A 57,671-nucleotide genomic window follows, 5' to 3' on the forward strand; every position below is an offset into this window, starting at 1 on the left:
CCCCCCCCCCCCCCCCCCCCCCCCCCCCCCCCCCCCCCCCCCCCCCCCCCCCCCCCCCCCCCCCCGCTCCTACAGGATTTTTGTCGCTCAAACCCCTTTATTTTTCCCAATCAGCCTTGGCGATATGCAAGCCATGCAACCCTTTGTAAGCCGCACGCTCCGGCTGGCTCCAGCCTTCAAGCAACGAATCCTCCAACCGGTAAATCTCCACTCCCAGCGGGCGACAGACGCTCAACGGATCCTGCGCATCCGGCCCCCACATGGCCAGCGACAGATCGCCACCCGGGCAGGTCGATAGCGCACACAAAAGATCAATCTCGGCAAAGAACTCCAGATAGTCGCCCTTCTGCGCCGGGCAGGCTTTCATGAAATACAGGTCGTCGTGGTTCAGGCCGGTGCACTGGAAAATGTTCAACACGTCATGCACATCGAACTCGGTCAGGCCATAGGGCAATACGGCGCGAGTCAGGTTGGAGTGGCAGTGATGATGGAAGTCTTCGCCGGTAAGCATTTTGTTCACGTAAGGATCGCAGCGCGTTCCCAGCAAATCGTGCAAACGCCCGCCGTGTTCGTCGATGCCATAACCGGCCAGGCTGTCGTCGGTAATGGTCACCAGCGGCCGTAAAAATGGCAGGTTCGACCAGAGCCGGTCATGGGTGCTGACATGGGCGCCCTGCAACTGCCGGGTCCGCGCCGCCCACAAGCGCTCGCGCGGATCGTGGGCATTCCAGACGTTGAAATCCCCGACTTGCGGGCCGACCGGGGTCGTGACCCTGAACACATGCCCGGCCGGTACATTCCAGGCGCGACCGGTGCGGATCGGCACTTCGAACTGCTCGATCAGCGTGCGCCCCTCTTTCTGGTCGCGGATCCGTTCATAGAAGGCTGTGTCCACCTGCAAGGCCGAGCCTTTGCTGACTTGATAGGCCGCCGGATAGTCTTTGTACATGGCACAAAATCCTCGATCAGTGATGGGAAGAAGGGGCAAGCATCTGCAACAGGAGGTGTTCGGAATCGTCGAGATAACGGCTCATGGCGTCCGCAGCCGCGCGTTTGTCGCCGTCGGCCAGCAACTCATGTATCTGCCGGTCACGCGCCAGCCAGGGCGCCTGAAAACGTGATTCATCGGGAGCGGTGCAAAACACCAGGCGCAGTTGCGCGACGACGTTGGTGAAGAACTCATCGAACAACGGACTGCGCAGCAATCCGACGATGTGTTGATGAAAGGCCAGGCTGTGGGTGCCGACCGCGCGCCAGTCCTCACGCTCCCGGGCCAGTTCTGTGGCCTCCAGGGCTTCGAGCATCCGGTCGGACTGATACTCACGCAATGGCTGGCTGGCGCTGATGGCTTGCAGTTCCAGGGTGCGCCGAACCTTGAACAGATCGCGCACATCATCGACACCCAGCCTGCGCACCATCACGCCCTTGTTGCGGACATAGCGGGTCAGCCCTTCCTGCCCCAGACGGTGCAACGCCTCGCGAATGGTGTTGCGCGAGGCGTTGTAGGCCGACACCAGATCGTTTTCCACCAGCGCCATGCCGGGCAGCAAACGACCGCCGATGATGTCAGCGCGCAATTCCAATGTGATGTGGTCGGCCAGGGACAGTCCGCTGCTCATACTCAACGCCTCGTGATTGTTCAACAATCGTCTGCGAATGAGTAATCACTATTCGTGCCATCACCTGCCTGTCGTGAACTAATCCTCCCAGTATTTGAACAATACGCTGGCGTTCACACCGCCGAATCCGAAACCGTTGGACATCGCGTAGTCGATGTTCATTGGTCGCGCCTGACCGTGGACGATGTCCACGCCTTCGGTGGCCGGATCCGGGTTATCGAAGTTGAGCGTGGGCGGCACCACCTGATCTCGCAGTGCCAACAGGGTAAAGATCGCCTCGACTCCGCCTGCGGCGCCGAGCAGATGCCCGGTGGCGGACTTGGTCGACGTCACCGCGATCTTGTTGTCCGAGCCGAACAACGACTTGATGGCCGCCAGCTCTCCCAAATCGCCAACCGGTGTCGAGGTGGCGTGCGCGTTGAGATGCTGCACCTGTGCCGGCGAAATGCCCGCCTGAGCCAGCGCCAGCGACATCGCCCGACGCGCACCGCTGCCATCCTCCGGCCCCGCAGTCAGATGATAGGCATCGGCGCTGGTGCCGTAACCAACCAGCTCGGCCAATGGTTGAGCGCCGCGTGCCAAGGCATGTTCCAGGGATTCGATCACCAGCAGGCCCGAACCCTCGCCCATCACGAAGCCATCGCGCCCACTGTCGAACGGCCGCGAGGCGCGCTCCGGGGTATCGTTGTAGCCGCTGGACAGGGCCCGAGCCGCCGCAAATCCGGCGAGACTGACCCGATCGATCGCTGCTTCCGCGCCGCCACACACCGCAATGTCCGCCTCACCGCAACGAATCAGCCGCGCCGCGTCGCCAATCGCCTGGACCCCGGCCGCGCACGCTGTTACCGGAGCCCCCAAAGGCCCCTTGAAACCGTGCTGGATCGACACATGGCCCGCGGCGAGATTGACCAGAAACGAAGGAATGGTGAACGGCGATAACCGTCGCGGACCACGGCTGTCGGTGGTGCGCACCGCATCGGCAATCGCGCCGAAACCACCCACGCCCGAGCCGATAATAGTAGCCGTGCGCTCCTGGGCATTGGCGTCGAGCGCTTGCCAACCGGCCTGCTCCACGGCCTGACGCGCCGCTTCCATGGCGAACACAATGAAGCGGTCCATCTTCTTCTGCTCTTTGGGCGGCGTCGCCCGATCCGGGTCAAAACCCGCCTCGGCATCTTCCTCCAGAGTCAGCACCACGCCACCGACCTTGGCCAGCAGATCGGCAACCACCTCGTCCGGCAACGCCCGCACCCCGGAGCGTCCAGCCAACATACGCGCCCAAACCGCTTCGACGCCGCTCCCCAACGGACACACCAGACCCATGCCCGTGACTACCACCCGACGATTACTCATAGCGCAAATACCTCAGTCGATTCATGGCGCCTCACTTGTAACGCGCCGCTGCCATGCTTCTGGACAGATTCGGCGCCATCGCATGACGCGCCGCCATAAAAGCTTCCCACTCGGAGACATTCGGTAACGAAGGAATGGTGATCAGTTCACCCTGATCCAGACCCGACAGCGCCGCGTCGACCATCTCTCCCGCGTCCATGATCATGTCCTCCGGAATCTGGGACGCATCAATACCTGAGCGCTCCAAAATCTCGGTGCGTGTCACTCCCGGCAATACCGCTTGCACTTGGACCCCGGTGCCTTGCAGCTCAGCGTTCAACGACTGAGTCAGGCTCAATACATAAGCCTTGCTCGCGCTGTACGTCGCATTGAACCGCTCAGGAAACAACGCCACCACCGACGCAATATTGATAATCGTCCCACGACCGGCCTTGGTAAAACCGGCTGCCGCCGCAGAAGCCAACCGCGTCACCGTGGTGACGTTCAACTGAATCAAGCGCTCCATCTGATCCATGTCGGCGTTGGCCAACAAACCATCCGCCGCGATACCGGCGTTGTTCAACAATAGGCTGATGCTTGAATCGCTGCGCAGACGCTGCTCAATCTTCAATACATCATCCTTTTGCGTCAGATCCGCCTTGAGCACCTCAACCTGAACACCATGCTCCGCGCGCAATTTGCTCGCGGCAGCCTCCAGCCGTTCCTGATCACGGGCGACCAGCAATAAATCAAAACCACGCGCTGCCAACCGTTGCGCGTAAACCGCACCGATGCCAGAAGATGCGCCGGTGACAAGGGCCGTACCTTGGGCCTGGACAGAATTCATGACAGTGCTCCTGGGTGGATGCTTAAGGGAAGACGAACGCTTCAACGAACGACAGATTTATTATAGGCATAATTTTATCGCCATATGATAGCCGTAATTTTTTGCATCCCGATAAAAGGTGCCAGATAGCCCTCTGCAGCAATAAGCAAAAAAAGGCCGGTCAATGACCGGCCTCCTAGTGTGGATTTATAAGCTTAGTTCACTTCCAGCTTCTCGCGATTCTTGTCCAGAATGGCTTTGCCGATACCCTTCACTTCCAGCAGTTCGTCTACCGACGAAAATGGCCCATTACTCTCACGATAAGCAACAATCGCCTTGGCCTTCGCCTCACCGATCCCGGACAACTCCCGTTGCAGAGTTGGTGCATCAGCCCCATTCAGATCGACCTTGGCGGTTTGAGGCTTGGCGGCAGCGTCCAGCACCAAGGGTGCCTTGGCAGCCTCTGGCGCAGCCGTCGGCGCAGCAATGGCCGCAATAGAGGCGCTGGTGAGCAGGGCAAAAACCAGAGAGTAGAAATAGCCAGTACGCATAAATGAAGCTCCATGACATCGATTGGAAGAAGCAGCTTTTCCGAAGCTGCCTCCCAAACTTAGGCGATGTGATGGAGCTGTCAAAAGTGTGTCCGTTACAGGATGTGAAACAATCGAAAGCGCTCCATGAACCCTTGGGGAGTTCAGGATCGTCAGGCATCTGCACGGCAGACCCTGTAGCGCTTCATAGGTGACCTGCGTGACTGTTACATCACAAATACATACACTTGCTCAAGCCCCTGAATTGAGCTTCTCACCCACAACAGGATTGAACGCCGAATCGGCATCAGCACCATTCGATACAGACCTGACTTTATTTTTTGGCTTGAATCTGAGAACCCTTTTCTCTATCAAATGCCAAGAGGCGTATCCTAAAACCAGCGTAATGACCACTGTAACAACAAGGTAAGTTGAATAGGCCATATCAGGGAATTTTAGCAAAACAAACTGCTGAACCGGAAAAGCATAGATATAAACACCGTAAGAGCAGTCACCCACTTTATTAACCAAGCTCCCCAACCAACTTCTGGAAAGTCCATATGCCAAGACGACATACGGTAACGTAAGCCATAGCAGGGACTTCGAAAACGATAAATACGGCGCCAGCAAAAGGGTAATCATCACCATGACAGCTACGCCGGAGAGACTGAACCACCGTTCGAGCCCCCACTTCGCATAACAGGCCCCAATCATGAAATAGATGCCGATCAACGGAATGTTTCTTACATCAGAACCGTAAACCACCAGCAAAGGCGCATCTCGCCAGCACCAAAAAACCACAATCAGCGCAAACAATGCTGTGGCAATTGTGTATACAAGACGACCGCCATTGAATAGAAGCCCAAGTGCCACCACTACCAAATACATGAAAAACTCAATAGGCAAACTCCATAGAGGACCATTGATCACATTGGCAACTCTGGAGTGTTCCAGCACGCCCGGCAAATAAAATACCGGACTTAAAATTATATTCTTCAAGTACATAACAAATGCCAGATCCGAAAAATACTGCTTGACTGTCAACGTCGAAAAAATGGGACCAAGCAGAAACGAAGTTAGCACCACAACAACAATCAGGGCTGGAAATATTCGCAGCGATCGCTTAACTAAAAAGCTAATGACCGAAGGATCAAAACTCCAACTTTTTGAAATCAAATAACCACTTATGATAAAAAATATCGCGATCCCGAGCCCGCCATAGGAATCAATACCAATAAAAATCTCCGGGGTATTACCGTAAATATCGAATGAATGAGCATATAGCACCATCAGCGCGGCAACCAACCGTAACAAGTTCAAGTTATTATCCTTGTGCAGCATGTATTTCCGCCTGATATTAATTACAGATGATAAGAAATTTCTATTCTTGCAGTAGCTCATTGGCCGCGTAGGGCAATAGCCCGGCGCTTCGTCAGGCCTGGGCAAATGTCTTCGCTGGAAGACTGGATCACACGTATTCCCGTGCCATCATTGATGACGCGGAGAGGATGATACAACGCCACTTGGTCCTCTGCAGCTCAATCAGCCTATGCACCGTCCAACTGCGAGCTGGAGCGCGCCGCTACTCTGAACGCGCTTGTGCTGCTGCTCTGCCAAGACGTCGTTGCGATAAAGCGTGTCGGGGAGGTCAGGAGCGTAAGAGTTCCTGAGCCTTGAACCTGCCCCCGCCGTCCTCTCACACCATCGTACGTACGGTTCCGTATACGGCGGTTCCTGCCTACTGATAAACAACGCCAGCGAGCTTGGTTCAGTTGATGTGTCGCCTGCGGTATCTAAGCACCCAGACCGGCCCTCGGATCCTCCGGCTCCTACCTCCTGATGGTCTCGACCCCCGCTATGCGGAGTTTCTGCTTTACGCTCCAACAGAGATCACACCCAACTATCCACTCATGGCAGGTTCAGCCATTCATTGCTCCGGTTTCGAGCAACTACCCATCCCGTCATCTCGCGATGCCGGTAGCACATGGCAGGCTAAACAGATCTCCCAGGGTTAATTCGCGCGACCTTCCCGCATATGCTTGTCGGATCTATGTCACAGTGTTCCGTGCAAGTAACGGGCTTTGAAGATATCGGCCTTCTTACCCGCCGCGCCGCCTGATGTCTTGGGATAAAGGTAGGCTAAAGATGCCCCCCCCACACCCTGCGAGGGCTACGCTTTCGCAGAGTGTTTTATTTTCGGAGGCCATCGTCATGATCGATCTAACACTGGAAAGTATCGATCTCGGCAAGCATTGCTTTCATCTGCACGACCGCTACAAGCTGACCTGTGGGGATCACCAAACACCGGAGGATCGTTGCTCACCAGATACTCAAGCAAGCCTTCAATGCCGCATGCGATATCGCCCGGAGCATCCATCAGCATGTCAAAAAACGCGAATCCCCGATACGAAATCGATTGCAGGGACTCATGTATTAGCCGGTTGGACTACCACGCGGAAAAAATCCATTTATATGGTTTTCTCACAACGGCGAATCGAAGCACACATTTGTCACAGACGCTTTGCGCCAGGATGTCTGGATCGACACAGCAGGCCTCGGGAGGAATACAGTGTGCTCCAGCGCATGCTCGAGAATGTCCAGCATTCGAACATTGCACGAATCTGTGCGGTATTCAAACTGTCTCCCTTCTGACGACATGCGGCGGCGTGACCGCCGCCGTCAACGCGAAAAACGCACGAGTTCGGTCGGCCACGGGACGACGTCGCTATTATTCGCACGCGAACTTTGTGTTCCATGTCGGCGGCGTATCATATGCACTGTGTCCGGTACGGGCTTATGCGGAAAGCCTTTCGAAAGAGTCGTACAGTTCCAGTGCCAATCCTCGTGCCCATACCCCGACGCCAGTTCGTTCTTGCGGAACGGGAAATCCGCATAGATCTCGCGCGGCGCGAACGACAATGCCTCCCAATAATTGCCAATCTGTAGATAATCCAGGTCGAAATCCGGGTGGTCCGAATCAACATGCAACCAGAACAGCCGCTCACGCCCGAAGATGATGCTCAATTGCGAATGAGCGATGACCGGTCTACCCATCTCAGTACAGAAACGGTGCGCGGCGACGAGCCAGTTGAAGCTCCAGAGGTCGTCCGCATCCAGAAAGGTCGCGTAGCGCCCCGAAGCCAGGCTGATCCCATGATTTCGAGCGAGTGCCGGGTCGCCAAAATCGGTCAAGACGACCTTCGCTCCCCAGCGATCCGCGTCGGCGAACATGGTGCGGGTCAACGCATCGGGACGATCAAGCACGACGATTGGTTCGACAGTAATGCCTTGATCTCTTGCATGATCGATTGCCTCGCGGAAGCTCGAGATCGACGGGCCGCTAAGCACTCCTTCTCTATGGGCCGTCATAATTGCGGAAACTTCCATCACGCACCCACCTTTTCATTCAGAACATCCGACACTTGCTTCGCATAGGCCTGCATGCTGTGCCGACTACGTGCCCGTTCTCGCAGACGCTGCGCCCGGACAATTCGTTCGTGAGGCGCTTCAAGCGCAGCATGAATTGCGCCGACATAATCGTCGACACTGCGAACACCGTCAACCGGCCACCCAGTCTGCTCGTCGATCAGCTCGGGAACCCCGCCCACAGCGCTCGCGACTATACTGACGCCGCGTAGCGCGAGCTCGATGATTATCGTCGGCATGCCTTCCCAGTCCGACGTGAACAGCCAGAGATCCGCATCGTACAGCGGTAATTCGTCGTAGGATGAAAAGCCTTCATGCAGAATCAGGTTAGCCGGAGAGCGGCTGTAATCCGGCGGAGAATTGAGCAGCGGCGCTCCCCAGCACAGGAAATCGACCTCAGGCATCTTGTGCGCGATCTCCTGCACAAGATCGAATCGCTTCTGCCGATCGAGACGGCCGGCCCACAGTACCCTTCGGCGTAGGCGTTTACTCTCGGTCTTGATACTTTCTTCGGTCGCCGTTTGCCCGCCGATATCCCCACGCGACGGCGAGAACAGTGGAACAATCCGCTCGGAGAGTGACGCAGGCAGGTTGTAGATCTTCGCCAGTTCGTTCTTCATATGGATCGTGTCGGTGAACACAGCTCGCAGATGGCTCGCCGTTCCCGGGAAGAATTCGCTCGGGTAGCCGGCGCGATAGCCGCTTGCCGTCTGATCCCAGCAGAAGAGGTAGGAATACAAATCGATGCTTTCGGACAACTGTGTTCCGAAGCGCGCCATCACGTCCCAGCATAACCGGCTGTTGATGTTGATGATCCAGGACGGCGCGAGTCCCATGAACAGACTGTACAGCAGAGTTTGCGCCTGGAGGGGCGGAAGATCCCGGAATACGCTCGATGCATCGACAACGTCGACACCAGCAGATACCCATTCCGGGCGGTCGAAGTTTGGCTGATCGGTACGGAGCAGTAAAACCGACTTGTTGGGAAACGCCAGGGACACCGCTTCGCAAATCTGGCATGCAACCAAATCGGCGCCTCCCGTGCGAATCCAAGGCACGCATACGATCATATCGTAGTGATCGCGCTCGAACAGCTCGCGCAGAGCACGACGAGCTAAATTGCGACCGTCGTGGAGCGGCGCTACATGCACGTTGCTGATGTCCGATACGTCACCGATGGCGGGCTCAATCATCAACGCGCGACTTATCGTCTTCGCGAATACTGTGGAATGAAGGATATCTTCGATGACCTGCGAGTAGTGAGGCACACCACGATACAGCTCACCCAGATCGCCGCCATTACCGCAGGATGACAGGAAGTACTTCCAATTGTTAAGACGCGCTTCGCCGTCCCGCATGGATGGTGGTTGAGCGACAATCAGCTGCGGCAGACTTGACGCACGCGCCCCTTCAAATACACCCCGGCTGATAAAATGCTCGAACGCCCACGTGTAGGCTGCAACTACAGACGGATATTGTGCGTAATAGTAATTCTCGTCGAAATAGGGTGTGGGAACGATCCGCTTGTCAATGCCCTCGCGAAGGAAATGCTGCAGGAGAGTCTCCCCGTCCTGCAGCACAAGACCACGGTTCTGGATGATGCGTCGGTAATGCTCCACGCTGAATAGGGGGCCCGGTGCGATTTCCATTTTCCATGCGGCCGTCAGAAAGGCGATCAGACGCTCGATGGTGTCAGCGCTTTCTGTACCGATTCCCGGATGATCTTCGTAAGGCGAGAACAGCGCCACTATAATCGCGAATTTGTCGCGACCGAATCGCGCCCACCATGGCTGGGCCGCTGCAACAAGTCGCATGTACTGGTCACGAGCGTCCTTCGGCACGTTGGTCCGACACGCATAAAGCGGCTGGAGTTCAGGCAATGGCGGATGCATGGCCGCGTCACGCGACCAGAAGAACGCGAATGGCGTGCATTCCCCGTCCTCTTCCGTCCGGACGATGAATCGCCTATACCAGTCAGAGTCAAAGAAGGCATTCGGTGCGCGCCCTTCACTCTGCCCAGAACGGACGTAATGCAGCAATGGATTGATGTCCGCCTGTGCAACATCGGGGTTGTGAACGACATACCAGGCCCCGTCAAAGAACGCGCTCGGGTTACGCCCTTCTTTCCATCCGTGCTCGAGATAGTGCGCAATCGGATCAGCTCCGCTCGCGGCGATGTCAGTGTTCGTTGCTAGATACCACTCCCGGTCAAATAAACCGGACAGATCCAACAATGTATAATCGACCGTTCTCTGGCGGCTGGCCGCACCCGGCAAGAACGGCCCCACCAACATCTTGATTCTCGATAAAATCATATCGCAGTTCCTGTTGACGCGTATTGTTGTTGAGCCGCCGGCTTGCCGTCCTCTCTTCGCGAGAGCCACAAACGACGCATGCAACCTCTATTTGTATGGCTCGCGCATGCAACGCTTTGCAAGGTCGGAATGAGCGATGCCATATATGTTCCGAACGCCGTCGCGCTTGCGATGTCCGAGTGGAAAGGGCGGCCTAGTATTTCTCGCCCGTCGTCCATGCGTGGTAGATGAGGATCGCCGCCAACGAACTTTACTCATCGCTGAGAGGCCTGACTCAACGCCCCCCTTGGTGACGGTGCGCGATATCAGCAGAGTTAAAAAATGCCCGACATCCGTTCGACTGCAGCCTATTTTCGCGATGCGTCGGCAACGACGGAGCTGATGAAGCCACCGCGCCCTCAACGGCAAGCAGTGTATATGTTACCGCTCGATACGTAAAAATCTTATTAGTTACCCAAGCTTGCGCACGCATAGCCCTCATACGACTGACCCAATATCACCGTAGCGAGCAGAAACGCCACCTGCCACTTGCTCTCGACCATGCCATCTGCCCTCGCCAGCTCCAGCGCAAATGGCGGCGACGCTTCTCTCTACTTTAGCCCGCATTTTCTAAGTAAGGGCGCATCGCTAATGGGCAATACCTAAACCCTTTCATTGACTGGGGCACGTATTTGAAAGCTGCACGCTTCCGTTGCGATACGGATCATAAATTAGGTTTTTAGAAGCCCCCCATGGGAGACTCCTATCTGGCCCTGGGCTACCTGATTGCGTATTCCGAAGCGGCCATGCTGGGTGCCATCGCCGATTGGTTCGCTGAAACTGCCTGGCTCCGACACCCAATTGGGACTGCTAATATCATTGGACGGTATACCGCGTAGATTGCAGGCCACTGCATTGGTACCCTGCGAACAGGACAACACTCATTGCCCATGTGGCTGCGCACTCAAACACCGGAAGAACAGCTTTTCCGAAGCTGCCTCCCAAACCTAGGCATGGGACAATTCTGTCAAAAACGTGTCCGCTACAGAGCGCGCAACGATCAGGTCTCGAGGCGACGCTGCTGGTAAATCAAGTCGACGATTTCACCATCCGGGGCGTAACCACTGACAGTGTCACGCAGAAGTTGGCGAACCCGCGAATAATCATCCCGCTCAACGGCAGACAGCAACTCCATCAAGTTGCGCTTGAGCACTTCCCAAGGCAAATGGTCCTCTTTGGCACTCATGATCATCGGGTGCCGGGTAGCGGACACGTTGTCGCCGATCAGCAACTCTTCGTAAAGCTTTTCCCCAGGACGCAGTCCAGTGAACTCGATGGCAATATCGCCTTGCGGATTTTTCTCCGAGCGAATGCTCAAGCCAGACAGGTGAATCATCTTCTCCGCCAGCTCAATGATCTTGACCGGCTCGCCCATGTCCAGCACAAACACGTCACCGCCCTGCCCCATTGAGCCGGCCTGTATTACCAGTTGTGCCGCCTCGGGAATGGTCATGAAGTAACGGGTAATCTTCGGATGGGTAACCGTCAAGGGCCCGCCTGATTTGATTTGGCTGTGAAAGCGCGGAATTACCGAGCCAGACGAGCCCAACACATTACCGAACCGCACCATGGTGAAACGGGTCTTGTTGACCCGGGACACATTGGACTTGTCCCCGAACAACACCGGTGCCAACTCACGACTGAGGGCCTGCAAGGTCAACTCGGCCAGCCGTTTGGTGCTACCCATGACATTGGTCGGGCGTACAGCCTTATCGGTCGAGATCAGCACAAAGTTTGCAACACCTGCCTCCAATGCAGCCTGAGCGGTATTGAGCGTCCCGATCACATTGTTCAGCACACCTTCGGCAATGTTGTGCTCAACCATCGGCACGTGCTTATAGGCCGCCGCGTGATAAACCGTGTCCACATTCCAGGTCTTCATCACATCCAGAAGTTTATGGGGATGACGAATCGACCCCAGTATCGGCAACAATCGGACAGACAACGACTCACGAGCAATACGATGCTCGAGCTCTGACAAAATGCTGTAGAGATTGAATTCGCTATGATCGAACAACAACAGCGTGGTTGGCCCCAGGGAGAAAATCTGACGACAGAGTTCGGAACCGATCGAACCGCCCGCCCCCGTCACCAAAACCGTCTTGCCCTTGACGCATCGAGCCAACAAATCAGGCTGCGCCGGCACCGAATCCCGCCCCAACAGGTCAGCAATGTCGACTTCCTGAATGTCGTCCACCTTGACCCGGCCACTGGCCAGATCAGTGAAATTCGGAACACTGCGCACATGGAGCGGGAAGTCCTCCAGAAAATTGAGAATCTCCCTACGCCGCGCACGAGTCGAAGACGGCAACGCCAGAAGGATTTCCTGAGCACCAGTCACGTCGATCATCTGCTGAATATGCTTGGGCTTAAAGACCTGCAACCCAGCAATCGAACGATCCGCGATAGAGGAATCGTCATCGATAAACGCCACAGGACGCATCACGCGCCCCATGCGCAACGCTGCAACCAACTGGTTGCCCGCGACGCCAGCACCGTAAATGGCGACCTTGGTCAAACCATCGTCTCGATTGACAAACGGTACATGCTGCGCAGCGGTGAACCAATCGCCCATGAAATACTGACGCATGCACAGACGCAGGCCACCAATGATTACCAGGCTTAGCCACCAATAATTGAAGATGATGGAGCGCGGCACCACGACTTCGTGATTGCTGTACCAGTAGACCACCACGGCGAGGATCAGCGAGGACAGACTGACTGCCTTGACGATGGCAATCAGCGCGTCATTGCCGAAGTAGCGCATGACGGCGCGGTACATGCCAAAGCGTACGAAAAGGGGAATGGCAATAATCGAGGCACTGACGAACAGCCAGAAATGCGACTTTAGCGGATTGTACATGTCGTCGATGCCGAGGCGGACGATAAAGGCCAGCCACAAAGCGACCCACACCAAAACCACATCGGTGGCGACCTGTATCAGTCTTTTTTGCCTACGAGGCAAACCCAGCAAAACTCTCCGTACTTTATCCATTCAAACTTTCGAGCACGCAGCCCCCCTCCTTTTTACGCGGTCGTTGGTCAGCATTGTAACCTCAATGAGGACGAGATCGCCCAATACTTGCACATGGCAGGGTCCAGGAAGGAGCATTTAACTGAAAGCGCCGCTATAATTCACCCCTCTGACCGGCCTGCCCGACAGACAGCGCACGGAGGCGAAACTCGCTTGAAAACCACGAAACGTTGCTGCCGCGACACTGCTCGTCGGCAACCATTGGCTAATCGCTCCGCCCGCTTCCGAGCAGGCGATTTATTGGAGCCTGACGATCAGACGCCGTGACTTAAACCCAAAATGCGTTTCTGGGGTGAGGGAAATATCTTGGGAGTTCTCCTCTGACCGTGGGATGATAGAAAAAGTGCGAATCATCTGACAGAGATTTTATCTATGATCGCTAGCACATCTAGCTTACCAGACACAAGCACTTTTTAGCGAATAGCTCAAACTTGGCACGATAGCGCGCGCGCCATACGAAATAGCTGCAGACTTTATGCTCCCTCCTTGCAACAGGGGGAGGCACTCTACGTGGAGCACATCCCGCGATCGCAAAAAACTGGAAACCAGACGGGATGGAAAAAGTGACACTCCCCCCTCCTACAAGATTACAATCATTGACTGTTTTGACAACCCGGTGTTTCGAATGCTAAACAACTCAATTACCGCCGCCATGGCAGATATAGCGACAGCTGTAAAGCGCTATTCTCTGGTAGGCATGCTCGGATGGCAGGATGTACGTCAACGGTATAGACGCTCTGCTGTCGGACCGTTTTGGCTAACCATCAGCATGGGCGTTATGATTGGTACCATTGGCCTCGTATTTGGCCAAATATTTAACTCCCCCATGAAAGACTTTCTGCCATTTCTTGCAGCAGGTATGATTCTCTGGAGTTTTATTTCTACCTGCGTGTTAGAGGGCTGCACCAGCCTCATCGCCGCAGAAAGCATTATCAAACAACTCCCCATCCCATTATTCGTGCATATTTTACGCACAATATGGCGCAATACTTTGATCCTCGCGCACAACATCGTCATTTTCCCGCTTGTACTGCTGGCTGTTCAGAAGCCATTGGGTCTTGGAGCACTGTTGAGTGTCCCGGGCTTTGCACTGCTTGTTCTCAATCTGGCATGGATCTGCTTGATATTGAGCCTTTTATGCGCTCGATATCGCGATCTCCCGCAGATCATTGCGAGCGCCTTGCAAATTGCCTTTTACTTGACGCCAATCATGTGGCTTCCAAGCCTGCTACCAGGACGAGCCGGCACTTATTTACTGGATTTGAACCCCATCTATCACCTCATACAAATCGTCAGGGCCCCCTTGCTCGGACAGGATGTGAGCACTGTTAGCTGGTGCGTGGCCGGGGGCATGGCTCTGTTTGGCTGGTGCATAGCGATCATCATCTATGGCCTCTATAAACGTCGCATTGCTTATTGGCTCTAAGAAGAAAACTATTATGGCTTGTATTGAATTTCATAACGCATGCGTTGATTTCCCTATCTACAACGCAAGTTCTCGCTCTCTGAAAAAGCAACTGATTCAAGTCGCTACAGGCGGCAAACTCAGTGCCAACGACCAAGGCCGAGTGATCGTCAGAGCACTGGAGGACCTTACTTTCTCCCTCAATGACGGAGACCGGGTTGGATTGCTCGGTCATAACGGCGCTGGCAAAAGCACATTACTCAGACTGCTGAGCGGTGTATACGCCCCCTCCGCTGGCACCGCCAGTATCAGCGGCGAAGTCGCTTCCCTCATTGATATTTCATTAGGGATAGACCCGGAGGCATCCGGCAGGGAAAACATCTTCATGCGCGGCATCCTGCTTGGGATGACAAAAAGCGATATTGCAGAAAAACTCGACGAAATCATTGAGTTTTCAGAACTGGGTGACTTCATTGACCTGCCGGTACGCACGTACTCTTCCGGCATGCACTTGCGCCTGGCCTTTGCGGTATCGACGACCATCAGACCTGAAATATTGATCATGGACGAATGGCTGTCGGTAGGAGACGAAGGCTTCAAGCACAAAGCAGAAGCCCGGATGAACGAACTGGTCCAAGCCACCAGCATTTTGGTGATAGCCAGCCACTCCCGTGACCTGGTGCTGCATACATGCAATCGGGTCATTTGGCTGGAGCACGGCAAAATAAAAATGGACTCGGACCCCGAAACAGTTACCCGAGCTTATTTTGGCCACTAATATTTTCGTTCGCGCCTGCAACCCTCAATAAGCTAATAAACCGGCGAACTCATAAAAAACCACTTTATCAAGTTAGGATGAACATTGGTTTTTTATGAAAGTAGCCGCTTAGCCATTGCAGCGTAGAAGCCAAAGCAACAACGTCTCTTGCCAGCTACACCTCATGATGTAACCCGACGCAACAACCGAAAATGTTTATCTGCATCCAATCCCCCCCAAAAAAAACTATCGATAGCCTCGCAACTCCGATTGAACGGGTCATTATGGTGACGTTATTCACCTACCTGCGCTGACGTGCTCGTCAACAAATTCGGCGACCGTGTGAAAACTCCCCCAGCGCGGAGAGAGACGACGCCACCGCTGGGCAACTCCCCCAAAGCTATTGGCCAAGGCTAGCCAAAACAAATAAATATGCCTATTATCCCGCACTCATAGATCAAACGATAAATATTCAAGGCCTGACATGTCAGCAAAACTGGAAACTGGAAGCAATAGACTATTCCCCCTAGAAGCCTATAGGGGAATAGCTGCATTTATTGTGCTTGTTCACCATTTTTTTTTAGGGTTTTCCCCATATACAACTGGATTATTAGGGGACGCACGAAACAAAGACAGTTTAATAGGGCAGCCATATTTTGCTCTTTTTAACGGCACAGCAGCTGTCGGTTTTTTCTTCACCCTTTCCGGGTTTGTTTTATGCTGGTCCTATTTTAATCATGAAAACCCACAAAAACTGCTTCTGGCATTTCTTAAAAGATTTCCTAGACTGGCCGCCACAGTAACGATTACCACTGTCGCAAGCTACTGCTTATTCAAGCTTGGTTTTTACTATTTCCACGACGCTTCACAACTTAGCTTGAGCCCATGGCTTGCGACATTTGCTTACGGATGGACGCCAGGGTTTGAACCGAGCTTCTGGGGAGCTCTAACACAAGGAATGACAACTTTTTTCACAGGAGTAGCTAGCTACAATACAAACCTTTGGACTATGAAACCCGAATTTTACGGCAGCATGATTGTCTTTATGCTTGCATGCTTTATTTCAGTAATACTCGAATACCGCTACCTTACTTACGCCTTCATAATCATTTCAATATCAGCACTATTCTATAACGACTTCATATTCCCCTTTGTTGCCGGTACATTTCTTTCTGTTTATCTGACCAAAAACAAAAATGAAATCCCCTTCCTCGCTTCCATAGCATTAATTATTTTCGGGTTATACTTGCTCGGATACATGATCCCGGAAAAATCATACGCTTGGGCTTCAGTCATCCCAGATATTATGAAAGCTCACACCCAAACCTTGCTCCACACACTTGGTTCTGCCTGCATAATATTCGCAACCATGAGCAATCAAAAGGTTTTTAAAAACCTGAACGGGAAATTTTTAAGGGGTATTGGAAAAATCAGTTTTCCACTCTATCTTGTCCATACCCTTGTGATCTGCTCACTATCAAGCTACGTATATATCAAACTTGCAAATCACGGAATCAGCAACACACAAAGCTTAATTATCGTATTTATTGTCACCGCTACCACTTCAATTGCATTAGCAGTACCACTTTCTCGCTTTGATGACTGGTGGGTTAAGCAGGTTAACACCATCACACGAAAACTATTGAAAGAGAAACAATTAGTCCATTGAGTTCTACACCATAAGACGCACCTGCCAATCACCGACAAATCAGCTACAGTCGCGTCAATTGGTCTTTCATGGATGAAAGGAAATACAGAAACAAGAACGCCGATTTGATTGATGATGTTCGCGGGTGCAAACATATCTAACAAATCGGCGTTCTTATATGTAATATTCTAGAAGGGCATTTCTTTCGTCACAACCCGGCCGGATGGCAACCCTTTACAGATCGATTTGACGCCTTATGCCCCCCCGCTTTTGAAGCCTTCCCAGAGATCGTAACCACCCCATAAGCTCACCTTCCAAGAAGCGGGCTTATGCAGTGCTTACATCGTTAAATCAACGTGCTTATTCCGGATTATCCAATAACCAAGCAGCAAAGCGCTCCAACCCCTCATCGAAACTCACGAAAGGGGCCCACCCCAAAGACTGTTTGGCGCGCTCGATATCCAGGACACTGACAGGCACATCAAATCCTCGACCCGACAAGTACTCACGACTGGCATTTCGCCCCGTGACCCTCTCGATCGCGTCAAGAACCTCATTGAGACTATGTCCGCGCCCTGAACCGATATTGAACACATGCTCTTCACCGGATTGCGCTGACGATGCCAACAACGCTTTCACCACATCAGAGACATGAATGTAGTCACGTACAACCGTGCCATCGCCCCAAATCTCAACCGTCTCGCCACGCAGGACTTTGCCAAGGAATACGGCTACCGCGCCTTGGCTAGCATAGGTGCGCTGCCCCTCACCAAAGGGGTTTGCAAGACGTAGAACAGTATAATCAAGGCCGTATAAGCGATGGAAAAGCGCCAAATACTTCTCGATCGCCAACTTGGCAATTCCATAGGAACAGGCCGGGTCAGTAGCATGGGTTTCTGGAATAGGTACTTGCGTAGGGTCTCCATACACCGTGCCACCTGAGGAGATAAAAACAATCTTCCTCAGCCCGGACTTCACCGCGAGGTTTAGCAGGCGGATGGTCGCAACGACATTGCTCTCCACATCGAAGACGGGATCCGCATTTGAAGACTTGGGGAGGGTCGTAGACACCAGGTGATAGCAAACATCGCAACCTTCCAATGCCTTGGCGACTTCGGCCTCGCTGGTGAAGTCTCCTTCGCAAAGCTCGAAATTAGGATGATTGAAGTGGGATTCACCCAACGGCGCCACATTGGGACGATCGAAACAGCGCACAAAATGGCCCTGATCGAGCAATGCGTCTATCAAGTGGGTGCCTATGAAACCACGCCCCCCCAAAACCAGGGACCGCTTAACGGGATTAGGGGAAGTGTTCTCGGAATTATTCAACGTTGCCCTCCAGCGCTTGATATGGTTGAAACTGCCGCCTTGTGCAGCAGCAGACAAGGCGGGCGTGACCTGCCCCATCCTTGGCAACCATTGCAACGACCTACACTTTATTGTTTAACGGAACACACTGTGACGGCTAATGATACGTCAAGAGAGGCGGCTTACCAAATTGCCGGAGACGCCCGTCTTGCTCTCAGCGCAGGCCTGGTAATCAGCCGGACCTGCCCTGTGAGCCCTCCCCTTAACGCTAGCTGTCCTGCTTACAGCAACTCCGGCTACAGGTCTTGGACAGTCAGGCCAGCGCCTTCGGCCTTCGCCGACTCCGCCCTGCGCTGCTGAATGTCACGCTCGAACAAACGAAGATATTGAGAGGCAACGGCGTCAATTCGATATCGACTGGAAACGTCTTTCACCAGGCCGACGGCTTCCTTGTATTTCCGTTCATCTGTCGCGAACGCTGCAATCACGCGGGCCGCACTCTCGATTGGGACGACCCAATCTTCCAACCCGATAATCTCCCCGGCAACGCCGCTCTCTATCGTCAACATGTTTTTGATGTCGCCTACGTCTGTGGCAATGTATGGCTTGCCGGCGAACAGACAATCGACAATGGTCAGAGGGAAACTCTCTGACCTGAAGGTCGATAACATGATGCCCATGTCCGCGGCAGCATAATGGCCTACGGAGTTATCACTAAAGCCAGCCAGGTAAACGAAGTCCGGCGCACCTGCTTGACAGTATTCATCGTACACCAGGCCATTACCGACCAATATAATACGGATGTCCCGACCGGAAAGTGATCGCGCAAGTTCTACCGCCTGGATAGCTTCGCCCCAGCCTTTATCGGGAATTGCCCGACTGACACAACACAATACAAAAGCATCTTCCGGTATACCCATCTGCACGCGCGAGATTGGAACGATTTCCGGCGGCTGCAACCCGTTAGGAACCTTGACGAAACGGGGAGAAGACTTGTCGTACAGTGAGATGTCCGAGAAAGGAACAAGATTTTTCTCAGCGGTGTAGACCCATGTACTGACACCTTTGTCAGCAATGCGCAACTGTTCATCAGTCACTCCATTGCCATGTTCAATCATCCCGTGCAGAGCAGCCACATGGGCGCCAAGCTCGGAAAAAACATCCGGGACATCGACCGGATACTTCTGAACGTACCACTGGTGGCTATTAAGTGCTTCAATTCCGAAATCATGAATGATCTCTTTCACTGATTCGATATTCGACGTCTCGATCACCGGCACGTCGTTTCTCAGCATCTTGCGAACACCATCTTCGCGTTTTGGTATCCCGGCGCTAAACAAGGAGACGGAAATACCTTGGCGTTTAAACTCGTTTGCCAGTCGAATAGGGAGAATTTCGGCACCGCCCGGATAGAAGCCGATGGTGGAAACCATCACGTTCGGCAGTCGGTCAGCCCTTGCACGAACAATCGAATCATGGTCGTACCAACGTAGAAACTCTTCTGCGGAGCCCCCGACATAGTGGTCATACAGCTTCTTGCTGGATTCCTCACAAGCCTCAAGCACCGACACCGGAACATTGTAGAGGGACTGGACCGTTCTGTTCGCCACCCCGAGCTCGCGATAAAAGACCTCTTTGCGATAAGTGGTGTTGGCAGTACTTGCATAATGTCGACGGAAATAGTTTGTACCCTCAGTGGAGTAAGCAATCTTTCCGCCACGCATGATGTGCAAATAGAAGACCCAGTCACCGGCAACCTTCATTGATAACCACGACTGATCATCCAACAGTGGCATATCAACGGGACGCTTGAAAAGCACGCCACTGGCATTAGGTATTGTGTTTTTAATACCCAACACCGAGCGCACTTCGTTATGCGCTGTGCTTACATAGGAACCCGCCCATTTATTCGCACACTCCAGATCACTTACATAGTTAAGGAACTGGTCCGGCATCACAACTTCGTCGGTCGTTACGAACTCACATTTCGAGTACGCAAGCATGACCGCTTCATCATCAAAACAACTAACAAGCGCCTCCAGGAAACGCTCATCACAGTAATCATCGCTTTCAGCGACCCATACCAGATCACCTTTGGCCGCCTTGATCCCCTTAGCCCACTGATGAAAAACGCCACCCGAATTCGTCTCATTGAACAACAAGCGCGTTATATCAGGGTACTTTTCCGCATAACCAGTTAACACCGAACGGCTATCATCAGTCGAACAGTCATCCATCAGGATAACTTCTATATTCTTGTAAGTCTGCCCATAAATACTATCCAGCCGACGAGCAAGGTAGCTCTCATGATTATAGTTTGGAACAATTACCGAAACTTTTGGCATAACGATACTGGAATCAATGTCCAGCAAAGCGCGTGTTGTTTCGTTCAACCGACCAAAACCGGTGATACTGTCTGGCTCAAGGAAAAGTCCTTCCTGCCAATTGTTCCAGGCATTCACGAACAGTAGACGGCGATCCTCGGGGAGCGCCTTTCTCGCGCCCCTGATCGCCGCGTCAAGCCAACGTCCATAGTCACGAATGTGAAAGCGCGAATACACAAGAGGAGAATATTGCTTAAGCGCAGTTTCATCACGCCCCAATGAAATAGCGTGGAAAACCGGAGTAGTACGAAGATGTGTTTTCTGCGCTCGTACGATCCCTTGCGAAGCAACAAGGTTATACGGAACGGTATCTATTCCATTCTTGTTTTGCGGTGTAAATACGCCAGTTTCGCCCGGTACAGGATCTGCAGAAAGATCAAGCACGGCGTCACACAAACCATCCAGGTCCTGCGCCAACTCTTCCGAACCCGCAAAACCAAACTGAGCAATCAGGTACACGCCGTCACACAGTTCATTCAATCGCTCACGTAGCTTGCGAATTGAATCAACGATGTCTTCGTCGTACTCATTGAGCTTAACCACGATGACGGGACGCTCATCAACCCGCACACATCGCTTATCAGCTAGAACTGCAACAACAGGCGTAATCAAGTTGTTCGCCAGGCCTTCCAGATGCAAATCTATTTGAACGCAGAAATTAAAGTCGATTTCTGTGTGGGCAAGAAAAATGTCCAGAGGCTGTGGCGACGCTTGCACAACCGAATCCGCGCTCAGTTTAAAGCAAAAGCCAAAAAAGCCATGGCTCTTGGCACTGAGTACCTGCTGGGTGAGCACACGCCCATCCAACGGATCATACAACCCAAGCATCTTGTCAGGACGTGGTCGCTGCGAATTGCCTTTGGCAGCGAATCTGGCACTACGCAACACCTCCCAGTCAGGCGATACATAGAACGCGAGCAACTTGATGTCGCTGTTAACCTCACCAAAACGGATGTCGTTTTCGTGATTAATGAGTGCATCCGGTACCGCTATTCTATGCTCCGCCGCGCCAGTGACAATGTAATGCCAAAGCGGGTTGAGACCAATGTGTTGAATGTCTTTGTAAAGTGCGAGATAGGCGCGCGTATCAAAGTCCATGGAAGGATTTTTACCTTCGCGCCAGCCTTGTTCGCAGTAGTGCCTGAGCGGATCGACCGAGACCTCTGGCACATCGCTGTACATCGCAAGGTAGTACTTCTCGTCGAACAATCCTGACTTTTTGACGGCTTCGATCTGTGCCTCGAGCACAGCCTTGAGAACCGGTATCGGTGTATATTCACCATACGGATTGAAAACCGCATTGCGCCCGACGGGTCGACGCTTGACCGCCGTCATTTCGCAAATGCGAACTGGCAATCTGATTGGGCGACCTTCGAGCTGTCCGCATTGAATGTAGTGAAGCAGCGGATGAACCTGAGCCTCGGCAACATCAGGGTTGGCCAACAGATAATCCGAAGGACTGAAAGCGGCGCAAGGATTGCGATTTTCTATCCAGCCCTTGAGCATGTAGTGCTTGAGTGGATCAGTGCCTTTTGCACGCACTTCTGCATTATTGGCCAGGTAATAATCCGGATCAAACAACCCGCTTTCCTGAATCTCACGAAGAGTATTTTCGTTATAAAGCTCTCGACGACGCCTTAACGAGTCGACAACTTTACTCCATGTCAGCGTTCTGACGTTATGGACGGACTCTCGCACAAACCCTGAAACCATGCGCACAGACGACATTAAACGCCAGGAATGCGAAGAGAGTAATGCCTGGAGTTCCTGCTGCGTCTTGAGCAGATCAGCCTTCAGACTGACATTCTCTTTTTCGTAATCAACCAAAACGGCTTTGAGATCGACTAACTGCCTATTGAGCACACCCACAGATTGCTCAAGACTGGCGATATGCCGGTCACGTTTAACCAAAGAACCCATGAGCTCTTTTAACTGCGATTCACGCTCGAACAGAGTCGGGTTCAATGAGGCAATTCGCTGATTCAAATCCTCGATCTGTTGGGTCAAGTCCTGAATTTGAAGGGAGCGCGCACCTATTTGTTGACGACTTTCCCGAATCAGCCTGGCCGCGTCAAACGCAAGATCCAACTGCTCTACCGAAAACGCTTCTGTACGTTCTGGTACTTGCCTATCATATTCGAAGACATCAAAATCTTCGGCATACAACTCTTTAATCAAACTCGCACTTCGTTCCGTTATAAAAGCAGGAAGGAAGGGAATGACATTTTCACTTTGCGAAGGCTCTGCGAAAGGATCGGCGGCCTGCTCACCGAAGTGCTCCGATAATGCTTTATGGAGTTCAGAGGAGTTTTCAATTTTGACCAACAAGGAATAATTGATCAAATCCGGACGCAATAGCGTGGCTTGAGGCGCCCAAAAATCTTTTTCAGGTGAAGATGCGCTATTACTTACGAGATACTCCAGAAACGCCTCAAAAGCCGAAGCAACATCCGCTACGCTTTTTACCGGCTGCTGTAATAACTCAAACTTTGGATACGATGCGACCTGCTCCGGATCTTGTAACAGTATTTTCGACTGCCATGCGGAGAAGATGCGCTTATAAGGATTTCGTACGGCGGCAAATCGAAAATATGTATCAGCAAGAAGCGGTTCCAAAAGGTCGTCTATTTCCAGCCCGCTGACATGGGGCGCAACCTTGTGAATCTCGTGAACAACTTGATCAGAATTGCTTCCCGCAGCCTCACCGACGCCGCGCAAGGCCTGCGAGCAACCTTCCAGTGACGCAAACCACCACTTCAGGGAAGTACTCGCAACTTTTGGGGTACTAACGTATAAAACCTTGTACTTCTCGGAACGGAAACTGTTCCACTTGAGATAGTCGAAGACTTTTTGTTTGTCCACTGATGACAAATCACTAATATTTAGCATATGCGTCAAAAAATCCTATGGGCATGCTGACTCTCAGCAACGCACTTCCAAACGAGTAAATTATCTGCACTAATACGAACACCCTGTAAGACGGCTACAACCATAGCCCTACATAAAAGGGTAACACTTGCAAATGACCACTCCCTGGTTCCACGACGACTTTACGTCGACGACGTTAGCCCCCTTGGGCCGAGTGAACCTCAAACGCGGTCACTGACCCGGAGCAAACAAGCGCGAAACCATCCAAAACTGATTTATAACATTTTTTGGTCTTAACATTCAAAATAGCTCAGAAATACCGGGTTCCTTACCTATGGTCTAGCTGCAGCCCCCAACAAAAAAGGTTCCCCCCTACCGCCAAGAGCGAAAAACACGTCAACCCCAGGCAGACACACGGCGGACTGAATCGTTGACGGGACAGAGGATGGGCACCGCTCGAAACCATCCCGGCCCAGACCTGCGCCCCCTCCCGAAACAGCCAGATTTGATTACTTTAAAGGGCTGCCGCCGTCCATCTGAAAAAAAGCCAGAATATTGAGGAGCAAAAAACCAATAAAGAGTCAACAAATCGTATACAAAACCAACCACTTCGACTAACGAGCCAGAGCTACATCAGTAGAAAAATACAAAAAAAGAGTCACTCACTCGGAATGACTCAATTCAAAAACTCGATACCACAAACCGCTAAAGCACGAACTCAGGTATAACTCTTACACGTTTTCAGCGCGTGATTCTTGGCAATATAATATGCGTCATGCAACTGCATATGCCGCTCTACCCGTACAGTGGGGTCACCTGGAGTTCTAAACAAAGACGTGGTTTTTGGCACATAAACAAACTTATTGCCATAACCATACCGCAACCAAAGATTCCAGTCTTCGAGACTGCTCATATCGGTTTGAAATCCGCCTCGTTGCAAGAAGAGATCCTTTTGAAAAAGGAGAGACTGGATAGCTATATAGTTGTGATCCAGCAGAACCTCATAGTCATATTCTTGCTTGAGAATCGGAGGTACCGCATGGCTAACCTCAAAATATTGCCCTTCCACGCCACTGGCAACAGTACCGACTTCCAGCGCCAACGAGTAGGCCGCTACCGCGTCAGCATTTTTCGCCAACGCACCAACAAGCACCTCGACATGATCCGCGAAAAGCAAATCATCATCATCGAGAAACATGCAATATTTTCCGGCAGCCTTTTCCAAACCATAATTACCGGTCACCGAACGACCGACTTTATCGAGGGAGTAGTAACTAACACTCATTCCCTCCGGAAATTCAAAATCAGACACAACCGAGCTCATCGTAGAACCGCCATCCTCAACGACTATCAACTCGATATTCGGGTACGTCTGATTACACACAGACATCATAGACTGTCTGAGAAACTCTCCTCGATTCTTGTAAGTTCGAGTAACCACAGTAACAAGAGGGTAATCAGCCAATGATTCGCCCACCTCCCAGAACGCCCCATCCCTGATCATTTCATAATCAAAGCCCCTGAAAGGGAAATAGCAGTTTTCACTCGGTCCCTTGCCCCGCATAAAATACCGAGCCTTCTTGAATATCACACCGAAGTTTCTGAACACATCGCGACGGGCGCCAGCATAGGGTTCTGGACGGAGCAAAAGCAGGCACTGCAAGATGAAGCCACCCACTCTATCGCTCAAATTCCCATAGCGCAGCCTGATATAAGCATTGGCCAGCGTGCTGCCGGTATACTGAATCGGTTTTATATGATGCTCATGCTCATAGGTATAGTGATAGACGACGGCGGACGGGCAATACTTGAGTTGGTATCCATAGGACCTGAAGCGATAGGAAAGCTCGACGTCTTCGCCATACATGAAGATCTCGCGCTCGTATCCACCGACTTCAACGTAAGCCGACCTTCTTACAAGTACGCAAGCATGGGACGACCAGTTGGTTTCCAACGTTACCGGATCATAATATTTAGGGTGTTCATAAGGTGCCTGCCTCAACTCCCAGGATGCCACCTCAGCCTTGGCATCAGCCAGAGCAGCAGCCACCACTTTGGTTATAGAGTCTTTGGCAAAAACGATATCCACATTACTAACAAGAAAATATTCAGAGCGTCCTTTACGGATTGCCTTTTCATGCCCGGCACCAAACCCGACATTGTCGCCTTCCATAATATCGAAACCAGCCACATCCTGACCAAGCAATGTCTGCCAACGCTGCAATGCTTCGAGGGTGCTGTCCGAAGACCCGTTATCAACAAAGAACATATTCAATTTGCTGAGCGGGTAATTTTGCGCTCTTAACGATTCAAAAAAACCATCAACCCACTTGCCACTATTGAACGTCACCACCGACACATCAATAACTGGTTGCGCCTGAGCGATCGACGAGCTCTGGAACCGTGAGAAACGACGATTCAATATAGCCTGGATAGCCTTGGTATTATTCCGCGAATTAATCACTAACATTATGTTTTCGCGCAAACGCTTGAAAAACAAATGTATACGAACACGAATCCACACAAGGAAAGGAAACTTTTGGTAAAAGGGCCGGATAAACGCTTTAGACTTAGCCAAAAAAGAGCGCAGCCCTCGTGAAAAACGCGTTATGACTTGCCAGATTTTTGAAGCAACCATACTGAATAAACCACTCATCAAATCGAACTCCCTAACCAATGCAACTTAGCGACCTGCAAATATCACAACATCAGCGGCAGGTACATCCCTAGATGCTCTATAAGAGAGGCGACCATGCAAACCCGTGTTGATATGTGTTTTTGACGCTTTTTAATTACACTACTTGCTCCGACTCTCCTGCTTTGTAGGTACGTGCGATAAACAGCAGTGGCGCATAAGCTACGACCATACCAAAAAATCCGGAAATCCAGCCACTTGCTACAGCGATCGATAACGGCATGAGCCATACAAAATTGATAGTGATCGATGCCAGCGTTACTGTTTTATGGCTACGGTGCTTGCGAGAGGCATATTGGTAACCATGACTGCGATGGGCTTCATATACCTTTTCACCTCGTAAAAGCCTGCGCATCAGGGTCCACGTCGCATCAACAATGAAAACGCCAAGCATGATCAACCAGCTCCAGAGCAACTCGGGCGACTTGGAGGCTGCCTCAATCGACATCCCTGCTAATACAATCCCCAAAAAACCGCTGCCTGCGTCTCCCATGAAAATTTTCGCCGGCGGATAGTTCCAACAGAGAAAGCCCGCGACCGCAGCTACCAGAGCCAGAGGCCCCCAGGCCAGTTCGAGGTTTGCGCTAAACCAATAGACCAGCAACATTCCGAGGCAGACGCTGATCGCTTCAGCACTGGCCAGGCCGTCAATGCCATCCATGAAGTTGTAAAGATTCAGCATCCAGACCAAATACAGCACAAACAAAATATTCCCAATCCACCCTGGATCAAGGGTGACTCCAAAGAGCGTGACACCAGGAGAGCCTCCCAGCCAATATAACGCCCATATCGAGGCTGCAAAATGGCCTAATAGGCGCCACCTTGCGGCGATATGCCCGTGATCATCGGCAAAACCGATAAGCGCTACCAACAAGCCGCCCCCCAGTAAACCGACGAGCGTCGCCAGGCTCATCAAATCAAGCCCCCGAAGGATCAGAAGCGCCAACAGAAAGGAGACAACGATAGCTACCCCCCCCCCCCGAGGAGTAGGCACAGAGTGAGAGCTGCGCTCGTTTGGTGTATCCATCAAGCTATTGGCCAAAGCATAACGACGTAAAACAAACGTCAGCCCCCAGGAAACAACGAATACTGCTAGTAGCAGCCACAAAAAAGTCATTTCGTCTGCGCGTCCAGATAGTGACCTGCGGTTTGGCGCATGGCTTCATCCATGTTGATGGGGGGGGTCCACCCCAATAATTCACGATTTTTGCTGATGTCGACCTGCAATGACCCGCAGATCCGTTGAGCAACAGATTGCTTTCTCAATGCCGAAGCTGCCATTACCAGCAACCACTTTGGCAGTGGCAAGAGCCAGGCCTTCGTCCCGAGCGCATTGCCCAGGCGACGTAGTATTTCAGTTGTGGACAAGTCCTGGCCATCACTGACCAGAAAGGTTTGGTTCGCTGCGGCAGGATGATCGATACAGGTGATTACAAGGTCCACCAGGTTTCCGATCGCCACAAGGCTACGCTGGTTCCGAACCGCTCCCAACGGTAACGGAATACCTTTGTTCAGCCAGCGCAGCATACTCAGAAAATTGGCTTTAACACCCGCCCCATAGATCAATGGCGGGCGAATAATCACCACTTCCATTCCGGTTTCATGAGCAAGTTTTCTCAGGCCTTGTTCAGCCTCGTGCTTGGACACGCCATAAGGATCCGCCGGGGCCGGTGTATCATCAGCCTTGAACGGCTTGCCTGGCTGGGTGCTTTCGCCATTGACCTTGATCGAACTGATGAAGATGAAGCGTTTGACTCCCGATTCAGCGGCGCGCTTTGCCAACCGAAGAGTGCCCTCCACATTAACCTTGCGAAACTCGGCCAAGGCATCAGAAGCGATTTCGTTCATCACATGAACTCTGGCCGCCGCGTGGACGACCGCACTGACTTCCTTCAACTCAGGCAAGGCTTCAGGATCATTCAGATCAAAGGGTACAACCGGGCATAAACCCTGTAACCGGGTGAGACTGCGAGCGGCCGCGATCGGAGCGAACTGTTTGTCCACCAACATCCTGAAAACCAGCGCCTCACCCACGAAACCGCCTGCCCCCGTGACCAATACCTTTGGGGCTGTCATTGAGCTTTGTTTCCCATCAATGCGGTGAACCAACAGATAAAAAAGAAAAAAATCTTGTCCCGCACCCGGCGCCTGCATTGCCAGGCACTGAAGGACAGTTTCATCAGTTCCGTACGCCGTAATTGCAACAAGACGCCTTTAAAGGGCTTCGCCCCCTGCCCCACCAGATCTGCAATCAGGTGAACCTGACCGAACCACCAACCGTCATGAATGGTTTTGTAACGAGCGATCAACGGACTCAGGCCTGTGTTGGCACCCACCTGATTACGCTCGTGCTGCCGGTAATCCATGCTGGGTAACGGGTCGATATACCAACGGTAACCATGACTGCGCGCAAAGGCGTAGAAATACCAGTCATGCAAAGTTACACCTTGCAGTTGCTGCCAGTTGGCGAGCATCGAGCCTTTCAAGGCTTCTATCAGGCTTTTTCTAAAGACATAGGTGCAGCCAGGCCCGGCTGCCTCGAACAAAAAATCCCAGGCGACCTGAGGTTGCGCCTTGTCCAGCAGCAGGGTTCTGCCATTTGGCCAGAACGCCGTCACGTTACTGGAGTAGGCATCCACTCCTCGTGCCTGCAACGCCTGGGTTGCTCTGTGCAGCTTATCGGGATACCAGATGTCGTCCTGGTCGGCAAAGGCGACGAAGTCGTAGCCATCGAAGTCAACGTCCCGGATCAGCCGAAAGAAGTTGCGCGCTGCTCCGCCGAAGCGATTGGCATCCGGAAGCACTACAACTGCTGGATGCTCAGCCGCATAAGCTCTGCACCACGCCTCGGTGCCGTCAGTAGAGGGGTCGATGCTAATGTGCAGGGTAACGTCGACCGATAACTGGCCGAGAATCGAGACCAATTGCTCCTCAATCCACTGCATTCCGTTGTACGCAGCCAGCAAAACTGCAACCTTGGGATGTTTTACTGGCATGCTATTCCTGCTTGCTCGGATTAAACGCTAGGTTTGAAAGTAAACCCTCTCGACTCAGAGGGAATCCAAATCCAGCAGTTTTTGCAGGTACTGACCATAGCCAGTCTTCTTCAGCCTATCGGCCTGAGCGCCCAACTGTTCAGCGGTAATCCAACCGTTGTTGTAGGCGATCTCCTCCAGGCAGGCCACTTTCAAGCCTTGACGCTGCTCGATCGTGTGCACGAAGTGACTGGCCTCGAGCAACGAGTCGTGAGTCCCCGTGTCCAGCCAGGCAAAACCGCGTCCGAGCATTTCTACATTGAGGGTGTTTTGCTCGAGGTAGGCGCGGTTAACGTCGGTGATTTCCAACTCGCCACGCTCGGATGGCTTGATGTTCTTGGCGATCTCGACAACCTGGTTGTCGTAGAAGTACAGGCCAGTCACCGCGTAGCTGGATTTTGGCTTCAGCGGCTTCTCTTCGATGCTCAAGGCACGGCCGGCAGCGTCGAACTCGACGACACCAAAACGCTCTGGATCCGACACGTGATAGCCGAATACAGTCGCGCCGCGTTCTTGAGTGCTAGCCGAACGCAGGTTGTCCGAGAAGTGTTGACCGTAAAAGATGTTGTCGCCCAGGATCAGGCAGCAAGGATCCTTGCCAATGAATTCTTCGCCGATGATGAAAGCCTGAGCCAGACCATCCGGGCTAGGTTGCTCGGCATAAGTCAGCTTGATGCCGTACAGGCTGCCGTCACCCAACAACTTCTGGAAACATGGCAGGTCTTCAGGCGTGGAGATAATCAGGACTTCGCGCATACCGGCGAGCATCAACACCGACAGCGGATAGAAGATCATCGGCTTGTCGTAGATTGGCAGCATTTGCTTGGATACGCCGAGGGTCAGCGGGTGCAGACGAGTGCCCGAGCCGCCAGCGAGGATGATGCCTTTACGATTTGTCGTGGTCATTTATTCAGGACTTCCATAAGCATTCGGGTGACACCACTTTGCCAATCCGGCAAGTGTAGAGAAAAATTTTCGCGCAGCTTCTGAGTGTTCAACCGGGAATTCAGAGGGCGGCGTGCCGGTGTTGGATAAGCGGTCGTGTCGATCGGATTGATTGCCGTGACAGCAAGCTCTTCACCGTTGGCCTTGGCAAAACCAATCACATGGCTGGCATAGCCGTGCCAGGACACTTCGCCAGCGGCCGCCAGATGATACAGGCCCGCCAGCTCAGGACGCTGCAAGACTTGCTGAATAGCCAGCGCCGTCACGTCGGCGATCAGGTCTGCGCCGGTAGGGGCGCCGATCTGGTCGGCGATGACGCTCAGGGTTTCGCGATCCTTGGCCAGGCGCAACATAGTCTTGGCGAAGTTGTTGCCGCGTGCGCCATAGACCCAACTGGTGCGGAAGATCAGGTGCTTGCAGCCGGAGGCGATAATCGCCTGCTCGCCGGCAAGTTTGCTGGCACCGTAGTGATTCACCGGCGCGACAGCATCTGTCTCTTGCCATGGCGTCAGGCCTTCACCGCTGAACACGTAATCGGTCGAGTAGTGAATCAGCCACGCCCCTAGAGATGCCGCCTCTTCAGCCATGACCTGACTCGCCTGACCGTTCACGCGGTCGGCCAACTCTGTCTCGGACTCAGCTTTATCGACCGCCGTGTAGGCCGCTGCGTTGACGATGACGTCTGGTTTGACCTGACGAATCGTCGTGCGCAACGCATCGAGATCAGACAGGTCACCGCTCAAACCATCAACCGGGTGACGATCCAATGCGATCAGTTCACCAAGAGGCGCCAGGGAGCGTTGCAGCTCCCAGCCCACTTGACCGTTTTTTCCCAACAGGAGGATTTTCATGCCTTGTCCGAACGGTCCGTGTAGTTCTGGTCGATCCATTGCTGGTAGCTGCCGCTCTTCACGTGAGCGACCCACTCAGCGTTGTTCAGATACCACTCGACGGTTTTGCGGATGCCGGTTTCAAAAGTCTCTTCCGGCGTCCAACCCAGCTCACGCTGGATCTTGCTGGCGTCGATCGCGTAACGCTGGTCGTGGCCCGGGCGATCCTGAACGTAGGTGATCAGGCTGGCGTGTGGACGATGAGCGGAGTCTGGACGCAGCTCGTCGAGCAGTGCACAAAGGGTATGCACCACTTCGATGTTTTGTTTCTCGTTATGGCCGCCGATGTTGTAGGTCTCGCCGATAACACCTTCGGTCACGACTTTGTAGAGTGCGCGGGCGTGGTCTTCGACGTAGAGCCAGTCACGGACCTGATTGCCTTTGCCGTAGACCGGCAGCGGCTTGCCTTCCAGCGCGTTGAGAATGATCAGCGGGATCAACTTCTCAGGGAAGTGGCAAGGACCGTAGTTGTTCGAGCAGTTGGTGACCAGGGTCGGCAAGCCATAAGTACGGCTCCAGGCGCGAACCAGGTGATCGGAACTGGCCTTGCTCGCGGAGTAAGGCGAACTTGGCTGATATGGCGTTGTTTCGGTGAAGAGGTCTTCCGGACCTTCAAGGTCTCCGTAAACTTCGTCAGTCGAAATGTGGTGGAAGCGGAAGCTGGCTTTACGCGCGTCATCCAGCGCCGCCCAGTAGTGGCGCGCAGCTTCAAGCAGGGTGTAAGTGCCAATAATGTTGGTCTGGATGAATTCGGACGGGCCGGAGATCGAGCGATCAACGTGGGACTCTGCGGCCAGGTGCATGATGGCATCCGGTTGGTGTTCACGCAGGACACGGTCAATTTGATCGCGGTCACAGATATCGACGCGCTCGAACGCATAGCGCGGGTCTTCGCTGACTTCGGCCAAGGACTCAAGATTGCCGGCATAAGTCAGCTTATCGACGTTAACGACAGCGTCAGTGGTGTTGGAGATGATATGACGGATGACCGCCGAGCCAATAAACCCGGCGCCGCCGGTAACTAGAATTTTCACGCGAAACCATACCCTTGAGTTGCTGACAGGGCCGCCAACCGAGCACTGTCGAATCCATGAATGCAAAAGCCATCAAATTCGCTGAGGCTTCTGACAGAGTCAGTCTGAACCGATGTGGGAATATGCCACTATCGGATAAGCGCAGCATTTTACAGCTAAATGAAGGTTTTACTAATGGATATAGACAAGCTGTGATGCAAATCCGATGCTCACCATGGGTTTGTCGCAATCAGACAAGGCGCTTGCGTGAGGCTCTGGACGTACGCCCCAGAAACCAGCCGAGAACCGGCCCTATCACCATACCGATCAGCAACGTAATCACCATGATCAACGACACTGGCAACTGCGGGCTCGCCCACCCCAGGAACAGCAGTGACATGGCCTGCTGATTCTCAAGAACGAACGCCAGGATCGCCAGAACAAGCAACAGGACAAATACAGCGAGGAGTACGCGCTTGAAGTTACGCATCAGCGGCTCCCTGGAGTGCAACAGCCGTCAAAGCCCTTCCTCCTCATCCTCGTTCACACGATCACGCAGTTCTTTGCCTGGCTTGAAATGTGGAACGAACTTGCCGTCAAGGCTGACGGACTGACCGGTTTTTGGATTACGCCCCACGCGCGGCGCGCGATAGTGCAGTGAAAAGCTGCCAAAACCACGGATCTCGATTCGATCACCAGTGGCCAGACATTGGGACATTTGCTCAAGCATGGTCTTGATGGCCAGCTCCACATCTTTAGATGAGAGTAGCCCTTGATGGGTGACAATTCGTTCGATCAACTCCGACTTCGTCATATTTTTCCCTTCTTTTTCAAGCAGCTAGATCAGCGCTTCAAAGGTTTTAGCATGCCCCGAGTAATTTGAACAGCCCGAGTGTTGACATATCGTCCCCAGCAGCGAGATGCCCGATTTCAAGGCACCGGAACTCTGATCGAACCCACACACTCACCTGCAGATAACCAGCATGGTGCGTGTCAGATAGCCCGCGGGATTGAAACCGAAAGGGAATATATCTTCCTCCTTGGCGTCATCAGACCTTACGATGACTTTATAACCTGCCCCTTTACACTCCTTGGCCGCTCGCTTGTGACACCTCTCCCATCCTGAGCCCAATCCCGAACAATCGACCTCTATACCACTGACGCCGCGCACCACATGAGTCTTGGCGCTGGTGGTACAACCTGCCAATGTCATTACTGCTATCACGACAATGAGCTTATTCATTCACTTCCTTATGCCGGATACGCAACCCAGCGGTCGTTCACTTCAGACTAAGCCTAGCCTTGAATAGACGATTGACCTACTTGAAGAAACAGACAACCCAATCAAATCATTGGTTTCATGAATGAAACACTGCAATCCCCACACACCCTGAATTCACCAAATCGCAGACACAAAAAAGGGCGACCGAAGTCGCCCTTTTTCTATGGTCTGACAGAACTCAGTTCTGTTTTTCCATTTGTGCACGCAACAGGTCGCCCAGAGTGGTAGGACCAGCAGCGATGTCAGCAGCAGGCTTGTCTTTCAAGCTCTGGATTGCTTCTTTCTCTTCAGCATCATCTTTCGACTTGATGGAGAGCTGGATTACGCGGCTCTTGCGATCAACGCTGATGATCTTGGCTTCTACTTCCTGGCCTTCTTTCAGAACGTTACGCGCGTCTTCAACGCGGTCACGGCTGATTTCGGAGGCTTTCAGAGTCGCTTCGATATCGTCGGCCAGAGTGATGATGGCGCCTTTAGCGTCAACTTCTTTCACGATGCCTTTAACGATGGCGCCTTTGTCGTTCTCTTGAACGTACTCGGAGAACGGATCGCTTTCCAGTTGCTTGATACCCAGGGAGATGCGCTCGCGCTCTGGGTCAACCGACAGGATAACGGTGTCCAGCTCGTCGCCTTTCTTGAAGCGGCGTACGGCTTCTTCGCCCACTTCGTTCCAGGAGATGTCGGACAGGTGAACCAGACCGTCGATGCCGCCGTCCAGACCAATGAAGATACCGAAATCGGTGATCGACTTGATGGTGCCGGAGATTTTATCGCCCTTGTTGAACTGGCCAGAGAAATCTTCCCATGGGTTAGATTTGCACTGCTTGATGCCGAGGGAGATACGACGACGCTCTTCGTCGATGTCCAGAACCATAACTTCCACTTCGTCGCCGACTTGTACGACTTTCGAAGGGTGGATGTTCTTGTTGGTCCAGTCCATTTCGGAAACGTGCACCAGACCTTCAACGCCTTCTTCCAGCTCAGCGAAGCAGCCGTAGTCGGTCAGGTTGGTTACACGAGCGGTAACGCGAGTGCTTTCTGGGTAACGGGCTTTGATAGCAACCCATGGATCTTCGCCCAGTTGCTTGAGGCCCAGGGAAACACGATTGCGCTCGCGATCGTACTTCAGAACCTTGACATCGATCTCGTCGCCAACGTTGACGATTTCGGAAGGATGCTTGATACGCTTCCAAGCCATGTCGGTAATGTGCAGCAGGCCATCGACGCCACCCAGATCGACGAATGCGCCGTAATCGGTGAGGTTCTTGACGATACCTTTGACTTGTTGGCCTTCCTGCAGGGATTCCAGCAGAGCTTCACGCTCGGCGGAGTTCTCGGCTTCGAGGACGCTGCGACGGGAAACGACAACGTTGTTGCGTTTCTGGTCGAGCTTGATGACCTTGAATTCCAGCTCTTTGCCTTCCAGGTGCGTGGTGTCGCGCACTGGACGGACGTCAACCAGAGAACCTGGCAGGAACGCACGGATGCCGTTAACGTCGACAGTGAAGCCGCCTTTAACCTTACCGTTGATAACGCCCTTGACCACTTCTTCGGCTGCGAAGGCTGCTTCCAGAACAATCCAGCATTCAGCGCGCTTGGCTTTTTCACGGGACAGCTTGGTTTCACCAAAGCCGTCTTCAACCGAGTCCAGAGCAACGTGAACTTCGTCACCGACGTTGATGTTCAGTTCGCCAGCGTCGTTGTAGAACTGCTCAAGCGGGATGAGTGCTTCAGACTTCAGGCCAGCGTGAACGGTTACCCAGCGAGCTTGGTAATCGATATCAACGATAACACCGGTGATGATGGAGCCTGCCTGAAGGTTCAGGGTTTTTAGGCTTTCTTCAAAGAGTTCCGCAAAGCTTTCGCTCATTTTAATTCCTGTTGATAAGGGCGAAGAATACGCCCATCTCCACATCCCAGACGATGTGGGTTAGTTTCATTTAAAAGAAGCTCCGCAGGACTATGACTGGTCCCCTGCGGCCCTCTTGGTCACCCGGCGATATCGCGAATGGCGATCTCGCTCATGATGCGTTCCAGCACCTGGTCGATGGATAATTCCGTGGAATCCAGCTGTATGGCGTCAGCCGCCGGTTTGAGCGGGGCTACCGCTCGCTGGGTGTCACGCTCATCGCGCGCACGTATCTCATCTAGCAGACTCGACAGACTAACACCATCGACTTTGCCCTTCAACTGCAAGTAACGTCGGCGCGCACGCTCTTCGGCACTGGCAGTGAGGAAAATCTTCAAGGGCGCGTCGGGAAATACCACCGTACCCATGTCGCGACCATCGGCCACCAGACCCGGCGCCTCCTGAAAAGCCCGCTGACGCTGCAGCAACGCCTCGCGAACCGCAGGCAACGCGGCGACCTGCGAGGCACCCGAGCCGACACTCTCGGTACGGATCACATCGCTGACTTCATCACCTTCCAGAATAATGCGCTGCAACTGACCGTCGGTCGCTGCGATGAACTGCACATCCAGATGAGCGGCGAGCTTCTTGAGCAATTCCTCATTGGTCAGGTCGACGCCATGGTTATGCGCGGCGAAAGCCAGCAATCGATAAAGTGCACCGGAATCCAGCAAGTTCCAGCCCAGGCGCTTGGCCAGAATCCCGGCGACAGTACCTTTGCCAGAGCCGCTTGGCCCATCAATAGTGATGACCGGTGCAATGCTGATCACGACTGAGCCTCTTGTGCAACACGGATACCGACCTGCGCGCACAGCGCGAGGAAGTTCGGGAACGAGGTCGCGACGTTGGCGCAATCATGGATGCGGATCGGCGCAGTGGCGCGCAGTGAAGCCACGCTGAAGGCCATGGCAATCCGGTGGTCGCCGTGACCGTGCACTTCGCCGCCGCCGATCTGGCCGCCGTCGATGATGAGGCCGTCCGGAGTGGGCTCGCACTTGACGCCCAGCGCCAGCAGACCGTCCGCCATGACCTGGATCCGGTCCGATTCCTTCACGCGCAGCTCTTCGGCACCACGCAGCACAGTGCGACCTTCGGCACATGCAGCCGCCACGAACAGCACCGGAAACTCGTCGATAGCCAGTGGCACCAGCGCTTCGGGAATCTCGATACCTTTGAGTTTAGCTGCCCGTACGCGCAGGTCGGCTACCGGCTCGCCACCGACTTCACGCTGGTTTTCCAGAGTGATGTCAGCGCCCATCAGACGCAGGATGTCGATTACACCGGTACGGGTCGGGTTGATGCCGACGTGTTCGAGCACCAGCTCCGAACCTTCGGCAATCGACGCCGCCACCAGGAAGAACGCCGACGACGAGATATCGCCCGGCACCTCAATGTGGGTCGCGGTCAGCTTGTGGCCGGACTCGACCGAGGCGGTCGCCCCGTTAACGGTCACCGGGTAGCCGAAGCCACGCAGCATGCGCTCGGTGTGGTCGCGAGTCGGTGCCGGCTCTGTGACCGTGGTCTTGCCTTCGGCATACAGACCCGCCAGCAGCAGGCACGATTTAACCTGGGCACTGGCCATCGGCATGGTGTAAGTCAGGCCCTTGAGCTTGTTGCCGCCACGAATGGTCATCGGTGGACGACCGTCAGCGGCGGTCTCGATCACAGCGCCCATTTCACGTAGCGGATTGGCCACGCGATTCATCGGACGCTTGGACAACGAAGCGTCGCCGGTCAGGGTACTGTCGAAGTTCTGCGCAGCCAGCAGGCCAGACAGCAGACGCATCGAAGTGCCGGAGTTACCCAGATAGATCGGGCCCGGCGCAGGCTTCAGGCCATGCAGGCCGACGCCGTGAATGGTCACGCGACCATGGTGCGGACCTTCGATGACGACACCCATGTCGCGGAAAGCTTGCAGGGTCGCCAGGGCGTCTTCGCCCTCGAGGAAACCTTCCACTTCAGTGACGCCTTCGGCCAGGGAACCGAGCATGATCGAGCGGTGGGAAATCGATTTGTCGCCCGGTACACGAATCCGCCCAGTCAGGCGGCCACCAGGTTGTGCCAGGAAAATCAGATCGTTGGAATTCATAGCGTCCACATAGGCCCGGCGGGCCAGGATTTTACTGAAATGCTCGCGGGCAACCCGGGCGCGAGTGAACACGCCCAACAATTGGTGCCCATCCCCTGCATCGACCGCGTCGCGCAAGGCGTCGAGGTCGCTGCGAAATGTATCGAGTGTGCGCAGGACAGCTTCGCGGTTGGCGAGGAAGATGTCGTGCCACATGACCGGGTCGCTACCGGCGATTCTTGTGAAATCGCGGAAACCGCCCGCAGCGTAACGGAAGATCTCAAGATTTTCATTGCGTTTGGCCAATGAATCGACCAAACCGAACGCCAGCAAGTGCGGCAAATGGCTGGTCGCCGCCAACACTTCGTCATGACGCTCGACTTGCATGTGCTCGACGTCGGCGCCCAATTCGCGCCACAACCGGTCGACCACCGCCAGCGCGGCCGGATCGGTCTGATCCAGCGGCGTCAGAATCACTTTATGGCGACGGAACAGGTCAGCATTGGAGGCTTCCACCCCGCTCTGCTCGGAACCGGCAATCGGATGCCCTGGCACGAAACGCGCCGGCATGCCGCCAAACGCTTCGGTCGCCGCGCGCACCACATTGCCCTTGGCACTGCCGACGTCAGTCAGGATCGCCTGTCCCAGATCCATGCCCGCCAACAGCGCGAGCAGTTTCTCCATGGCCAGGATCGGCACCGCCAACTGAATCACGTCCGCGCCCTGGCAAGCCGCCACCAGGTCTTCTTCGCAGCGATCCACCACACCCAACTCGACCGCCAGCTTGCGCGACTGCGGGTCGAGATCGACCCCGACCACTTCGCGGCACAGACCGCTTTCACGCAGGCCTTTGGCAAACGAACCGCCGATCAAACCCAGACCGACCACCACCAGGCGACCGATCATAGGTTCAGCAGATTGCAGTGCAGTGACATCAACCACGAGCCATAACCTTGGTCAGCGCCTCGAGGAAGCGGCTGTTTTCCGCTGGCAAACCGATGGTGATGCGCAGGTGATTCGGCATGCCGTAGTTGGCCACCGGACGCACGATCACGCCTTCGCGCAGCAACCCCTGGAAAACCGGGGCAGCAACGCGACCCAGATCGACACAGATGAAGTTGCCTCTGGATGGAATCCAGCTCAGCCCCAACTCACGGAAACCCGCCTCAAGCTGCTGCATGCCGGATTGGTTCAGGCGACGGCTTTCAGCCAGGTACTCGACGTCTTGCAGCGCGGCACAAGCGGCGGCCAGCGCGAGGCTGTTGACGTTGAACGGCTGACGCACGCGATTGAGCACATCAGCGACGATGGCCGAGGACAAACCGTAGCCGACCCGCAGCGACGCCAGACCATAGGCCTTGGAGAAGGTGCGCGAGACCAGCAGGTTCGGATAGGCCGCCAGATAGTCCAGGCCATCCGGCAAGTCGCTGCCTTCGGCGTACTCGATGTAGGCCTCGTCCAGCACCACCAGCACATGGGCCGGAACGTCCTGCAGGAATTCATCCAGCGCCTCGGCATCGAACCAGGTCCCGGTCGGGTTGTTCGGGTTGGCGATGAACACCACGCGGGTATCGGCATCGATCGCGGCCAGCATCGCCGGCAGATCATGACCCCAGTCTTTGGCCGGGATCACTTTTGCCTGGGCACCAACGGCCTGGGTCGCGATCGGATAGACCGCAAACGCATGCTCGCTGAACACCGCGTTCAGGCCCGGCGCCAGATAGGCACGCGCCACCAGCTCCAGAATATCGTTGGAGCCGTTGCCCAGCGTCACTTGGTTCAGCTCGACGCGACACTGATCGGCCAACAGGGTTTTGAGCGCAAAACCATTGCCGTCCGGATAGCGGGTCAGCTCGGCCAGCGCTTCGCGAATCGCCGCCAGCGCCTTGGGACTGGCGCCCAACGGGTTTTCGTTGCTCGCCAGCTTGACGATGCTGGCCGGATCGAGGTTCAGCTCACGGGCCAGTTCGTCCACAGGCTTGCCCGGAACGTAAGGCGAAAGTTGTTGCACGCCCGGCTGTGCCAGAGCGAGGAAGTTGCCACTCATTTGCTACCGCCCTTAGAGAACTGCTTTCGGGTAGGAACCCAGCACCTTGAGTGCCACCGCTTCCTGACTGATCTTTTCCAGCACACCTTTGACCAGCGGGTCGCGGTGATGGCCGACGAAGTCGATGAAGAACACGTAGGTCCATTTACCGCTGCGCGACGGACGGGTCTCGATCCGTGTCAGATCGATGCCATTGTCGTGGAACGGCACCAGCAACTCGTGGAGAGCGCCGGGCTTGTTGCTCATGGAAACGATGATAGAGGTCTTGTCGTCACCGGTCGGCGGCACTTCCTGGCTGCCGATCATCAGGAATCGCGTGGAGTTGTCCGGGCGATCCTCGATTTTCTCAGCCAGACGGGTCAACCCGTAGAGGCCGGCAGCCATGTCGCCGGCAATCGCTGCCGAGTTCCACTCACCCTTGACCCGTTTGGCCGCTTCGGCGTTGCTGGACACCGCCACGCGCTCGACATTCGGGTAATGGGCGTCCAGCCACTTGCGGCACTGGGCCAGGGACTGGGCGTGGGAATAGATGCGGCTGATGCTGTCGGTCTTGGTGTTTTCGCCAACCAACAGGTGATGGTGAATACGCAGCTCGACTTCGCCACAGATCACCATGTCGTGTTCGAGGAAGCTGTCGAGAGTGTGGTTGACCGCGCCTTCGGTGGAGTTTTCCACCGGGACCACGCCAAAGTTCACCGCACCGGCCGCCACTTCACGGAACACTTCGTCGATCGCCGCCATTGGCTTGCTGATCACCGCGTGACCGAAGTGCTTCATGGCCGCAGCCTGAGTGAAGGTACCTTCAGGGCCGAGGTAAGCCACTTTCAGCGGCTGCTCGAGGGCCAGGCACGAGGACATGATTTCGCGGAACAGCCGCGCCATCTCTTCGTTGCCCAGCGGCCCCTGGTTACGCTCCATCACGCGCTTGAGCACCTGAGCTTCACGCTCAGGACGATAGAACACCGGCACTTCGCCTTCGGCCAGCGAGGCCATCTTTACTCGCGCAACTTCCTGGGCGCAGCGTGCGCGCTCACTGATCAGCTCCAGGACCTTTTCGTCCAGAGCATCAATGCGCAGGCGCAGTGCCTTGAGTTCTTGCTCAGACATTAGCCGTGTTCCTTCTCGAACTCTGCCATGTACGAAACCAGTGCGTTGACTGCAACGATATCGACGGCGTTATAGATGGAGGCACGCATGCCGCCCACGGAACGGTGACCTTTGAGGTTCAACAGGCCACGTTCGTCGGCACCGGCCAGGAACGGCTTGTCGAGACGATCGTCGGCCAGACGGAACGGCACGTTCATCCACGAGCGGTCCGACTTGTTGATCGGGTTGCTGTACAAGCCGCTGGCGTCGATGAAGTCGTACAGCGTGCGCTGCTTCACTTCATTGAGCTTGCCGATGGCTTCGACGCCGCCCTGCTCTTTCAGCCACTCGAACACCAGGCCGGACAAGTACCAGGCCAGTGTTGGCGGTGTGTTGTACATCGAGCCGTTGTCGGCCGCGACCTTGTAGTTGAGCATGGTCGGGCAGATGGAACGGGCGTTACCCAGCAGGTCTTCGCGAACGATGTTGACGACGATGCCGCTCGGGCCGATGTTTTTCTGGGCGCCGGCGTAGATCATGCCGAAACGCGAGACATCCACCGGGCGCGAAAGAATGTCCGAGGACATGTCGGCGACCAGCGGCACATCACCGGTTTCCGGGATCCACTGGAATTCCAGGCCGCCGATGGTTTCGTTCGGTGCGTAGTGAACGTAGGCCGCATCTTTCGACAGGTTCCATTCGTTCTGACCAGGCACAGCGAAATAGTCGTAAGGCTTGGCGGTTGCGGCAACATTGACGTGGCCGTAGCGCGAGGCTTCTTCGATCGCCTTCTGAGACCAGATACCGGTGTCGATATAGTCGGCGGTGCCGCTTTCCGGCAACAGGTTCAGCGGAATCTGAGCAAATTGCTGGCTCGCGCCACCTTGCAGAAACAGCACTTTATAGTTCGAGGGGATATTCAGCAGATCACGCAGATCCTGCTCGGCCTTGGTGGCAATGGACACGAACTCATCGCTGCGATGGCTCATTTCCATGACCGACAGGCCCTTGCCGTGCCAATCAAGGAGTTCAGCCTGGGCGCGCTTCAGGACAGCTTCGGGAAGCGCCGCAGGACCGGCACAGAAGTTATAGGCTCTCTTGCTCACATCCAATCTCGCTCTGATTTGGTGGTATCACGCAATAAATCTGTAGGAGCTGTCGAGCAGAGCGAGGCTGCGATCTTTTAGTGCTGAGCGAAAGCAAGAGCCAGATCAAGAGATCGCAGCATCGCTTCGCTCGACAACTCCTACATAAAAAACAATTCCACAGTTCCCTGAGGACAAACAACAAGGGGGCGAATCTTCATCCGCCCCCTGCTTGCCCGCTTACTCCTGCGGCTCTTCGTCGGCGGCGGCGTCGAGTTGCTGGTCGTCGGCAACATCGTCGATCACGACCTCACCCTCGAACACTGCACCCTCTTCACCTGCAAGCCCTTCGCCTTCCAGCTCTTCGCCTTCGACTTCCGACGGCTCCTGAACCCGCTCCAGGCCCACCAGCGTTTCATCGTTGGCCAGCTTGATCAGGGTCACACCCTGGGTGTTACGGCCCAGGCTGGACACTTCGTCGACGCGGGTACGAACCAACGTACCCTGGTCGGAAATCAGCATGATTTCCTCGCCGTCGAGCACTTGGACCGCGCCGACCAGACGGCCGTTACGCTCGTTGCTGACCATGGCGATAACACCCTGACCGCCACGCTTGTACTCAGGGAACTCGGTGATCGCGGTGCGCTTGCCGAAACCACGCGCCGAAGCGGTGAGGATCTGGCTGCCTTCTTCCGGGATCAACATGGAAATCAGCTTCTGGCCTTCCGGCAGACGCATGCCGCGGACACCGCGAGCGGTACGGCCCATGGCGCGAACGTCGGTTTCCTTGAAGCGAGTCACCTTGCCGCCGTCGGAGAACAGCATGACTTCGCGATCGCCATCGGTAATGGCCGCAGAGATCAGCACGTCGCCTTCATCCAGCTCCAGCGCGATCAGACCGACGCTGCGCTGACGGCTGAAGGATTCCAGCGGGGTCTTCTTCACCGTGCCTTTGGCAGTGGCCATGAAGATGAAGTGACCTTCGGTGTATTCCTCGACCGGCAGCATGGTGGTGATGTATTCATCACTGTCCAGCGGCAGCAGGTTGACCAGCGGGCGACCACGGGCCGCGCGGGAGGCTTCCGGGATTTCGTAGGTTTTCAGCCAGTACACTTTGCCTTTGCTGGAGAACAGCAGCAGCGTGGTGTGGCTGTTGGCGACCAGCAGGTGAGCGATGTAGTCCTCATCCTTCACGCCGGTAGCCGATTTACCTTTACCGCCACGACGCTGAGCCTGGTACGCAGCCAAAGGCTGGGTCTTGGCGTAGCCACCGTGGGAAATGGTCACGACGCGCTCTTCTTCCGGGATCATGTCGCCCAGGGTCAGGTCGAGACGGGCATCGAGAATCTCGGTGCGACGCACATCGCCGTACTCGGCACGGATCACTTCCAACTCTTCGCGGATCACTTCCATCAGGCGCGTGGCGCTGTTGAGGATGCGGATCAGCTCGCCGATCTGATTGAGGATCTCTTGATACTCGGCCAGCAGCTTCTCGTGTTCCAGACCGGTCAGGCGGTGCAGACGCAGCTCCAGAATGGCTTGCGCCTGCTCTGGCGACAGGAAGTACTTGCCGTCGCGCAGGCCGTATTGCGGATCGAGGTTTTCCGGACGGCACGAATCGGCACCGGCACGTTCAACCATTGCAACCACCGCGGAGGACTCCCACGGCGTGCTGATCAGCGCTTCCTTGGCTTCCGACGGGGTCGGCGAAGCCTTGATCAGGGCGATGACCGGGTCGATGTTCGACAGGGCAACCGCTTGACCTTCCAGGATGTGGCCACGTTCGCGCGCTTTACGCAGCTCGAACACGGTACGACGGGTCACGACTTCGCGACGGTGACGAACGAAGGCTTCCAGCAGATCCTTGAGGTTGAGGATCCGCGGACGGCCGTCGATCAGCGCAACGATGTTGATGCCGAACACGCTTTGCAGCTGAGTCTGGGCGTAGAGGTTGTTGAGAATCACCTCAGGCACTTCACCGCGACGCAGCTCGATCACGACGCGCATACCGTCCTTGTCGGACTCGTCGCGCAGCTCGGTGATGCCTTCAAGCTTCTTCTCTTTGACCAGCTCGGCGATCTTCTCGATCAGACGGGCCTTGTTCAGCTGGTAAGGGAGTTCGGTAATGACGATCTGCTGACGGCCACCGACCTTGTCGATGTCTTCGATGATCGAGCGGGCACGCATGTAAATGCGCCCGCGACCGGTGCGGTAGGCTTCGATGATGCCGGCGCGACCGTTGATGATCGCGGCGGTCGGGAAGTCCGGACCGGGGATGTATTGCATCAGCTCATCGACAGTCAGCTCCGGATTGTCGATGAGTGCCAGGCAACCGTCGATGACTTCACCGAGGTTGTGCGGCGGAATGTTGGTCGCCATGCCCACGGCGATACCGCTGGAGCCGTTGACCAGCAGGTTGGGGATCTTGGTCGGCATGACCGCGGGGATCATTTCGGTGCCGTCGTAGTTCGGCACCCAGTCCACGGTTTCTTTATGCAGGTCGGCCAGCAGCTCGTGCGCCAGCTTGGTCATGCGTACTTCGGTGTATCGCATGGCCGCGGCGTTGTCGCCGTCCACCGAACCGAAGTTGCCCTGACCGTCCACCAGCAGGTAACGCAGCGAGAATGGCTGCGCCATCCGAACGATGGTGTCGTACACCGCGGTATCACCGTGCGGGTGATACTTACCGATCACGTCACCGACAACACGGGCAGATTTCTTGTACGGCTTGTTGAAGTCGTTGCCCAGCTCGCTCATCGCGAACAGCACACGCCGGTGCACGGGCTTCAAGCCATCGCGCGCATCCGGCAGTGCCCGCCCGACAATAACGCTCATCGCGTAGTCGAGGTAGGACTGCTTCAGCTCGTCTTCGATATTGACCGGGAGGATTTCTTTGGCCAGTTCGCCCATGAGAAGCCTGATTCCTTTTTCTGGTGAAACTTCGTCACATCCATATGGGACGAACGAAGCTCGCCGGTACAGACTGAGTGCCATGCACCGACTTACGACAAATCAACGAGTTATGCCATGGATCTGCGCAGTAAAGGCAGCCACATCAGGCTACCCTGGAAACCGCCGGATGTTATCACAAGAGCCGCCACGCACCTATCCCCCAGATGCGCATGGAGCATAGTTAGTTGACCGGTGACAGGCTTGAAGGAGACGAGAGGGGCTTAGAGGCGTGATCAACCGGCATTCAACCGTATTTTTCACTTGTAAACACCGATTTCGTGCAGCCTGAATGATTTAATGCAGACGCTTGCGGCACATCAATTGAGCCATTTTCGCGGTGTCCGGGCGCTCGACGATACCTTTTTCGGTGACGATCGCATCGATCAGGTCGGCCGGGGTCACGTCGAAAACCGGGTTGAACGCTTCCACATCTGCCCCCACCCGCTTGCCGCCAACTTCCAGCAACTCGCGGCCATCACGCTCCTCGATAGGAATCTCGTCGCCACTGGCCAGGTTCATGTCGATGGTCGAACTCGGCGCCACCACCATGAAGCGCACGCCGTGGTGCATGGCGTTGACCGCCAACTGGTAGGTACCGATCTTGTTCGCCACATCGCCATTGGCGGTAATCCGGTCGGCGCCGACGATCACCCAGGTCACACCCTTGGTTTTCATGATGTGCGCGGCAGCGGAATCGACATTGAGGGTCACCGGAATACCCTCATTGGCCAATTCCCACGCAGTCAATCGCGAACCTTGCAGCCATGGCCGGGTTTCGTCGGCGTAGACGCGCTCGACCATGCCTTCGATGAACGCCCCGCGAATCACCCCCAGCGCCGTGCCGAAACCACCGGTGGCCAGTGCACCGGTGTTGCAATGCGTGAGGATCGCCTGGGCGTTGCCTTGATGTTTGCGGATCAGGTCGACGCCCAACTGGGCCATGGTCAGGTTGGCTTCGCGATCACTTTCGTGGATGGCGATGGCTTCGGCTTCCAGCACCGACAACGGATCGGCGTGCTCCCTCAGGCGCTCAAGCCGCTCACGCATGCGACCCAAGGCCCAGAACAGATTGACCGCGGTCGGACGGGAGTCGGCCAGCAGCGCGAAATCCTCTTCCAGCGCCGCTTGCCAGTCGCCACCTTCGGCAAAACGGGTACGGGCCGCCAGCACCACGCCATAGGCCGCACTGATGCCAATAGCCGGCGCACCGCGCACCACCATCGAGCGAATGGCTTCGGCCACACCCGCAGCGCTGGTGTAGGCGATCCAGGTTTCCTCGAACGGCAAAATACGCTGATCCAGCAAGTACAGTGCGCCATCACGCCAATCGATGGCCTTCACCTTCTCCGCAGCCAACAGTCGATCGCGCATCCCACACCCCGCACTCATGAACAAAAGCCGCCGATTATAGCGATCCCCCCGCGAAGACGCTCGGGTATACTTCGCCATCCTTTACAAAAGCACTGGAACCGACTCTCGATGCCGACCCCCACCGCTGCGCTCGACCTATTATTGCTGCCAACCTGGCTGGTACCCGTCGAACCGGCTGGCGTGGTCCTTAAAGAGCATGCCCTGGGTATCCGCGACGGTCGTATCGTGTTTATCGGCCCACGCGCAGCAGCCTTGAAGCTTAACGCAGCCGAAGTGCGCGAATTGCCGGGCATGCTGCTCAGCCCGGGCCTGATCAATGCCCACGGGCATGCAGCAATGACGCTGTTCCGCGGCCTGGCCGACGATCTGCCGCTGATGACCTGGCTGGAAGACCACATCTGGCCGGCCGAAGCCAAATGGGTCGACGAGGCGTTCGTACGCGACGGCACGGACCTGGCCATCGCCGAGCAGATCAAAGGTGGCATCACCTGCTTCTCTGACATGTATTTCTTCCCGAAGGTCGCCAGCGAACGCGTACATAACAGCGGCATTCGCGCCCAGATCGCCATTCCGATCCTCGATTTCCCGATTCCAGGCGCCAGCACGGCGGATGAAGCCATTCGTCAGGGCGTCGAATTATTCGGCGATCTCAAGCATCACGAACGGATCAAAGTCACCTTCGGCCCCCATGCCCCGTACACCGTGGGCGACGAAAACCTGGAAAAAATCCGGGTGATCGCCGAAGAGCTGGACGCCTCGATTCACATGCATGTCCACGAAACCGCCTTCGAAGTGCAGCAGTCGGTGGAGCAGCGCGGCGAACGCCCGCTGGCCCGCCTCGGCCGCCTGGGCCTGCTCGGGCCGCGTTTCCAGGCCGTTCACATGACCCAGATCAGCGATGAAGACCTGGCGCTGCTGGTAGAAAGTAACACCAATGTGATTCATTGCCCGGAGTCGAACCTGAAGCTGGCCAGTGGCTTCTGCCCGGTCGAGCGCTTGTGGCAGGCTGGGGTGAATGTGGCAGTCGGCACCGACGGCGCGGCCAGCAATAATGACCTGGACCTGCTTGGTGAAACCCGCACCGCCGCATTGCTGGCCAAGGCTGTCGCCGGCTCGGCCACCGCGCTGGACGCCCATCGCGCCCTGCGCATGGCCACGCTCAATGGCGCCCGCGCGCTGGGAATCGAAGCGCAAACCGGTTCGCTGGAAGTCGGCAAGGCGGCAGACATCGTCGCATTCGACCTGTCGGGCCTGGCGCAGCAACCGGTCTACGACCCGGTTTCGCAACTTATATATGCCACTGGCCGCGACTGCGTGAAACACCTTTGGGTCGCCGGCAAGCAACTGCTCGACGACCGCCGCCTGACCCGCCTGGATGAAGCGCAACTGTGCGCCACCGCCAAGGCCTGGGGCAGGCGCATCAGCGGCCACACCGAATCGTAAGCACCCTGGACCAAAACCGGGGCAACAGAATTTTTCAAGTTTTAGAGGACTGACACCATGAGCAACGTCGACCACGCCGAAATCGCCAAATTCGAAGCCCTGGCCCATCGCTGGTGGGACCGCGAAAGCGAGTTCAAACCGCTGCACGACATCAACCCCCTGCGGGTCAACTGGATCGACGAGCGCGTCAATCTGGCCGGCAAGAAAGTCCTCGACGTCGGTTGCGGCGGCGGCATCCTCAGCGAAGCCATGGCCCAGCGCGGCGCCACCGTGATGGGCATCGACATGGGCGAAGCGCCGCTGGCGGTCGCGCAATTGCATCAACTGGAATCCGGCGTAAACGTCGAGTACCGGCAAATCACCGCCGAAGCCCTGGCCGAAGAAATGCCTGAGCAGTTCGACGTCGTCACCTGCCTGGAAATGCTTGAACACGTTCCGGATCCGTCCTCGGTGATCCGCGCCTGCTTCCGCATGGTCAAGCCTGGCGGCCAGGTGTTCTTCTCCACCATCAACCGCAATCCGAAGGCCTATCTGTTCGCCATCGTCGGCGCCGAATACATCATGAAGCTGCTGCCGCGTGGCACTCACGACTTCAAGAAATTCATCCGCCCTTCCGAGCTCGGTGCCTGGAGTCGCATGGCCGGCCTGACCGTCAAGGACATCATCGGCCTGACCTACAACCCGCTGACCAAGCACTACAAACTGGCATCCGATGTCGACGTCAACTACATGATCCAGACCCTGCGCGAGGAGTAAGCCGATGCGTATCAGAGCAGTTCTTTTCGACATGGACGGCACCCTGCTCGACACCGCGCCGGACTTCATCGCCATCTGCCAGGCGATGCGTGCCGAGCGTGGTTTGCCGCCGATGAACGACAAGCACATCCGTGACGAGATCTCCGGCGGCGCCAGGGCGATGGTTGCAGTGACTTTCTCGATGGACCCGGAATCGCCGGGCTTCGAGGAGCTGCGCCTGGAGTTTCTGGAGCGCTATGTCAAAGGTTGCGCGGTGCACAGCAAGCTCTTCGACGGCATGGGCGAATTGCTGGCCGACATCGAGAAGGCCAACCTGATCTGGGGCGTGGTCACCAACAAGCCGCTGCGCTTCGCCGAGCCGATCATGCAGCAATTGGGGCTGGCCGAGCGTTCGGCGCTGCTGATCTGCCCGGATCATGTGAAGAACAGCAAACCGGACCCGGAGCCGTTGATCCTGGCGTGCAAGATGCTCGACCTCGATCCGGCCAGCGTGCTGTTCGTCGGTGATGACCTGCGCGATATCGAATCCGGCCGCGATGCCGGCACCAGAACAGCCGCCGTGACCTACGGCTACATTCATCCGGAGGATAACCCGCGGCATTGGGGCGCGGATGTGGTGGTCGATCATCCAATGGAGTTGCGCCTGGTGCTGGATAGCGCTTTGTGCAGTTGCTGATCTGACTGGCAACAGGAAGCATTTGTGGCGAGGGGGCTTGCCCCCGTTCGGCTGCGAAGCAGTCGTAAATCCAGAGAACACGGTCTGGCTGAAGGTAGCGAATGGAGGGCCGCTTCGCGACCCAACGGGGGCAAGCCCCCTCGCCACAATAAGCGCTCTTGCCACAGATGCGATGCATGCCTACGTTGAATTGTTGTGAGGTTTTTTATGTTTGATTATTCCGCCCGTCCTGAATTGCTCAAGGACCGGGTCATCCTGGTCACCGGCGCTGGCCGAGGCATCGGTGCTGCCGCCGCGAAAACCTACGCCGCTCATGGCGCCACCGTGTTGCTGCTGGGCAAGACCGAAGCCAATCTGACTCAGGTCTACGACGAAATCGAAGCGGCCGGGCATCCACAACCGGTGGTGATCCCGTTCAACCTGGAAACCGCCCTGCCCCACCAATACGATGAACTGGCGGCCATGATCGAAACCGAATTCGGCCACCTCGACGGCTTGCTTCACAACGCGTCGATCATCGGCCCACGCACACCGATCGAGCAGTTGTCCGGCGAGAACTTCATGCGCGTCATGCAGGTCAACGTCAACGCCATGTTCATGCTCACCAGCACCCTGCTACCGCTGCTCAAGCTATCGCAGGACGCCTCGGTGGTGTTCACCTCCAGCAGCGTCGGTCGCAAGGGTCGTGCGTATTGGGGCGCTTACGGCGTGTCCAAGTTCGCCACCGAAGGCCTGATGCAAACCCTGGCCGACGAAGTAGACACCGTCGCCCCCGTGCGCTCCAACAGCATCAACCCCGGCGCCACCCGCACCAGCATGCGCGCTCAGGCCTACCCTGGGGAAAATCCGCTGAACAACCCGACACCCGAGGAGATCATGCCGGTCTACCTTTACTTGATGGGGCCGGACAGTACCGGCATCAACGGTCAGGCGTTCGACGCTCAGTAATGCCCGTGCGTCGCTTTTGTGCCGCGACGACTTCCCGTCGCGGCACGCAAAGCCCGTGATAACTGTTGCTGTTTCAAGTCAAATAAATGCCAATACCCCCGACACCATCCTTCGCAACCTCCCCAACCTTGTTGATTTAGAACGCTTTTTAACCGACTGAACCGAATGGCACGACTTTCGCTCTAATTTTGCTCAGACACGCCGTGTGAAAGCAGACGGGGCAGAGCTCGAGCCGAGAGGTTACTAATCTTCGGCAAAGCGGACTAAACTCGTGCCAAATGTCCTACGGGACTGATGGACCAGTATGACGCGCAGCCCAAAGCCGCTCTCACCCAGCCTGTAAGACAGTCTTACTGTTTAGGGGCTCACGCCATATGAAATCGCCTTCCCAGACCAACGCAATTGACTTCGACAGCGCCAAATTGCAACGCCTGGGCTTTGGTCAGCAGCCTCCCCTTCTGGAGCGGCCCGTCAGTCTTGCGCAGTTGCGTCAGGAGCTGGGCCTGCAACTGCAAACCAGTCTTGAGCCGCAACGTATTCTCGGACTTTTCTTCCGTGAAATTCAGCGCCTTGTACCGCTGGATGCCTTGAATTATGAGCATCAGCCCAGCGACTTGCGCCTGCAGTTCGGCCAGCGAGGTCATCATTCGATCAGCTACAGCCTCAGTCATGAAGGCGAGCAATTGGGTGAACTGGTGTTCCGTCGCAATCAGCGTTTCAGCGATGAAGAGCAAGGCCATCTGGAATCGCTGTTATCAGCGCTTCTCTACCCGATGCGCAATGCCCTGCTCTACCGTGCCGCCACCCAAAGCGCCTTGCGCGACCCGCTGACCGACACCGGCAATCGCATCGCGATGGATCAGACGCTGCAACGGGAAATCGAGATGTCGCGCCGACACTCACAGCCCCTGTCGTTGCTGATGCTGGACATCGATCACTTCAAACAGATCAACGACACCTACGGGCACAGCGCCGGCGATGAAGTGCTCAAGGCCGTCGCGGCCTCGATCAAAAGCCAGTTGCGTAACGTGGACATGGTGTTCCGGTTTGGAGGCGAAGAATTCATGATCCTGCTGTCCAACACCAGCCGGGAAGCCGCGGCCATGGTCGGCGAACGACTGCGGTTCGCTGCGCAGGCCCAGGACTATGTGGCCGAAGGCAAGACCATCGAACTGACGGTCAGCCTGGGTTGCTCGACCCTGCTGCCCGGCGAGTCTGCCGAGAGCCTGTTGCGACGAGCCGACAGTGCGCTGTATGTGGCCAAGCGCGAGGGGCGTAACCGGTTGGCGATGGCGGGGTAGATATTTTTGAAGAGATCGCAGCCTACGGCAGCTCCTACGAGCTGCCGTAGGCTGCGTCTTTTAGCTCTCGGCCAACGCCATCCGCTCACGGACTACCGGGGCTTTTGCCGCCAGTTCCAACTGCATGCATCGCTCCAGGAACAGGTACATGTAGTCGTAACTTTTGCAGACTGCCTGACGCAATTCCATTTGCAGGGATTTGCTCGGGTTCAGCCCCGCCAGGGTGCAGATGATTTCCAGCGCTTCCCAAGGATGGGCATCGTCGTACTGGGCGTGCATCTTCAACCACTTCATGGCCCGCTTGCGATCTTCCTCGGGGAACGATGCCGCATAGACACCACTGGAACAGACCAGCGCCGACCACTCCCCGGTAGCACCCTCGATGGCATAGTTGGTGGCGGCGATAGCCACGATCAACGAGTCCGACGAACTGGTGTGCCAGCACCAGTGACTCAAGGCGTGAAGTTCAGGGGCAACCTGTTGCGCCTGCAGATCTTCCAGGCTGATACCGTGAGCACGGCTCCAGTGCACCCAGTAATCGGCATGGTTCAGTTCGACGCGAATATTGCGCATCAGCCAGCGACGCGCCATGTCTTCGCCAGGGTGGCGTGCAAAACGGGTCTTGGCCAGGTTCTGTGCCATGTATAAGGCGAACTGTTCGACCACCGGCCAGCCACCAATGAGGTACTGACGCATGGTTTTTGCGCTGAGCTTGTTATCGCGCATCCGCTGGTACAGTTCATGTTCGACGACGCGGCGCTTGCTCTCACTGCAATCCTGAATCAATTGCTGAGCCCAGGCGGGGTAACTTGCAGCTTCCATGAGGGGTCCGGTTCTGTTGAATGTGTCGATCACTGTCGCGCTCCTTTTGATTGTGATTTCAAGATCGACAGGAGCTTTCAACGGAATGTGCCGGGCGCCTTGAATAACAGAGGCCGGGGTCTGGCAGGACGACTTTGTAAACTGTCGCAGGTAAACAGATGCGGGCGTTCAATCAGATACCCTTGAGCGTAATCCACCCCGATCTCCAGCAATGCCTGCTCGATCTGAGGTGTTTCAACGAACTCGGCAATCGTGCGCTTACCCATGACATGCCCGATGTGATTGATCACTTCGACCATGGCGCGGTTAATCGGGTCGTCCAGCATATCCTTTACGAAACTCCCGTCGATCTTCAGGAAGTCTACAGGTAAATGTTTCAGGTAAGCGAATGAGGACATACCGGCACAGAAGTCATCTAATGAGAAGTGGCAACCTAAGCCTTTGAGTTCATTAATAAATCTAATTGCGCTAGGCAAATTGGAAATCGCGCTGGTTTCTGTAATTTCAAAACAAATCATTTCAGGCGGAATTGAATATGCAACAAACTGTTCACGAAGGAAGTCCAGAAACGCCTCATCTCCGATAGTAATACCTGACAGATTTATCGCACACATGGCCAGCGGCTCTTCGCCCTCTTGGGCGATGGCCTGGGCAATGACCTTGAAAACGTTCTCCACCACCCAGCCGTCAAGCGACGTCATCAAACCATAACGCTCGGCGGCCGGAATGAAACTGTCCGGCAGAATCATGCGCCCGGCTTCGTCATGCAGGCGCAGCAGGATTTCGATATGTCCGCCGTCCCGCTCGCCAAGACCCAGAGGCGCGATTTCCTGGGAGTACAGGCAAAAGCGGTCCTCCTCCAACGCCATGTGCAGGCGCTGCACCCAAGCCATCTCGCCATAGCGCAGGGACAGCTCCGAATCGTCGGCGTGATAGACCTGAACCCGGTTGCGGCCCTTTTCCTTGGCCATGTAACAGGCCATATCAGCGGCTCGCAGCGAGGCCTCGAGGGTGGCCGGACTCTGAGTGACGTGCACCAGACCAATGCTCACCGTGGTCACGAACGGTCGGCCTTTCCAGACAAAATGCAGGTTCTGCACAGTCTGGCGCAGGACTTCGGCAATTTTCTCAGCCGCTTCCGGCGCACAGTTTTCCAACAGAATGCCGAACTCGTCACCACCCAATCGGGCCAGGGTGTCGCCTTCGCGCAATCCTGATTGCAGCAACGCACAAATATGCCGCAACAACTCATCGCCGGCAGCATGACCGCAGGTGTCGTTGACCAGTTTGAATTGATCCAGATCGAGGAACATCAAGGCGTGACGCCCCGCTTGTCGCATCAGGCTATGCAGGGCCTGTTCCAGGCGATATTCGAATTCGCGGCGGTTGGTCAGCCCGGTCAAGGCGTCATGGGTCGCCTGCCAGGACAGATTGGCGATGTACTGCCGCTCCTGGGTCATGTCATGCAGCACCAGCACGGTGCCACTGACCTTGCCCGCGTTACGGATCGGCGCACCGACCAGGGTGACCGAAACCGTGCTGCCATCCAGTCGCTGGATCAGTTTGGAATGTTCGCTGCCGCCGCTGAGCTGGCCGCTCAAAATGTGTTCGATCAAGGTAAAACCGTCGGCCTGAGCGTTCTCGTCCAGCAGATTGAACAGCGCCGCCAATGGCAACCCCGTCGCCTGTTCGGCCTTCCAGTGAGTCAAGGCCTCGGCGGCCGGGTTCATGTAGGCAATCGCGCCCTCGACGTCGGTGGTGATCACCCCGTCGCCAATCGATTGCAGGGTGATCTGCGCCCGGTCTTTCTCCAACTGCAAGGCATCGGCGAAGGCATGCCGCTGTTCGAGCAGTTTGTGGGTACGCAGCAACGCCAGCACGATCAGGCCCAGCGCGGTGGCGAGGTTCGTCGCCAGCAGCAGCCGGAGAATCATGCGCGAGCCCTCGCCCAAGGCATCGCTGAACGCTTTGGCAGGGGGCGTCACACCATCGTTGATGGCCAAAATCTGCACCTTCCAGCGCTTGATGTCGGCATCGGTGGCCTGGTTATCGACGATACCCTGATGCATTTCCCGCGCGACGTCATCGAGCCGCACCAGGTACGCGTCACCGATCGTCCAGAGCTCGATGGCTTTTTCCAGGTAACTGAAATGCCGGAAATTGAGGTACAGCCAAATCAGGCTGGGGACGTCGTCCGGGTGATTGCCGCCCTTGAGAATCGCGAGCCGCGCGGCCTCGATATTCGGTGGCTGATGATCCAGCGCCATACGCAACTCATGGCCGCCCTGAGGCACGGCAATCGCGTTCTGGTATTTGAGAAAAATCGTCTCGTCGCGACTGTCGGCGTAGAGATTGAGGTAATAGATGGCGTCTTTCTGGCCCTTGGACCACAGGCTCTCACCGCCGACGTAGCCACGAACCGCTGAAAGAACGTAAAGACTGACGCCGCCCAACAGTGCCTGAAACAACACAACGGCAATAAATGGCCAGACGATGCCCAACAGCCGTGGCGTTCCGAGAGTCCGCGCTTGATTCATGAGGTCCCTTGTTTTAGCACCGCCAGATCATCATCCAACGTGATCGCTACAGCTAGACTAGGGTGCGTTCTCGAAACCGGCAAGCAGAGGATCGACCTCAACGCCGTACACGTGCGCCCCATATAGATATATACCGCCAAGGCCAGTTTGGAGATCTGTTTACTGGGCACTTCGGGCTCCCCCTATCCGTTACGGGATCCCTTTCAAAGGAGTGCAACATGACAGAGACGTCTTCACCTTCACCCGATCAACCGGCGCTGTCACCGGCAGACGAAGAATTTCGCGCCAGACAGGCTCTGGGACTCGACGACGGCCCGGATATCGAAAACTTCGGCCTGCGCACCACCGCCCAGGATCGACGAGGGTTCAAGCTTATTCAACGCGGGGGCCCCAACCTCGCGCAACACATGACCATCGACACTTACAAGGCAAAACGCATCGATGTTCAAATCACCAACATCGTGAAGGCTTTCCTGAATGGCAAGCGTTCGTTAATCGGTCATCTTGGCGCCTCGGTACTGGCTTCCACCTCCATGGATCAACTGCGAGCAACGCCGTCTGTATTCCTCCAGCGAATACTGAACACAGTCGAAGCGAAAGAGTTGGGGGACAGGCTGCTCAAGATGCTCAGGTGGTATGGCGCAGGCCCTGGCGAACAAACTTCGGCGTCCGTGCGCCATCAGCTCGTATGCAAAGCCATATGCCTTTACTTGCAAGCCCCGTCAGCGGATGAGCCGCAGGAAGTCGCCGGATTCCGCTGGCAAGACACGGCTCACTGGGGCAAAAGCTACCAGGCCCTGCGCAGCGATTTTGAACAGCACTTGCTGCGCACCAACCGGGTGACCGATGCAAAAGAGGCGGCCTTTCTCGCGCGGGTGTTCGAGACCCGCCTCTCAAAGGACTTCGCTGTGCGCGATATCCCGTCCGACCTTCCTTACAAAAGTTCGGTGGTGTGGGTGAACTTCATGCACGGCGTGCTGCTGGCAGATGAACTCGGCCTTGATCGATTGCAAGCGCTGTCCTTTCAACAACTCGTCGACTTGCCCCTGAGCCGGAGCGCCGACGCCTCGCCCGAACAACTTGAGCAGATAACTCGACTGAGGATGGGGCCGGCACTGGAATGGGCGGTCTGCTGCGGCATCGTTCAATCGCGAACAAAATCCGATTACGACGAGGACGATATGAAGCGGGCGATGGCGGCGCTGGAAAGCCACAGCAAGAGCCTGAACAACGCCATTATGGCACTGGACTTGCCACCCCCTGAAAGATTGAAGATGGCCAAACGGGTAAAGGATGATCTGTTTGGCGAGGCCATGTTCGAATCGGACGGGCTCAAGTTGCTGCGCGATGATCCACCGAGCGGCGGCCCCAAAGACACGCCCTCATTGAAGCTGCCAGGCTATGCATTCCTGGATGTCTATGCCGACGGCCAATTCGATGACAAGAGAAAATGGTTTGTAACCCGGTCCGACGGAAAAACACGAACCCGTCACTGGATCAAGATCGACGACAAGCGAATCCTGCGTCATGAGGAACTCTTTCGCAAGGATCATGAGGGGATCGAAAGGCGTGTGATTACCAGATACGGAGGCAAGACGTTGCCCGATATCAACACGCAGTTTGAAACAGACTTCACAAACTACCTCTCGAAAATCAGGACGGCCTATCAGCCCCTGATCGCCAGTTTGCTGACCTCACTGCCACTGACCGACCGCCAGGCCCTTGAACGGGGTGACGTCCGCTTGCTGAGCCTGCACCTGGACGAAAAACTCATCAAGGCAAGGGGAGACATCCGGCCAAGAAAAGGTTTCGTTCTACAGGTGACCCACAATCATGAAATTACCTATTACGAACTGATCCCGAATGCTGGCGTCATTCGTCGTCGACCCCACCTGAGAGTTTCAACAGTCAACGGGGTTCGCACCACGTTTCCATTGCACGCCTCGATCCCCGGACAAACATATACTGCTGAAATCAGCACTACGCTGCTTCTCGATTGGGCCGCTCACTTAAATGGCACGCAGCCTGCTGAAAGAGCGTACTGCGTGGCGATCCTCGGCGTGGTAGGCGACGTGCCCACAGTTGTATCGCCAATCGCAGCCGTTAACGATAGCGAAGTAACAGCGCTGGCATCCTCCCGTTTGAATGCAGTGGCCCACTACATTGCAACGAACTTCCTGTTCGTCGACGAACAGCTGTTGCGTACCCAGTCTCGCGGCGTGACGGCATTCGACACCATCAGGACCAGAAGCGAACAAAGGATCAGTACGACCCTGGAAATAGCCAAAGGGCTTGTACCCTTCTGGGGCAGTATCGAGGACATTTTGTCGGGCAAAATTGAGCAGATACTCATAGGCGTAGCCGGAGTCGTGCTGGACCTGGCTTCATTCCTCACCCCAGTCGGGAAATTCATGTCAGGTTCGGTGCGGCTGATCAGGGCGGGCGCCAAAGCCTCGCAAATGACCGTCAAAGCAAGTCTGCCTTCCTTTTCAACATTGACCCGAAAACTCCTGACCGCTTCCCTGAGCAACCTCAATCCGCTGGATGGGGTCCCGACACTACTCAAGACACTGGGAAGCGGTGCGTGGAAAGGACTGCATACGGCGGGACGCATTGGTGTTAGCGGGTTCAAGAAACTGACAGGACACGCCGACAGCTACCGACTGGTGCACAACCTGCCCCAGACAACCGATCCGGGGCGCTGGAAGCCGCTGGCAAGCGGTGATCGACTGGCAACGGTCAACGGTGTCGATGATGTACTTGTGCGCAATACCAGCCCATCGGACCTGACCCGATTCCACCCCGTTGATCCAGTGACATCCTTGCCCTACGGCCCCCGCCTGCACAATCACAGCAAAAACCTCGTACAGGGCCGGTCAACCTTCAAAACGTTATCTCCTACCGAATCCCACGTCCTGGTAGAACTTCCGAAAGACGCCCATGTCCGTGAAGTACTTGAGGTCGATGGTCGAACCACACTGTTCGTTGATGACATTCCCTATCGTCTGGACGGCAACCAACTGCGCCGTGCCGACTTGATTGATGATCAGGCAATGTTCAGATCCTTGCCTTGCCGGGTACGTCGCGCCCCTGGTCCCGAGCTGTGTCAAACAAGCTACGTCACTCGCGACCCGGCTCCTACCCCTGCTATCGCTACTTTCGATGAAACCAAAGGCTGGGCCCCCTGGTTCGGAGACGCCATTTACACCCCCGCAACAGGCAGGACACCGATGCAAGTGTCCTCAATAGCTGCCAATTCATCCCTCAAGGCCGTACTGGAGTTTCAGAAAGGGATGTATGGGCGGGTCATGGTCAGCGT

General features: G+C 55.4%; 40 protein-coding genes (1 of these 40 running past the window's edge). 9 read left to right on the forward strand and 31 right to left on the reverse strand.

What is annotated here, in order from left to right; genetic code table 11:
* Positions 1–97: 97 nt before the first annotated feature.
* The 9 genes from AC07V0_RS26935 to AC07V0_RS26975 all read right to left on the reverse strand — a co-directional run bounded on the left by AC07V0_RS26935 (position 98) and on the right by AC07V0_RS26975 (position 13,082).
* Positions 98–949, reverse strand: a complete 852-nt coding sequence (locus tag AC07V0_RS26935) for an urea carboxylase-associated family protein (RefSeq protein WP_495020070.1) — start codon at positions 947–949, stop codon at positions 98–100.
* 16 nt (positions 950–965) lie between these two features.
* Positions 966–1,619 carry a GntR family transcriptional regulator gene (locus AC07V0_RS26940; RefSeq protein ID WP_018929820.1) on the reverse strand — a complete coding sequence of 218 codons (654 nt, stop codon included), beginning with the start codon at positions 1,617–1,619 and terminating at the stop codon, positions 966–968.
* A gap of 78 nt (positions 1,620–1,697) precedes the next feature.
* Positions 1,698–2,972, reverse strand: coding sequence for a beta-ketoacyl-ACP synthase II (gene fabF / locus AC07V0_RS26945; protein ID WP_495020071.1), 1,275 nt, complete (start codon positions 2,970–2,972; stop codon positions 1,698–1,700).
* A 31-nt stretch (positions 2,973–3,003) separates the two neighbouring features.
* Entirely contained in the window at positions 3,004–3,798 is a 795-nt protein-coding gene (locus AC07V0_RS26950; RefSeq protein WP_192350958.1) for an SDR family NAD(P)-dependent oxidoreductase, read from the reverse strand.
* 194 nt (positions 3,799–3,992) lie between these two features.
* Positions 3,993–4,328: a ComEA family DNA-binding protein gene (locus AC07V0_RS26955; protein WP_192350957.1), complete on the reverse strand. Its 336-nt coding sequence runs from the start codon at positions 4,326–4,328 to the stop codon at positions 3,993–3,995.
* 231 nt (positions 4,329–4,559) lie between these two features.
* Positions 4,560–5,648, reverse strand: a complete 1,089-nt coding sequence (locus tag AC07V0_RS26960) for an acyltransferase family protein (RefSeq protein WP_495020072.1) — start codon at positions 5,646–5,648, stop codon at positions 4,560–4,562.
* 1,338 nt (positions 5,649–6,986) lie between these two features.
* A complete protein-coding gene (locus AC07V0_RS26965; RefSeq protein WP_064616685.1) occupies positions 6,987–7,694 on the reverse strand; it encodes a glycosyltransferase family A protein in 708 nt (235 codons plus the stop codon).
* Positions 7,694–10,048, reverse strand: a complete 2,355-nt coding sequence (locus AC07V0_RS26970) for a glycosyltransferase family 4 protein (protein WP_495020073.1) — start codon at positions 10,046–10,048, stop codon at positions 7,694–7,696. Before AC07V0_RS26970 ends, AC07V0_RS26965 begins: the two co-directional genes overlap by 1 nt.
* Positions 10,049–11,087: 1,039 nt before the next feature.
* A complete protein-coding gene (locus AC07V0_RS26975) occupies positions 11,088–13,082 on the reverse strand; it encodes a polysaccharide biosynthesis protein (RefSeq protein ID WP_064616681.1) in 1,995 nt (664 codons plus the stop codon).
* Between the two features lie 664 nt (positions 13,083–13,746).
* Here AC07V0_RS26975 and AC07V0_RS26980 point away from each other — a divergent pair.
* The 3 genes from AC07V0_RS26980 to AC07V0_RS26990 all read left to right on the forward strand — a co-directional run bounded on the left by AC07V0_RS26980 (position 13,747) and on the right by AC07V0_RS26990 (position 16,952).
* Positions 13,747–14,547, forward strand: a complete 801-nt coding sequence (locus tag AC07V0_RS26980) for an ABC transporter permease (RefSeq protein ID WP_064616679.1) — start codon at positions 13,747–13,749, stop codon at positions 14,545–14,547.
* Between the two features lie 13 nt (positions 14,548–14,560).
* Positions 14,561–15,304: an ABC transporter ATP-binding protein gene (locus AC07V0_RS26985; protein WP_064616677.1), complete on the forward strand. Its 744-nt coding sequence runs from the start codon at positions 14,561–14,563 to the stop codon at positions 15,302–15,304.
* Positions 15,305–15,767: 463 nt separating this feature from the next.
* Positions 15,768–16,952: an acyltransferase family protein gene (locus tag AC07V0_RS26990; RefSeq protein ID WP_082920831.1), complete on the forward strand. Its 1,185-nt coding sequence runs from the start codon at positions 15,768–15,770 to the stop codon at positions 16,950–16,952.
* 339 nt (positions 16,953–17,291) lie between these two features.
* Here AC07V0_RS26990 and AC07V0_RS26995 read toward each other — a convergent pair whose 3' ends face one another.
* From AC07V0_RS26995 to mtnA, 20 genes are all read right to left on the reverse strand, one after another.
* A complete protein-coding gene (locus AC07V0_RS26995; RefSeq protein ID WP_225609238.1) occupies positions 17,292–18,338 on the reverse strand; it encodes an NAD-dependent epimerase/dehydratase family protein in 1,047 nt (348 codons plus the stop codon).
* A gap of 197 nt (positions 18,339–18,535) precedes the next feature.
* Positions 18,536–23,485 carry a glycosyltransferase gene (locus AC07V0_RS27000; RefSeq protein WP_495020074.1) on the reverse strand — a complete coding sequence of 1,650 codons (4,950 nt, stop codon included), beginning with the start codon at positions 23,483–23,485 and terminating at the stop codon, positions 18,536–18,538.
* A 724-nt stretch (positions 23,486–24,209) separates the two neighbouring features.
* On the reverse strand, positions 24,210–26,147 hold the full coding sequence (locus AC07V0_RS27005) for a glycosyltransferase family 2 protein (protein WP_495020075.1): 1,938 nt from the start codon (positions 26,145–26,147) through the stop codon (positions 24,210–24,212).
* A 136-nt stretch (positions 26,148–26,283) separates the two neighbouring features.
* Positions 26,284–27,303 (reverse strand): MraY family glycosyltransferase, encoded by a 1,020-nt coding sequence (locus AC07V0_RS27010; RefSeq protein WP_086944631.1) that lies wholly within the window; start codon positions 27,301–27,303, stop codon positions 26,284–26,286.
* Positions 27,300–28,262, reverse strand: a complete 963-nt coding sequence (locus AC07V0_RS27015) for a UDP-glucose 4-epimerase family protein (protein WP_086944630.1) — start codon at positions 28,260–28,262, stop codon at positions 27,300–27,302. The genes AC07V0_RS27010 and AC07V0_RS27015 overlap by 4 nt, the downstream gene beginning before the upstream one ends.
* Complete coding sequence (locus AC07V0_RS27020; RefSeq protein WP_495020076.1) at positions 28,259–29,182, reverse strand: glycosyltransferase family 2 protein; 924 nt, start codon at positions 29,180–29,182, stop codon at positions 28,259–28,261. The genes AC07V0_RS27015 and AC07V0_RS27020 overlap by 4 nt, the downstream gene beginning before the upstream one ends.
* 54 nt (positions 29,183–29,236) lie before the next feature.
* Positions 29,237–30,127 (reverse strand): glucose-1-phosphate thymidylyltransferase RfbA, encoded by an 891-nt coding sequence (gene rfbA, locus AC07V0_RS27025; RefSeq protein ID WP_064616662.1) that lies wholly within the window; start codon positions 30,125–30,127, stop codon positions 29,237–29,239.
* Positions 30,124–31,017 carry a dTDP-4-dehydrorhamnose reductase gene (gene rfbD / locus AC07V0_RS27030; protein ID WP_111454896.1) on the reverse strand — a complete coding sequence of 298 codons (894 nt, stop codon included), beginning with the start codon at positions 31,015–31,017 and terminating at the stop codon, positions 30,124–30,126. The genes rfbA and rfbD overlap by 4 nt, the downstream gene beginning before the upstream one ends.
* Positions 31,014–32,090 carry a dTDP-glucose 4,6-dehydratase gene (rfbB, locus tag AC07V0_RS27035; RefSeq protein WP_086944628.1) on the reverse strand — a complete coding sequence of 359 codons (1,077 nt, stop codon included), beginning with the start codon at positions 32,088–32,090 and terminating at the stop codon, positions 31,014–31,016. Before rfbB ends, rfbD begins: the two co-directional genes overlap by 4 nt.
* 229 nt (positions 32,091–32,319) lie before the next feature.
* Positions 32,320–32,559, reverse strand: coding sequence for a LapA family protein (locus tag AC07V0_RS27040; RefSeq protein WP_064616656.1), 240 nt, complete (start codon positions 32,557–32,559; stop codon positions 32,320–32,322).
* 27 nt (positions 32,560–32,586) lie between these two features.
* Positions 32,587–32,883, reverse strand: coding sequence for an integration host factor subunit beta (gene ihfB / locus AC07V0_RS27045; RefSeq protein ID WP_003369729.1), 297 nt, complete (start codon positions 32,881–32,883; stop codon positions 32,587–32,589).
* A 150-nt stretch (positions 32,884–33,033) separates the two neighbouring features.
* Positions 33,034–33,312: a hypothetical protein gene (locus AC07V0_RS27050; RefSeq protein WP_019650498.1), complete on the reverse strand. Its 279-nt coding sequence runs from the start codon at positions 33,310–33,312 to the stop codon at positions 33,034–33,036.
* 217 nt (positions 33,313–33,529) lie between these two features.
* Entirely contained in the window at positions 33,530–35,221 is a 1,692-nt protein-coding gene (rpsA, locus tag AC07V0_RS27055) for a 30S ribosomal protein S1 (RefSeq protein WP_018929851.1), read from the reverse strand.
* A 119-nt stretch (positions 35,222–35,340) separates the two neighbouring features.
* Entirely contained in the window at positions 35,341–36,030 is a 690-nt protein-coding gene (cmk, locus tag AC07V0_RS27060; protein WP_007939921.1) for a (d)CMP kinase, read from the reverse strand.
* The gene (locus AC07V0_RS27065; protein ID WP_018929852.1) at positions 36,027–38,234 is read right to left on the reverse strand and encodes a bifunctional prephenate dehydrogenase/3-phosphoshikimate 1-carboxyvinyltransferase; all 2,208 of its coding nucleotides are present in this window, start codon (positions 38,232–38,234) and stop codon (positions 36,027–36,029) included. Before AC07V0_RS27065 ends, cmk begins: the two co-directional genes overlap by 4 nt.
* A gap of 28 nt (positions 38,235–38,262) precedes the next feature.
* Positions 38,263–39,375 (reverse strand): histidinol-phosphate transaminase, encoded by a 1,113-nt coding sequence (gene hisC / locus AC07V0_RS27070; RefSeq protein WP_086944627.1) that lies wholly within the window; start codon positions 39,373–39,375, stop codon positions 38,263–38,265.
* Between the two features lie 12 nt (positions 39,376–39,387).
* On the reverse strand, positions 39,388–40,482 hold the full coding sequence (gene pheA / locus AC07V0_RS27075; RefSeq protein ID WP_007899727.1) for a prephenate dehydratase: 1,095 nt from the start codon (positions 40,480–40,482) through the stop codon (positions 39,388–39,390).
* A complete protein-coding gene (gene serC / locus AC07V0_RS27080) occupies positions 40,482–41,567 on the reverse strand; it encodes a 3-phosphoserine/phosphohydroxythreonine transaminase (RefSeq protein WP_086944626.1) in 1,086 nt (361 codons plus the stop codon). Before serC ends, pheA begins: the two co-directional genes overlap by 1 nt.
* Before the next feature lie 219 nt (positions 41,568–41,786).
* A complete protein-coding gene (gene gyrA / locus AC07V0_RS27085; protein ID WP_018929855.1) occupies positions 41,787–44,456 on the reverse strand; it encodes a DNA gyrase subunit A in 2,670 nt (889 codons plus the stop codon).
* 336 nt (positions 44,457–44,792) lie between these two features.
* Positions 44,793–45,869: an S-methyl-5-thioribose-1-phosphate isomerase gene (gene mtnA / locus AC07V0_RS27090; protein WP_018929856.1), complete on the reverse strand. Its 1,077-nt coding sequence runs from the start codon at positions 45,867–45,869 to the stop codon at positions 44,793–44,795.
* 108 nt (positions 45,870–45,977) lie between these two features.
* Between mtnA and AC07V0_RS27095 the strand changes: the two genes are divergently transcribed.
* The 5 genes from AC07V0_RS27095 to AC07V0_RS27115 all read left to right on the forward strand — a co-directional run bounded on the left by AC07V0_RS27095 (position 45,978) and on the right by AC07V0_RS27115 (position 50,993).
* Positions 45,978–47,312, forward strand: a complete 1,335-nt coding sequence (locus AC07V0_RS27095; RefSeq protein ID WP_192350951.1) for a TRZ/ATZ family hydrolase — start codon at positions 45,978–45,980, stop codon at positions 47,310–47,312.
* A gap of 57 nt (positions 47,313–47,369) precedes the next feature.
* Positions 47,370–48,068 (forward strand): bifunctional 2-polyprenyl-6-hydroxyphenol methylase/3-demethylubiquinol 3-O-methyltransferase UbiG, encoded by a 699-nt coding sequence (gene ubiG, locus AC07V0_RS27100; protein ID WP_018929858.1) that lies wholly within the window; start codon positions 47,370–47,372, stop codon positions 48,066–48,068.
* Between the two features lie 4 nt (positions 48,069–48,072).
* Positions 48,073–48,744, forward strand: a complete 672-nt coding sequence (gene mupP / locus AC07V0_RS27105) for an N-acetylmuramic acid 6-phosphate phosphatase MupP (protein ID WP_018929859.1) — start codon at positions 48,073–48,075, stop codon at positions 48,742–48,744.
* Positions 48,745–48,951: 207 nt separating this feature from the next.
* The gene (locus AC07V0_RS27110; protein ID WP_007939907.1) at positions 48,952–49,692 is read left to right on the forward strand and encodes a YciK family oxidoreductase; all 741 of its coding nucleotides are present in this window, start codon (positions 48,952–48,954) and stop codon (positions 49,690–49,692) included.
* 374 nt (positions 49,693–50,066) lie between these two features.
* Complete coding sequence (locus tag AC07V0_RS27115) at positions 50,067–50,993, forward strand: GGDEF domain-containing protein (RefSeq protein ID WP_018929860.1); 927 nt, start codon at positions 50,067–50,069, stop codon at positions 50,991–50,993.
* Between the two features lie 60 nt (positions 50,994–51,053).
* Here the strand turns inward: AC07V0_RS27115 and AC07V0_RS27120 are convergent, their stop codons facing one another.
* Positions 51,054–51,815 (reverse strand): iron-containing redox enzyme family protein, encoded by a 762-nt coding sequence (locus tag AC07V0_RS27120; protein WP_218584820.1) that lies wholly within the window; start codon positions 51,813–51,815, stop codon positions 51,054–51,056.
* A gap of 77 nt (positions 51,816–51,892) precedes the next feature.
* A complete protein-coding gene (locus AC07V0_RS27125) occupies positions 51,893–54,352 on the reverse strand; it encodes an EAL domain-containing protein (protein ID WP_192350947.1) in 2,460 nt (819 codons plus the stop codon).
* Between the two features lie 218 nt (positions 54,353–54,570).
* Between AC07V0_RS27125 and AC07V0_RS27130 the strand changes: the two genes are divergently transcribed.
* A protein-coding gene (locus AC07V0_RS27130) for a deaminase domain-containing protein (protein ID WP_192350945.1) crosses the window boundary here: on the forward strand, positions 54,571–57,671 show its 5' portion. Its footprint extends 1,093 nt past the window's final position; 3,101 of the gene's 4,194 nt are visible here — the first part of the coding sequence; the start codon lies at positions 54,571–54,573; its stop codon lies off the right edge, out of view.

It is taken from the genome of Pseudomonas sp. GW821-FHT01E10 (assembly GCF_059422365.1).

Coding starts and splice junctions, on each gene's coding strand:
- AC07V0_RS26935 (WP_495020070.1), bottom strand. CDS start 949: ATGTACAAAGACTATCCGGCGGCCTATCAAGTCAGCAAAGGCTCGGCC.
- AC07V0_RS26940 (WP_018929820.1), bottom strand. CDS start 1,619: ATGAGCAGCGGACTGTCCCTGGCCGACCACATCACATTGGAATTGCGC.
- fabF (WP_495020071.1), bottom strand. CDS start 2,972: ATGAGTAATCGTCGGGTGGTAGTCACGGGCATGGGTCTGGTGTGTCCG.
- AC07V0_RS26950 (WP_192350958.1), bottom strand. CDS start 3,798: ATGAATTCTGTCCAGGCCCAAGGTACGGCCCTTGTCACCGGCGCATCT.
- AC07V0_RS26955 (WP_192350957.1), bottom strand. CDS start 4,328: ATGCGTACTGGCTATTTCTACTCTCTGGTTTTTGCCCTGCTCACCAGC.
- AC07V0_RS26960 (WP_495020072.1), bottom strand. CDS start 5,648: ATGCTGCACAAGGATAATAACTTGAACTTGTTACGGTTGGTTGCCGCG.
- AC07V0_RS26965 (WP_064616685.1), bottom strand. CDS start 7,694: ATGGAAGTTTCCGCAATTATGACGGCCCATAGAGAAGGAGTGCTTAGC.
- AC07V0_RS26970 (WP_495020073.1), bottom strand. CDS start 10,048: ATGATTTTATCGAGAATCAAGATGTTGGTGGGGCCGTTCTTGCCGGGT.
- AC07V0_RS26975 (WP_064616681.1), bottom strand. CDS start 13,082: ATGGATAAAGTACGGAGAGTTTTGCTGGGTTTGCCTCGTAGGCAAAAA.
- AC07V0_RS26980 (WP_064616679.1), top strand. CDS start 13,747: ATGCTAAACAACTCAATTACCGCCGCCATGGCAGATATAGCGACAGCT.
- AC07V0_RS26985 (WP_064616677.1), top strand. CDS start 14,561: ATGGCTTGTATTGAATTTCATAACGCATGCGTTGATTTCCCTATCTAC.
- AC07V0_RS26990 (WP_082920831.1), top strand. CDS start 15,768: ATGTCAGCAAAACTGGAAACTGGAAGCAATAGACTATTCCCCCTAGAA.
- AC07V0_RS26995 (WP_225609238.1), bottom strand. CDS start 18,338: ATGGGGCAGGTCACGCCCGCCTTGTCTGCTGCTGCACAAGGCGGCAGT.
- AC07V0_RS27005 (WP_495020075.1), bottom strand. CDS start 26,147: ATGAGTGGTTTATTCAGTATGGTTGCTTCAAAAATCTGGCAAGTCATA.
- AC07V0_RS27010 (WP_086944631.1), bottom strand. CDS start 27,303: ATGACTTTTTTGTGGCTGCTACTAGCAGTATTCGTTGTTTCCTGGGGG.
- AC07V0_RS27015 (WP_086944630.1), bottom strand. CDS start 28,262: ATGACAGCCCCAAAGGTATTGGTCACGGGGGCAGGCGGTTTCGTGGGT.
- AC07V0_RS27020 (WP_495020076.1), bottom strand. CDS start 29,182: ATGCCAGTAAAACATCCCAAGGTTGCAGTTTTGCTGGCTGCGTACAAC.
- rfbA (WP_064616662.1), bottom strand. CDS start 30,127: ATGACCACGACAAATCGTAAAGGCATCATCCTCGCTGGCGGCTCGGGC.
- rfbD (WP_111454896.1), bottom strand. CDS start 31,017: ATGAAAATCCTCCTGTTGGGAAAAAACGGTCAAGTGGGCTGGGAGCTG.
- AC07V0_RS27040 (WP_064616656.1), bottom strand. CDS start 32,559: ATGCGTAACTTCAAGCGCGTACTCCTCGCTGTATTTGTCCTGTTGCTT.
- ihfB (WP_003369729.1), bottom strand. CDS start 32,883: ATGACGAAGTCGGAGTTGATCGAACGAATTGTCACCCATCAAGGGCTA.
- AC07V0_RS27050 (WP_019650498.1), bottom strand. CDS start 33,312: ATGAATAAGCTCATTGTCGTGATAGCAGTAATGACATTGGCAGGTTGT.
- rpsA (WP_018929851.1), bottom strand. CDS start 35,221: ATGAGCGAAAGCTTTGCGGAACTCTTTGAAGAAAGCCTAAAAACCCTG.
- AC07V0_RS27065 (WP_018929852.1), bottom strand. CDS start 38,234: ATGATCGGTCGCCTGGTGGTGGTCGGTCTGGGTTTGATCGGCGGTTCG.
- hisC (WP_086944627.1), bottom strand. CDS start 39,375: ATGAGTGGCAACTTCCTCGCTCTGGCACAGCCGGGCGTGCAACAACTT.
- pheA (WP_007899727.1), bottom strand. CDS start 40,482: ATGTCTGAGCAAGAACTCAAGGCACTGCGCCTGCGCATTGATGCTCTG.
- gyrA (WP_018929855.1), bottom strand. CDS start 44,456: ATGGGCGAACTGGCCAAAGAAATCCTCCCGGTCAATATCGAAGACGAG.
- mtnA (WP_018929856.1), bottom strand. CDS start 45,869: ATGCGCGATCGACTGTTGGCTGCGGAGAAGGTGAAGGCCATCGATTGG.
- AC07V0_RS27095 (WP_192350951.1), top strand. CDS start 45,978: ATGCCGACCCCCACCGCTGCGCTCGACCTATTATTGCTGCCAACCTGG.
- ubiG (WP_018929858.1), top strand. CDS start 47,370: ATGAGCAACGTCGACCACGCCGAAATCGCCAAATTCGAAGCCCTGGCC.
- mupP (WP_018929859.1), top strand. CDS start 48,073: ATGCGTATCAGAGCAGTTCTTTTCGACATGGACGGCACCCTGCTCGAC.
- AC07V0_RS27110 (WP_007939907.1), top strand. CDS start 48,952: ATGTTTGATTATTCCGCCCGTCCTGAATTGCTCAAGGACCGGGTCATC.
- AC07V0_RS27115 (WP_018929860.1), top strand. CDS start 50,067: ATGAAATCGCCTTCCCAGACCAACGCAATTGACTTCGACAGCGCCAAA.
- AC07V0_RS27120 (WP_218584820.1), bottom strand. CDS start 51,815: ATGGAAGCTGCAAGTTACCCCGCCTGGGCTCAGCAATTGATTCAGGAT.
- AC07V0_RS27125 (WP_192350947.1), bottom strand. CDS start 54,352: ATGAATCAAGCGCGGACTCTCGGAACGCCACGGCTGTTGGGCATCGTC.